Origin of the sequence: Oxalobacter paeniformigenes (assembly GCF_027158465.1) — a bacterium.
Lineage (GTDB): Bacteria > Pseudomonadota > Gammaproteobacteria > Burkholderiales > Burkholderiaceae_D > Oxalobacter > Oxalobacter paeniformigenes.
The window spans coordinates 173,014-218,854 of record NZ_JAMKYL010000002.1 but is presented as its reverse complement, the minus strand read 5'-3'; the positions used below and the strand labels follow the sequence as shown (position 1 = coordinate 218,854).

The following is a 45,841-nucleotide window of genomic DNA, read 5'->3' as shown; positions in this document are numbered from 1 at the left end:
ATTTATCAAACGCCCGCAACTGCGGGCGTTTGTGTTTTTGGCACATATATGGGTCATGCCTGTGAATGTGGTCCGATGCTGTCGTTCCAATAAAAAACGCGACAATATGTCGCGTTTTTTATTGGAGGATCTTTTTCCTTTCAAAATCGATCCGGCCCATTGCCCAGACGGACAGTTGGATTGATCGCTTCCAGCGCGAGCAATGCGGCAGCCTGATCGGCTTCGGCATGGTTTTCGAGCAGGCCGTTGAAGAGTTCGGCTACCCGTTTCGTCAGCGGCAATTCGAGACCGGTATCTTCTGCGGCCGCCATGATATTGGCATGGTCCTTGGCCTGACTCTTGATCTGTCCACCCGGTTTGAAATTGCGGTCGAGCATGCGCTGTCCATGCAACTCAAGGATCCTGCTTTCGGCAAAACCACCACGAATCGCCTGGCGCATGGCGGCAGGATCAGCACCCCCTGCCTGCGCAAGCAACATGGCTTCCGCGACAATGGCGACCGTCCCTCCGACGATCAGCTGATTGCACAGCTTGGCTATCTGCCCACTTCCGGTCGGTCCTACCAGCGTCGGCCGCCCCATTACCTTGAACAATGGCTCGGCGCGTCTGAAATCATCAGGCTTCCCGCCGACCATAATCGCCAGCGTTCCCGCCTCGGCACCGACAACACCGCCAGATACCGGTGCATCCAGAAACGCGACCTGACATGGCGCCAGCATCCGCTGGACTTCACATGCTTCGGACTGTTTCGTCGAGCTCATGTCGATTACCAGCGTTCCGGAACGCAAATCAGGCAACATGGCTTCAACAACCCGTTTGACGACCGGTCCGGCTTCAAGCATGGTAATCACAATATCGGCAGTGCGAACCGCATCCGCCAGTGTATCGGCCACCTTGGCACCATACCCGGCAAGCGGCAATGCCTTTTCACGTGTTCTGTTCCATGCGTTGAGCGGATACCCTGCCTGTACAAGTCGGGCTGCCATCGGCAGCCCCATCAGACCGATACCGACAAACGCGATATTCGGCAAATTTTCGTTACTCACTTGACTGATTCCATCAGGACAAGGCGTTTATTCGAAGCGATAAGCGCCACGCAAAACGATGAAGTTTTCGCCATCGTTCGGCTTGCTGATACCGCCGTTGGAATAGTGCTGGAGTCTCAGACCCAGATCGAAATTGTTGTCGAATACGTAACCCACACCGATATGATCGGCGAATTCAAAGGCCGTACTCATCTTGTTGCCATTGTTGTTGTAATTTTCCGAGAACAGGCTGGCGCCGATACCGGCTTCGACATAAACGCCTTTCTTCGTGGCCTTTTCCCAACGGAATACCGGGGTGATACCGATAACGGCCAGATCCTGTGAACCATGTCCATCGTTGTAACGGTCACCATGCCACCAGCCGAGGTTCAGGTCCCAGTAACCATTCAGATGCCATCCGCCCGCTGTTCTGAGCCAGTCCTTGTTCCAGTCCCACTGGAAACCGACACGTGCCAATTCAACATGTTCGCCGACACCGACTTCAAAAGACACGCCATCGACCATATAGCCGTTGTTTTCTGCAGCCTGACCAGGCACTGCAACAAGCGCCATGGAAGCGACGATGGCTCCCAGACAGTTACGAACGAATCGCATAATTCACCCTTTCCTTAAATATTATTATTCAAATTTTTCCAGCCAATTTCGAAGCGATCCCGGTATAGCTTGCCGGGGTCATCCCCAATAATTCCTTTTTCGCCTCATCAGGCAAATCCAGCCCGTTGATGAAAGCATGCAAATCGTGTTTGTCGATCCCCTTTCCTCGCGTCAGTGCTTTCAGCTGTTCATACGGATTTTCGATGCCGTAACGTCTCATGACGGTCTGTACAGGTTCTGCCAGCACTTCCCATGCGTCTTCCAGATCATGCACAATCCTGTCCACATTGACTTCGAGTTTGTTCAGTCCTCGCAGACAACTGTCGTATGCCAGTACCGTATAGCCCAGCGCAATACCGATATTGCGCAATACGGTCGAGTCCGTCAGGTCACGCTGCCATCTCGAAATCGGCAATTTTTCGGACATGTGCTTGAGCAATGCATTGGCAACGCCAAGATTGCCTTCCGAATTTTCGAAATCGATCGGATTGACCTTGTGAGGCATGGTGCTGGAACCGACTTCACCTGCACGCGTTACCTGTTTGAAGTAACCCAGCGAGATGTAGCTCCAGATATCCCTGTTCAGATCGATCAGAATCGTATTGGTACGTGCGATGGCATCGAACAGTTCCGCGATATAGTCATGCGGTTCGATCTGGATGGTATATTCGTTATATGTCAGTCCGAGTCGTTGCTCGACAACTTCTCTTGAAAAACGTTCCCAGTCGAAACCGGGATATGCTGCGAAATGGGCATTGTAATTTCCGACTGCGCCGTTCATCTTGCCCATGATCTGAACCGCACCGATCTGGCGAGACGCACGCATCAGGCGTGACACGATATTGGCGATTTCCTTGCCCAGCGTAGTCGGGCTGGCAGTTTGCCCATGCGTTCTGGCCAGCATCGGCAATGCGGCATATTCATGAGCCATACCTCGCAACTTTTCGACGACCGCATTAAGCGCCGGCAAAACGACCTCATCGCGGGCCGCCTTGATCATCATGCCGTGCGAGGTATTGTTGATATCCTCGGATGTGCATGCGAAATGGATGAATTCAGCCGCAGGCTGCAATTCCCTTGTAATGGCCGGATCGACATCGACCTTGCGCGGATTCAGGCGTGAAAGTTCCGGCGGCAAATCAAGACCGATGGATTCCTTGATCCAGTATTCGACGGCTTTGACGTCATGGTTGGTAATCGCCTCGATTTCCTTGATACGTGCGGCATCGTCAACTGAAAAACGGTCGACCAGTGCATCCAGGAAACGGCTTGCCGCTTCCGAAAACGGATGAATTTCCGCAAAACCGGCCTGCGACAGCGCCTTGAACCATGCTATCTCGACCTTGACCCGATGCCGCATAAAACCGGCTTCCGAAAGAATCGGTCTTAAAGCGCCGGTTTTTCTCACATATCTTCCGTCAAGCGGCGACAAGGCGGAAAGTGCAGAAAGTTCCATGTCCAAAAACTCATCCGATAATATACGACTTTTTAGTTTAACATTTTCTGCAGGCAATTTGCCTGTTTTTCACGCAATACTGACGTATATCTGACACGCCGATGCTATAATGCGGCATATTTTTTCTGTGTGCGCCATGAAACTGATCGGAATTCTCACCAGTCCTTACGTCCGCAAAACGCGCATTGTATTGTCCGAAAAAAAGATCGGTTATGAATTCGTTCTGACCGACCTGAGCGCTCCGGACAATATCGCGACAAAATTCAATCCGCTTGGCAAAGTCCCTTGTCTGGTTCTGGATGATGGAAAAACGCTTTATGACTCCAGCGTGATTGTGGATTATCTCGACACGCTCACCCCGGTCAATCGTCTTTTGCCGGAAGACCGTCATGCACGTACCGAAGTCAAATGCTGGGAAGCACTGGCTGACGGCATCATGGATGCAGCCATTCTGGTTCGCTTGGAAGGCAAACGCCCGGCCACCATGCAAAGTCCTGACTGGATCGGATTGCAAACCGGAAAAGTTCATGCCGGCCTGAAAGCGCTTGCCGCACAGCTCGGCGAACACACATTCTGCTATGAAAATACCTTTTCACTGGCCGATATTGCCGTTGGTTGCGCGCTGGGCTGGCTGGACTTCCGCTTTCCGGAAATAGCATGGCGAAGCCAATACCCCAATCTGGCAGCCCTGTCCGAACGTCTTGCGAAACGCCCGTCTTTTCAGGAAACCCGTCCACAATGAACCTGCCGCCTGAAGGCGCGGCAGATACACGATCAGGCTTTGGTTGAAACGACGTCGTTTCCCGTCTTGCCGGAGCTATCGATAATCCCGCCGCCAAGGCAAACATCCCCCTGATAAAACACGGCTGATTGTCCTGGAGTGATCGCCCATTGCGGCTGCACAAAACTGGCCGAAAATTCGGCATGTCCCGTTATGTCGAGTCTGCATGGCACATCTTTCTGACGATAACGCGTTTTGACCGCCAGATCATGAGTCTGCGGCGGTGTACCGGCAATCCAGCTGGATTGTCCTGCCACCAGCGATGGTGACAACAGCCAGGGATGGTCATGCCCTTGCACGACGTACAGCGTATTGTTTGGAATATCCTTGCGAGCGACATACCATGCATCGCTCGTACCATCCGGTTTTCTGAATGACTTCAGCCCACCGATACCGATCCCCTTGCGTTGTCCGATGGTATAGAAGCTCAGTCCGACATGTCGCCCGACTTCCACGCCCTCAGGCGTCCTGATCGGGCCTGGCTCATAGGATAGATAACGGTTCAGAAAGGCGCGGAAAGGACGTTCGCCGATAAAACAGATCCCCGTCGAATCCTTTTTTTTCGCATTCGGCAATCCGATTTTTTCCGCTATTTTGCGAACTTCCGTTTTTCTGATTTCGCCAAGCGGGAAAATCGTTTTCGACAATTGTTTCTGATTCAGGCGATGCAGGAAATAGCTCTGGTCTTTCGTATCATCTACCGCCTTGAGCAACTCGAAACGCCCGTCTTTTTCGCGTACCCGCGCATAATGTCCCGTGGCAATCCGTTCCGCCCCCAGAGACATGGCATGATCCAGAAAAGCCTTGAACTTGATTTCCGCATTGCACAATACGTCAGGATTCGGCGTTCTGCCCGCTTCGTATTCTTTCAGAAACTCCGAGAAAACCCGTTCCTTGTATTCGGCTGCAAAATTCACGACCTCGATATCGATACCGATCACATCGGCAACTGTAACGGCATCAAGCCAGTCTTGCCGCGCCGAACAATATTCACTGTCGTCATCGTCTTCCCAGTTCTTCATGAAAAGCCCGACGACTTCGTAACCCTGCTCTTTCAGAAGCCATGCCGATACGGACGAATCGACGCCGCCAGACATGCCAATCACGACTTTTTTCTTGCTCATGCCTTCACTTTCTTTCCACAAACCATGTGGACAACATGGAAAGAGGCATCGTCTGCCCCTTCAGATAATCTTCAATCGACTGCAAAACCAGTTTGCTGCGATGCCTGTGACGACTGGCCAATATTTCATCATATGTCATCCACACCGCCCGCAATATGTCAGGATCGAGCGGACGATCGCTTTCTGATACCACTTTCCCTGAAAAAGTGAAACGCAAAAAAGACACTTTCTCACCCTTTTCCAGGGTATATTGCAGCAAATAAACACCGACAAGCCCATCCGGCGCCATCCGGCAAGCCGTTTCCTCCAGCGTCTCACGTATTGCAGCCTCTTGCAAGGATTCATCCGCTTCCAGATGACCTGCCGGCTGATTCAGCGTGATCCCTTGCTCCGTTTCCTCTTCTACCATCAGGAAACGCCCGTCTTTTTCGATAACGGATGCCACCGTGATTTCAGGTTTGAACATAACCGCTCCGTCTGTACGATTCCGCCTTATTTTAGCGCAATGCCCTGCATTTGCTATGCAACTGCCCCCGCACTCTCCATCCGCGGCATACCGGATACTTGCATGACCGTGGTCAAAACATCACCACCGACATAAAAGTTTGAATTTTTTTGCTTTCCTTGCAAAAAAATTGTGTATTATAAAAAACTTTCCAAAGTGTGGAGGAAATTGACCCAGTCGGCTTTTATTTGATTTACAATCTGTAAAACGTGCGTTATGGCGATGCCGTAAGCCGCCGAAAGCGTCAGTCATCAAATGTTATCAACCGCCAGGTACGGAATGGATAAGGCATTTTGAGGATGCGGACACATCCGGACGACTGGTATCTTTGGTTATCTTATCGCTAGTAAAAGCGCCCATTTCACAATTCGGATTACGGAACGCCGTCCTGTCTGGACACATGCGTTCTTTCATCAAACAGGAAACGAAATGGCAAATACACCGGAAATGCGTATGCCATCTTTCGCAAACAGGAGAAATTGAACATGCAACGGATTATGTTACGCGGAAAAATTCATCGTGCCACCGTCACCCAGTGTGATCTGGCTTATGAAGGTTCCTGCGCAATTGACGAAGATCTGATCGAAGCCGCCGGCATGACGGTTTTCGAACGAATCGAGTTATACAACGTCAACAACGGCGAACGCTTCGCTACCTACATCATTCCGGGGAAACGCGGCAGCGGTGAAATTTCCTTGAACGGCGCCGCAGCACGCCGTGCCCACCTTGGCGATCTGCTGATCATTTGCACCTACGGCCTGATGGATGACGAAGAAATCAAGACCTTCAAACCCAAGGTCGTTCTGGTCGATGCCAACAACAAGATCACGGGTCTGAAGTAAGCCACTCCGTACATTCCATTAAAAAAGCGCCCTATCAAACCGTCGGAACGGTTTGATAGGGCGCTTTTTATCCACAAAACCGGATTTCAGTCCACCGCTCCGACCAGGCCGTTGAGCCGATTCAGCTCATCGATAGTATTGACGTTTTTCCACTCACCACGATAAATCTCGCCTCCGACCTGACCCCGAGCGATATATTCCCGCAATATCGTGCCCAACTGCACTTTCTCACCGGGATGTACCGAATCGAACATGGACATCCGGTATACACCGATTCCTGAAAACGTCCATTTGGCAGGCCCGTCATTCCGAACAGTAAAAGAACTGAGCGCAAAGTCACCCTGTGGATGGAAAGAGGGATTTTTGACCAGATACAACCAGGCGACATCCCTGCTGGATTCGTCATATGGCTTTCCCCAGACATCGTTGTCCTGCAAAACCGTCTCGACCTGCCTGAAATCGAAATAGGGACAGTAAATATCGGAAGCAATGGCAACGAACGGTTCCTCGCCCAGCAAATGTCTTGCCTTGGCAATCCCGCCTGCTGTTTCCAGTGCCGTTCCTTCACCTGAATACCTGATGGAAGCGCCGAAAGCCGAACCGTCTCCAAGTCTTTGCTCGATCTGTTCCCCAAGATGGGCATGGTTAATGACGATTTCGGTAATACCTGCGCGAACCAGATTCAGAATATGCCAGACAATGAGTGGACGTCCACGCACTTCCAGCAACGGCTTCGGACAACTGTCTGTCAACGGTCGCATACGGTTGCCGCGACCTGCGGCGAATATCATGGCTTTCATGTCAGTATCATGGCCTTTGAAAAAATATCCGGAAAACGATATTCAGAAAGAATACGTGACATCCGGTTTGTTGTCCTGCAACTCATCCAGCAAACGTGCCAGCGGCGCCAATTCGTTATAGCGGTGAGCCGTTTTGCTTGCATATTTCATGACCAGCGGTATGTCCTTGAGATAGGCATCTTTTCCATCGCGATGGTACAAACGCGCGAATATCCCCAGAACTTTCAAATGTCTCTGGACCCCCATCCACTCGAAATCCTTGTAGAACTGGTCGATATCGGGATTGACGGGCAAACCGGTCTTTTTCGCTTTTTCCCAGTAGCGAATCACCCAGTCCAGTACACGTTCCTCTTCCCATTCGATATAGGCATCCCTGAGCAACGACACCAGATCATATGTCAAGGGGCCATACAAGGCATCCTGGAAATCCAGTATCCCGGGATTGCGGGCTTCACCGGACATGTGCATGAGATTTCGCGAATGATAATCCCGATGAACGAAAACCTGCGGTTGTGACAGATTGTTCGCCAGCAAGATATTGAATGTTTTTTCCAGTACCGCCTGCTTTTCCGGCGTCATCGGAAATCGCATATGCTTGTCGATATACCACTCCGGAAAAAGATCCAGCTCCCTCTTCAGGGTCGCACGATCGTATTCTGGCAGCACATGCGGTCTGCTGGTTTGCTGTATACGCAGCAACGCATCGATGGCATCCCGATACAGGACGCCTGCATTGGTATCGTCGAGTTTGTCCAGATAGGTTGTGGTTCCCAGATCGGACAACAACAAAAAACCCTCGCGGGTATTTTGCGCCAGCACCTGCGGTACGGAAACGCCGCTTTGAGCGAACAAGGTCGCCACCCGGACAAACGGCTCGATATTCTCTTTTTCAGGCGGTGCATCCATTACGATGAACGAACGATTCTCGCCATCGACGCGAAAGTATCTGCGAAAACTGGCATCCGATGACGCCGGTCTGACGGTATCCGGCTCCAGTTTCCATTCATGCAATGTTTCCAACCATTGCATCATGGAAACAAAACGGTGATCGCCGGAAGAATTTTGAGTGGTTATTGACATGAAAGGCAAAACAATCCGTTATCAGTGAGAAAGTTCTCATATAATAAGCGATTCTGGATAATATATTGTAGTCTTCTTATTTCAACGCTTTTCATGAGCCGTTTTTTTGCCTGTTTTCTGTCGCCTGTCCTGCTTGCATTGCTGGCAGCGTTACCGGTGACACTGCATGCCGCAACACATGCGACCGGCAAGACAAAAAACACTCGTCCACAATATACCGAAAACAGGGACGCCCCAACGATTCTGCAGGCAGAGCAGATCACCGGCCGGCCGGCACGTGACCTGTACCTGGATTATGAAGTGGAAGTCGAACGTGACCAGACCCTTATCACGGGCGACCACGGTATATTCCGCCAAGAAGAAAACGAGGCGGAAATCATCGGCAACGTGTTCATCCAGCGTTTTGATGACCAGTTTGTTGCAGATGAGGCGAACCTGAATCTCGAAACCGGTGAAGGCGTCCTGAAACGCGCATCCTACCGCTTGGGAGTCAATCAGGCACAAGGTACAGCCTCCCGTATCGATATGACCGGCGACAATCAGACCGACATTTTCAAGAGTACCTACAGTACATGCGAAGGGACAGATCCGGACTGGTACCTGTCTTCGAAAAAGCTGCATCTGGACAATTCGCACAATACGGCTTATGCCACCAGTCCGGTGCTGTACTTCAAGGATGTTCCCATTCTGGCAGCTCCTGCCATGACGTTTCCATTCAAGAATGAACGGAAATCCGGCTTTCTGCCCCCGACCATCGGCATAAGTTCCAAAAACGGGCTTGAAGTCAATATGCCTTATTACTTCAACCTCGCCCCCAATTACGACTTGACCGTCACCCCCAACCTGATCGCACGACGCGGCTTGCAACTGGGCGTTGAAACACGTTATTTGGGGGCGAACTATTCTGGCATCACCTACATCGAATATCTGCCCAACGACAAGGAAGCCGACCGTGACCGTTACTTCTTTTCATCACAGCATCAGCAGGCTTTCAACAACGGCTGGTCCTATTACTGGAACGTCAAGTCGGCGTCCGACGATGAATATCCGGACGATTTTTCCGTACCGCAAAACCGTGGCGATATGGAGCGACTTTTGTTGCGTGAAGGCGGCATTTCCAAATCGCTCGGCATCTGGAACGCGACGTTACGCGCATCGAGTTACAAGGTTTTGCAGGATGACGAGGCTCCGATCATCAAACCGTTCGACCGGCTTCCGCAATTCATGTTGTCCGGCGGGCAGGAAAATGTCCATGGCTTCGACTGGAATGTCTATGGCGAAATGACCCGTTTCTGGCTCTCGGACGATGAGCTGGAGCAACTGCCGGCACAGGAACAGGCACGAGGCGATCGATTCGTGATGAAATCGGAAATTTCTTACCCGATGATTTCCGGCGGCTATTTCCTGACGCCGAAGGCCATTCTGAATATGGCAAAATACGATCTGGATGAATCGCCTTACGACACCCGCTCGCTGACGCGCGTATTACCGACGTTTTCCCTGGACAGCGGCCTGATTTTCGAGCGTGACGCTCCCATGTTCGGCAAAAACATGACCCAGACGCTGGAACCGCGCCTGTTCTATGTCTATACCCCATACAAGGATCAGCACAAATATCCGATTTTCGATTCCGGTGAGCCGAGCTTCGGTTATGTCACCCTGTTTACCGAAAACCGCTTTGCCGGTTACGACCGTATCGCGGATGCCAACAATCTGACTGCCGCCCTGACAAGCCGTTTCATCGAAGACAATGGCATGGAACGTTTCAAATTCACGATCGGGCAACGTTATTATTTCCGCGACCAGCGTGTCTATTTGTATAACGCCGAACGCGATGAATCGAAAAACCGCTCCGACCTGCTGGCCATGGCAGACGGACATATCACCCCTGAATTCTCGTTCGACACCGCTATACAGTACAACCAGAGTACACAGAAAATGTACAGCGCAAACTTCAGTACACAATGGAAACCCGGTCCCATGAAACTGCTGAACGCCGAATACCGTTATCTGAGAGACACGACATCCATCTACAACCGGTATTCCCCGACGGCACTTGCCGGACTGATCAATTATTATCCGAACTGGGATTATAGGGATTACCTCTACAACAATGAAATCGACCAGATCAACGTATCCGGACAATGGCCGATCGCACAAAGATGGTATGCTGTAGGACAGGTCAGCTATTCTCTGCCGGACAACAAATCCATCGAAAATATTCTCGGCGTCGAATACAACGCAGACTGCTGGATATTCCGGCTGATGGCACAACGTTACGTGACATCGTCGACAGAAACCAATACCGCGTTTTATTTCCAGCTTGAGCTCAAAGGCTTGTCGAAACTGGGAACCAATCCGCTCAATGCATTGCAAAGAAGCATTCCGGGTTACGAACCACTTTCAAACTGATGCTGTTTGTCGCCACGATCAAAACAAATCTTATGCCAACGAGGATCATTCCATGTTCTTGTTCACGTCTTCAGCCAAGTCACCGACTGTCCTGACACAAACCTGCTCCCTGCTTTTCGGGCTGTTTCTGTCAACCGTATCGCTGGCGCAAACCGACACGCAACAACCGGCGGCCAGCACAACGACTTCCGCCGCAGCCGCTCCCCGTACGGCCCAGCCAGTCACTGTCGATTTCATTGCCGCCGTCGTCAATAACGACGTCATCACCATGGGAGAACTCAATACCCGTCTCCAGCTAATCGAACAACGGCTCAAGCAACAAAATATCACGCTGCCACCACGAGAAATCCTGCGGAAACAGGCACTGGAACATATGATCGTTGAAAGTGCGCAAATGCAACTGGCCAAGGAAATGGGTCTCCGTATCGACGATACCCAGCTCGACAGAACGATTGCCCGTATCGCCGAAAGCCAGCACATGACGATGTCGCAGTTCCAGCATCATATTGAACAAAGCGGCATCCCCTTTGAAAAATATCGTGAAAATGTTCGTCACGATATTACGCTGCAACGTCTGCGAGACCGGGAAGTCAACAACAAAATCCAGATCAACGACGCAGAAATCGATCATGTTCTGGGCGCTGACTCGCAAATGCCCATGCCGGTCCAGCTCCGGCTCGGCCATATCCTGATCCGCATCCCGGAAAATGCATCACCTGAACAAATCGCCGAAAAACGCGATCGTGCAGAAAAAGTGCTGAAAGCACTGCAATCCGGCAGCGATTTCCAGCAAACAGCCGCTTCATATTCCGATGCTGATGAAGGCTTGAGCGGTGGCGATATCGGTTGGCGAAGCACAGACCGTCTCCCCAAGGTATTTGTAGAAGCACTAGCCGGACTCAATCCCGGCGACCTGACACGCATCATCAAGAGTCCAAACGGTTTCCATATTCTGAAGGTTCTGGACAAACGCACCATGTCAACGGGACCGGAGCAGGCAAGCATACCGGGAGGACAAGCTATCCAGCAAATCCATGCACGGCACATCCTGATCAAGGTCAATCAGCTGGTTTCGGCCGACGAAGCGAAACACAAGCTGCTTGAACTCAAACAACGTATCCAGAACCACTCGGCCACATTCGAGGAACTGGCCAAAACCCACTCGAACGACACATCAGCAAGCCGTGGCGGCGATCTGGGCTGGATTTATCCGGGAGACACCGTTCCAGAATTCGAAAAAGCACTTGTTTCACTGCAACCCGGTGAAATCAGCGATCCGGTTGAAACGCAATTCGGTTTCCACCTGATTCAGGTTCTGGACAAGAAAACGGATGACATGTCGCTTGAAAGAAAACGTGCGGCAGCAAAACAGGCCATTCGTGAACGCAAGATTGCCGAAGCGACAGAAGAATGGCTCCGTCAGTTGCGTGACCGAGCCTATGTCGAATATCGTTTGAACGATCCAAGGCAGGATATGTAATGCAAAAACCCGTCATTGCCATTACTACCGGCGAACCTGCGGGTATCGGCCCTGAAATTTCCATCCGGGGCGCATATCGCTGTCTGGACGCCGTCATTCCGATTCTCATCGGTGATTATGCATTGCTGGAAAAAACCGCTGCAGGTATCGATCGTGGTATCCGGCTCAGGCCTATGGCGCCATCTGGCGAATATGCCACGACTCTGGATCGGGATCCAGGTGTCATCAGCGTCATCGATTCGCCGCTGGCCACACCTGCTGTTGCAGGCAAGCTCGACCCACGCAACGGTCCCGCGGTCTTGTCATTCATGGATATCGCCATTTCCGGAGCCATGAACGGCCAGTTCGATGCTGTCGTAACCGGACCGGTACAAAAAAGCACGATCAACGACGCAGGCATTCCCTTTACCGGCCATACGGAATATTTTGCCGAAAAAACCGGAACACCCCGGGTTGTCATGATGCTGGCCGGTATGACAGGCAGCCATACCGGCGACAAACGGTTCATGTTGCGTGTCGCACTGGCAACCACCCATTTGCCGCTGAAAAATGTCAGCGATGCCATCTCGCGCGACAGTTTGCAGGAAATCGTCAGAATCATCCACCATGACCTGAAAAAACGCTTCGGTCTTGTGGCGCCCCGTATCCTGGCCACCGGACTGAATCCGCATGCCGGTGAAAACGGATATCTCGGTGACGAGGAGATCCGGACCATCATCCCGGCAATCACCGCCTTGCAAAAACAAGGCATCCGAATATCCGGTCCCTACCCGGCCGATACTCTTTTTCAACCACATTACCTGGCAGAAGCAGACTGCATCCTGTCCATGTACCATGATCAGGGATTGCCTGTCCTCAAATACGCGACATTCGGACATGGCGTCAATATTACACTGGGACTGCCCATCATCCGCACGTCTGTCGATCATGGCACAGCGCTGGATATCGCCTCACGGGGACTGGGCATTGCCCAGGAAAGCAGCATGATCGAGGCCATACGGATCGCCGCCGAAATGGCAACTTTTTCGCGTCAAACCGGACAACGCACATGAAACATATTCCGCGCAAACGATTCGGCCAGAACTTCCTGAAAGATTCTGCCGTCCTGTATGCCATCATCGATGCCATCGCACCACGCGAAACGGATTGCATGCTTGAAATCGGACCAGGCCTTGGCGCCATGACCGAGAAATTGCTCCCGCATCTGGAACGGCTTGATGTTATCGAACTGGATCGAGATTTGGCCGCTTATCTGAAAAAGCGTTTTCCGCCAGACAAACTGATCGTACATCAGGCCGATGCACTGGATTTCGATGTCAATACGATTTGTACGCAACACGACCGCAAAATCCGGATCGTCGGGAATCTGCCCTATAACATCTCGACACCGTTGCTCTTTCACCTGATGACTTTCGCGGACCAGGTTGCGGACCAGCACTTCATGTTGCAACGCGAAGTGGTTGAACGCATGGTCGCAGAACCCGGCAGCAAAGCCTTCGGGCGACTTTCTGTCATGCTGCAATGGCGTTATGACATGGAAATGCTTTTCATCGTTCCGCCAACAGCATTCGATCCGGCACCGAAAGTGGATTCGGCCATTGTCCGGATGATTCCCAGAGAAAACCCCGAAAGCGTTCCGCTGGATGCCCTCGAAAAAATCGTCACACAGGCTTTTTCACAACGTCGCAAGATCGTGCGAAACAACCTTGCTCCTTTTTTCACGGAGGCGGAACTGATCGAGCTGGGCATCGATCCTGCAAAAAGGCCGGAGGCGCTGTCTGTGGAACAATTCATCCTGCTGGCCAGACATTTGCCTCCATTGCCCACAGATGACGTCAGTCAGCCTCTTCCATGATTTTTCGCCGCGCTTCGAGAATAGCCTCTACAGCGACATGCCTGATTTTCATTTCGGCTGAAATGGCGTAATACTGCTCGCGAACCCCCTTCATTTCGCCAATAGGAACCGCTCTGAACTGGTCCTTCATTTCATCCGCCAGCACGATCGGCGCATGGAACATGCCCAGCCCGATACGTCCGAACGTCTTCAGCAAGGCGCTGTCGGAAAACTCGCCTGCGATAAAAGGCCGGATATTGTTCACCTCGAACCATTGATCCAGACGCATCCGGATCGCATTGTTACGCGTCGGCAACAACACCGGTGCACCATTGAGGCATTCAGGGAAATTGTCACGATATTTCTCGGCCAGCTCTTCCGTACCGAACAACCATACCGCCCTGTCTCCCAATTCATGGCTGAACACCCTGAGACTGCTTTTGACATTGGTCGGCCGATCGGTCAACACGACATCGAGCTTGTGCAACGCCAAATCCGCCAACAAGGTTTCAAACGTACCGTCGTAACATTCCATGCGTACAAACTGCGGCAATTGCAATGCCGGTTCCAGAAGACGGTATGCGATCATCTTCGGCAGTGAATCGGAAATACCCACCGTCAGTCGCAAACTCTTTCCGACATCGTCCTCAGCCAATGTTTCCTGCAACTGTTCGCCCAACAGAAAAATCTGGTCGGCATAGTTCAATGCAACCCTTCCGGCTTCCGTCAGTACCAGACGGCGTCCCTGTGGCGCAAACAGCGTTTTGCCGATCGATTTTTCCAGCAATGCCAGCTGCATACTGATCGTCTGCACGGCGACGCCCAATCGTTCGGCTGCACGCGTTACACCACCTTCCTTGGCTGCGACCCAAAAATAATACAAATGTCGATAATTTAGACTGGAAGATTTCATCATTCTATTTTTTTGAAGTAACATTACTATTATGTTCTCTTTTTACACATTCTTCCATTGTTTAATATATCTTTATAGCAACACATTACTGGCAGGAGCAAAAAAACACATGGAACCGACCATTATTACCAAGGGTATCAAGGCAGGTGAAGCCGTACAGGAATATATTATGGAACGCTTGAACGCAATGTTGTCCCATGCGCAAAACAGCATCAATTACATTACTGTTCGTTTGTCGGATACCAACCGTATCAAGAGCGGGTTCAAAAAACGTTGCCTGATCCAGCTGGTACTGCCCGGTATGTCCCCTATCGTCGTCACTGAATTCGCAGCAGATGTCAAAGGCGCTATCGACAGTGCCACCAGACGCGCATCAAGGCTTTTGAACAAAACGATGTCAAAAGCGAAATACATCCCGCACGATACTTTGCCGTTGTATTTCAACAAGCCATTCCTGGCCATCTAGCCTGTCACGCAACCGGTGAACCGATATTGTCGTCCGACTCTTCCGGTTCACCGGCATAACACCACGGGTCGCCGGCAGTGACCCGCATCCATCAGAACACGATCGTTTCCTGTTTCTCTCGCCCATCCGGATCTGACGGCTTTTATAGCCGCTTTACGGCCCCTTTTCCGCAATCCGCAAACCGACCTGAAAGCAAGCGGCGCCAGTGCAAACATTCCGGCAATATCCTGCACACTTTCATACAGTTTCAAAACTCTTTATATCGCGTATTCCCTTCATCCGGATTCAACGCTCGGACACGTATTCTCCAGTCCCGAACGATAACCGACAGAACGCACGAAGCGGCTGTCGCGCATCTGACAAATACTGGAAAAAATATGACACGTTGTATGCCTATCTACATACTGATGGCAATGGAAAACGGCAAACGCGTAAACCTGCCGGTCCCGTCAACCGGCAGGAAAAGCCCAGATCACAGGAATTTGGTACCGACCCACCATGCAATGGCGGCGATAAAAGCAGAAGCAGGAATGGTCAGTATCCATGCCCAGACGATATTGCTGGCGACTCCCCAGCGTACAGCGGAAGTTTTCTGTGCGGAACCGACACCGACGATCGCACCAGTAATAGTATGTGTCGTGGAAACCGGGATACCGAGTGCTGTGGCGATGAACAGCGTCATGGCACCACCGGTTTCTGCACAGAATCCGCCGACCGGTTTGAGCTTGGTGATTTTCTGTCCCATCGTTTTCACGATACGCCATCCGCCGAACAAGGTACCGAAGCCGATGGCGCCATAACATGAAATGACGACCCACAGCGGCAAGTGACTGTTGTCAGCCGCATAGCCGGATGCGATCAGCAACATCCAGATCAGGCCCATCGTCTTTTGTGCATCGTTGCCACCGTGTCCCAGACTGTACAACGAAGCTGAAATCAGCTGCAATCGCCGGAACCAGCGATCGATATTCCGCGGCTGCGAACGCACGAAAATCCAGGATACCAGCACCATCATGATCGAGCCCAGCAAAAACCCCAGCAAAGGCGAAATGACGATAAAAGCGATGATCTTGAAAATACCGGAAGCGATCAGCGATCCGCTACCTGCCTTGGCAATCGCCGCACCGATCAATCCACCGATCAAGGCATGGGATGATGAGGATGGAATCCCGTAATACCAAGTGATGATATTCCATCCAATCGCACCGACCAGCGCACCGAACACGACATAATGATCGACGATAGCCGGATCGACCGTACCCTTGCCGACTGTCGTCGCCACATGCAGATCGAACACGAAGATGGCCACACAGTTCATGAAAGCGGTCATGGCAACGGCTGTATGCGGTTTGAGCACACCGGTGGAAACCACAGTAGCAATCGCATTGGCTGCATCATGAAATCCGTTCATGAAATCGAAAATCAATGCCATGGCAACAATCAGGATGAGGGCATAAAGACTGACATGTATCGCTTGCATGAATTTGAATTGAATGAAGTTGATAACGGAACGAATACAGGGATATACGATACGGCGATTTGCCCTCAGGCATTTTCGACGACAATTCCCTCGATGATATTGGCGACATCTTCACAAATGTCCGTTACATTCTCGAGAATTTCGTACAAGGCTTTAAGCTTGATGAGCGTGCGGACATCGGGTTCGTCACGGAACAGTTTCGAGAGTGCTGCATGCATGACATGGTCCGCATCGGATTCCAGACGGTCGATTTCCTCGCATATTTCCAGTATTTCGCGCGAATGGTTCATGTTGTGAAGCAATGAAACGCCGTCCTTGATCTTTTCACAACACCCGAGACACAGTTCAGCCAAACGGATAGCTTCCGGCGTGATGGTCTGGATATCGTACAACGATACAGTCTGTGCAGCATCTTCCATCAGATCGAGAATATCGTCCATCTTGGTAATCAGACGATGAATATCTTCACGGTCGAGCGGAGTAATAAAGGTTTTATGCAAAATGCCGATCGTATGATACGTAACTTTGTCGGCCTGTTTCTCAAGGCCTTCAATCGCATGCAATCGTCTTTCGATATGGCTGGAATCCTGCATAAGGTCGTGCAACTCTCTGGCACCCTTTACGCAAAATTCGGCATGCTGGTTGAACAAATCGAAGAATTTTTCTTCCTTAGGCATCAAACGTCCGAACATAATCGCTTCCCATCATTTGTGCCGGCAGTTCAGGTCATGAACAAGGTATGGTCTTCCGCATAGGCATATTGCCAGCATCGGATACCAATGATCATTCACCGTACATACCTCCACTGCCTGCATAGTTGTCAAATTTGGTGTATTGCCCGAGAAAGGTCAGCCTGACATTGCCGATCGGGCCATTACGCTGCTTCCCGATAATGATCTCTGCCGTTCCTTTATCGGGCGAGTCGGGATTGTAAACTTCATCCCGGTAAATAAACAAAATAAGATCCGCATCCTGCTCGATCGCCCCGGACTCACGCAAATCAGACATGACAGGCCGCTTGTTGGGACGCTGTTCGACTGAACGGTTAAGCTGCGACAAGGCAATTACAGGACAATTCAATTCCTTGGCCAATGCTTTCAGGCCGCGTGAAATTTCGGAAATTTCCGTAGCCCTGTTTTCCGATGCCGAACCTGATGTGGATGTCATCAACTGGAGATAATCGACGATGATCAGACCCAGCCTGCTGCACTGTCTGGCAAGCCGACGTGCCCGGCTTCTCAGGTCATTGCAGTTCAGTCCCGGAGATTCATCGATATATAACTGGGCCTCACGCATTTTTTCCATGGCGAACGACAAACGCTCCCAGTCTTCATCGGCAAGCCGGCCTGTCCTCAACCGATGCTGATCGAGCTTGCCGACCGATCCCAGCATACGCATGGCAAGCTGTGCGCCGCCCATTTCCATGGAAAAAACAGCGACAGGCAATCCGCTTTCTATCGCGACATGTTCTCCGATATTGAGAGAAAAAGCGGTTTTCCCCATGGAGGGGCGACCTGCCACAATAATCAGATCACCCGGTTGCAAACCGGAAGTCATCCGGTCGAGATCGATAAAACCTGTCGGCACACCGGTAATATCGTTGGGATTGTCGCGGTCATACAATTCATTGATCCTGTCGACTACCTGCGAAAGCAAGGGGGTAATTCCCTGAAACCCCTGCGTTCCGCGTGCGCCTTCCTCGGCAATGGCAAAGATACGGGATTCCGCCTCGTCCAGAATCTGTTTGACATCCTTGCCCTGTGCCTGGAACGCGCTGGCTGAAATTTCATCCGACACCGTAATCAGGCTTCGCAGGATCCCGCGATCACGCACGATCTGTGCATAATGCCGGATATTGGCGGCAGACGGCGTGTTCTGCGCGAGCGCATTCAGATAGGAAAGTCCTCCAACCTCCTCTGCCTTGCCGACAGATTGCAAGGATTCATAGACCGTAATGACGTCAGCTGGTCGCGACGCATTGATCAGTTTGTCGATATGCTGGTAAATGAGGCGATGATCAAACCGGTAAAAGTCGGTATCTCTCAGAAAATCGGCGATGCGATCCCATGCGGAATTATCGAGGAGCAGACCACCCAATACCGACTGCTCCGCCTCGATCGAGTGCGGCGGCAGGCGCAAGGATTCTAACTGGGGGTCGGTCTGCGTATTCATTGCGCGCATTATACTACCTTCCTGATTCTCCAAAGATAATTTTCTCGTGACTCAGGAGTGGAAGTATCGATTTTTTACGATATATATCCCGACATGCGCATGAGACGGCCGTCATGGCACCGTTTACAGCAGAAGAAAGCTGCAAGCGGCGATGATTGTCGGCGGCAATGCGTAAAGAAACAGCATCAGCGGATTGATGGACTGATGCTCGAAATGGTTTTTCAGCAATGAAAAACAGACCGGATTGGGTGCGTTGGCAATAACCGTCAAACCGCCCCCGGTAATGGCACCGGCGACCAGTGCGTATTTGCTGGCATCCGACAAACCATCGACAAGCGAGCCCAGATAGGTCAGTGCCGCATTATCCGTAATAGCCGTCAGCAATGTCGCCCCACCGAACAGGGTATGACTGTCCAGCCCTGACAAAATGGGAGACAACCACCACTTTTGCATGCCCCCCAGAACGACCAGCCCTGCCAGAAAAAAAGCAACCAGCAATCCTTCTCTCAACATCAGCGGACTCTGGTAACGATGATAAGCTTCCGTAAATCCCAGGAAAAACAGGAAAAATCCCATAAAAACAAACGGATGATGGCTGAATATCACTACCAGCACCAGTGTCGTCATGTGAATCAGCATGACCAGCGGCGGTACACGACCGATTTCATAGTCATCCTTGAGATCGTCCATACCGACCAGTATTTTTCTGAAAACCCATGACGCGATCAATGCATTGACTGAAACAGCCAGAGCCGCTTTCCAGCCGAACGTCATCAGCATGAAATCCATGCCCCATCCCCATTTGCTGGCGACCATCAGCACTGGTGGTGCGGCATAGGAAGTCAGGACACCGCCGATCGACACGTTAACGAACAAAACGGCGATCGTCAGATATTTCATGGTTTCCGGTATTTTTTTGGAAAAATACCGGTCCCGCAAAATGATGGCAGCCAGTGTCATGGCAGCCGGTTCCGTAATGAACGATCCCAGCAACGGCACAACCGTCAACGTCAGGAAGTAATAGGTGATCGTCCCCGGCAATGGAATGACTTTCGCGAGCAAGTCGATCAGCAATTGTGCCGCCTGAAGGATGGGACGCGTCCCGGCGATGACCAGAATGACGAAAACAAACAGTGGCTCCGTGAAATCTCGGGTATCCATATACTCGACAGCCTTTTCGTATCCGTTGACGACCGCCATGAATCCCAGCAGGATGAACGCCCAGAAACCGAATACCACTTCCACTTCGCCCAGCATCAGCCATGCACCGGCATGACGGCTTTCCCGCTGTGCGAGCTTGACGAAATATTTTGCGGAAAAAGTATGAATCAAGGCCAGAAAAAACAACGCGGCGGCTATATATTCAATCCACGATACGTGATCCATCATCAGACAAGTCCTAGTAACGAAAAGTACCGATCATCTGCATCGCCGGTCCCTGTGCACAGGATGACCGGACTGTTTTCCGGCCTGTTGGCTATCGGTAAAGCTCAAGTTTAACAGTTTACCATTGTCTTGCTTTAGCGCGACATCAATAGCATCATTATGCAAGAAGTCCGACAATCCTTTTTGCAACGCTACGATCATGCTTTCAGAATTCGATCTTATCGCCAAATACTTTACGAAACCTGTCAGGAACGCCTCACTGGGAATTGGCGATGACTGTGCATTGTTGACCCCTGTTCCGGGTACGCAACTCGCCATCTCGACAGATATGCTCGTCTCAGGCACCCATTTCTTTGCCGATACCGATCCACGACAGCTCGGACACAAATCGCTGGCGGTCAACCTGTCCGATCTGGCTGCCATGGGCGCTGAACCGGTCGCTTTCACGCTGGCGCTTTCACTGCCAAAACCTGACGAAGCATGGCTCAAGTCCTTTTCGGAAGGCATGTTTTCCCTGGCGAACATCTGCCATTGCGAACTGATAGGCGGCGATACGACAAAAGGACCGCTCAATATCTGCATTACGGTATTCGGACGAATCCCACTGGGTCAGGCACTTCGTCGCGACCGTGCGGAATACGGTGACGATATATGGGTTTCAGGCACGATCGGCGACGCACGACTGGCACTGGCACATTGCCGTAACGAAATCACCCTGGACAAACAGGATTTCAACGCCGTTTCCCCCCGTCTGCATATGCCGATTCCACGCATCATGCTGGGTATGGCACTCAGAAAAAACGCGAATTCTGCACTGGATATTTCTGACGGGCTGCTCGGAGACCTGACTCATATTCTGGATGCCTCCGGTGTCGGTGCCACGCTGAACACCGACTCCCTTCCCATCAGTCCTGTCCTTGCCAGACAAACTGAAGACTGGCGCATGCTATGCGCCCTGACGGGTGGCGACGACTATGAACTGTGTTTCACGGCACCGCCATCGAAACGCAGTCGTGTTCTGGAAGCATCTGCCAGAACAGGAGTACCTGTCACACGTATCGGCTTCATCGAGAACGAGCCCGGATTGCGCTTGCGCAACAGTCATGGTGAACCCGTAACCTTTTCGCGCCATTCCTTCGACCACTTCCTGGCAGGCAGCAAATGAACGATCCTGTCAAAAGCAAAGGAAATCCCGGATTCGCCTTTCTTTGCTCACATCCATTTCATCTGGTCTCCCTCGGTTTCGGCAGCGGCCTTTCACCCATCATGCCCGGAACAGCCGGAACACTGTTCGCATGGATTGTCTACGATGTCCTGACCTTCCTGTGGCCGACGATCTTCACACCACTCGTCTGGGGTTGTCTTTGCATAACCGGTTTCCTGTTTGGCATCAAAACCTGTCAGGCAACCGGCGAGGCACTGTGCAGCCCTGATGACGGCAGCATGGTCTGGGATGAAATCATCGCTTTCTGGCTGGTCTTGCTGTTCGTGACACCTGCGTCATTTCTGTCGGAATGCATCGCCTTTGTCGTTTTCCGCTTTTTCGACATGACCAAACCGCCGCCGATCCGTTTTTTCGACCGGCACATTCACGGCGGTTTTGGTGTTATGCTGGACGATATCATCGCCGCCTTTTTCACGCTGCTTGTTTTTGCATTATGGAAAACATGCATGATGGCCAATTAACTTTACAGATGGAATCGCCATGATGAACAATCCTTTTGAACTAGCCCAGTATGTCGGCACCCTGCTTTCCCGGAAAAAACTGAAACTGGTCACGATTGAATCCTGTACCGGAGGCAGTCTGGCCAAACAGATCACCGACGTCCCGGGTGCTTCCGAATGGTTCGATTGCGGACTCATCACCTATTCCAATGAATCGAAAACCGGACTGGCCGGCGTACCGGAAGACCTGATCCGGCAACAAGGTGCTGTCAGCCAGAAAGTGGCTCTGGCGATGGCAAAAGGCGCCATCAACGTAACCGGAAGCGATATCGCGCTTTCCACAACCGGCATCGCCGGCCCCAATGGCGGTTCACTTGAAAAACCTGTCGGCACCGTTTGTTTCGGCTTTGCTACCCAAACCGGCATCTTCAGTACAGACAAACGACTGTTTACCGGCAACCGTGCCGAAATCCGTGAACAAAGTGTCCTGTACAGCCTGCAATGTCTGTGCAACTATCTCGAGACAGGTCATTTCTGAAAGCACGACACAGAAAAAAGCCCGGCATTGCCGGGCTTTTTGCTTTTCAGCGGATACTGCTTATTTCAGAACCGATTTCATCGTCTTGCCGATTTCGGCAGGATTGCGGGTAACGGTAATACCGCATTCTTCCATAACAGCCAGTTTTTCCTGTGCCGTACCCTTGCCACCGGAGATGATGGCGCCTGCATGGCCCATCCGTTTTCCCGGAGGCGCAGTTACGCCGGCGATAAAGCCAACGATCGGTTTCTTCATGTTGTCTTTTGCCCAACGTGCTGCGGTTTCTTCATCGTTACCGCCGATTTCGCCGACCATGATAACCGCTTCGGTTTCCGGATCTTCATTGAACATCTTCAGAACGTCGATGTGTTTCAGACCGTTGATCGGGTCGCCACCGACACCGACAACCGTGGACTGGCCCAGACCGAATTCAGCCAGCTGGCTGGCAGCTTCGTACGTCAGGGTACCGGACTTGGAAACGACACCGATGGAACCTTTCTTGTGAATATGACCTGGCATAATACCGATCTTCAGTTCATCCGGTGTAATGATGCCCGGGCAGTTCGGTCCAAGCAGAATGGTGTTTTTGCCGCGCATTTTGTAACGGGTACGCAGCATATCTTCGACCGGAATACCTTCCGTAATACAGATAACGAACTCGATACCGGCTTCCACAGCTTCATCAATCGCTGCGGCAGCGAACGGAGGCGGGACATAGATGACGGAAACGTTTGCGCCAGTCTGTTCCTTTGCTTCCTTGACGGTATTGAAAACAGGCAGATTCAGGAAGGTCGTACCACCCTTTTTCGGGGTGACACCACCGACATAGCAATCCTTACCGAACGCATAATTCATACACATTTCAGTATGAAATGCACCAGTCTTACCGGTCAGACCCTGAACGATGACACGGCTGTTCTTGTTAATCAGAATAGACATAATTAGTTACCCTTTGCTGCGTTAACCGCCTTTTGTGCAGCATCAGCCATGCCGCTGGCAGAGATAATCGGTAAACCGGACTTGGCCAGAATTTCCTTACCCTGTTCGACATTGGTACCTTCAAGACGTACAATCAGAGGTACCTTCAGGGCAACTTCCTTGGCAGCAGCCACCACGCCGTTGGCGATGACATCGCATCTCATGATGCCGCCGAAAATGTTGACCAGGATGGCCTTGACATTCGGATTGGACAACATGATCTTGAAGGCTTCGGTGACTTTTTCGGTCGTTGCACCGCCGCCTACGTCCAGGAAGTTGGCCGGAGAACCGCCATACAGTTTGATAATATCCATGGTCGCCATGGCAAGACCTGCGCCATTGACCATACATCCGATATTGCCATCCAGGGAGATATAGGTCAGACCGAACTTGGAAGCCTGGATTTCATCAGGATTTTCTTCATCCAGGTCACGATAAGCCTGGATTTCCGGATGACGATACATCGCATTGGAATCGAAGTTGAACTTGGCGTCCAGCGCGATTACACGATTGTCTCCGGTACGGATCAACGGGTTGATTTCCGCCAGGGATGCATCGGTTTCGACGAAGGCCTTGTACAGACCCTGCATGAATTTGCAGGTTTGTTTGACGGCAGCTTCCGGCATGCCGATCTTGCGTGCGATATCTTCGCCTTCTGCATCGGTCAGACCGGTAGATGGATCGATAAAGACTTTGTGAATCAGTTCCGGAGTATCGCGTGCGACATCTTCAATGTTCATGCCGCCTTCCGAGGAAGCCATCAGCGCTACCCGCTGTGTGGCACGGTCGATTACCATGCCGACGTAGTATTCTTTCTGGATATCAGCGCCTTCTTCAATCAGCAGGCGTTTTACAACACGACCTTCCGGACCGGTCTGGTGCGTTACCAGTGTCATACCGAGAATTTCGGTTGCGTATTTTCTGACTTCGTCAAGGGACTTCGCCACCTTGACACCACCCCCCTTGCCACGGCCGCCGGCGTGAATCTGTGCCTTGACGACCCAGACATTGCCACCCAGTTTTTTTGCGGCTTCGACAGCTTCGTCAACGCTAAAGCAGGGAAATCCACGGGGAGTGGTCACTCCATATTTGCGCAAAATTTCTTTTCCCTGGTATTCATGAATATTCATACTCGTCCTTCAAAAAGAATGGATGGGTGGTGGTCTTCCCACCCATCCTGTTCATGTTTAATGAATCACTTCATTAAGACAATGACCCACCATTATTTCTTTCTCTTCGGTGGGATATCGAAAGCACCGCCAGCCTTCAGTTCGGCGATCTTTTCATCGGAGAAGCCGCAAACTTCTTTCAGCACTTCTTCGGTGTGTTCGCCCAGCATCGGAGCAGGCAGAATCTTGTCGACGTTACCCATCGACAGCTTGATCGGCATACCGACCGTGTAGTAGTCGCCCTGCGGATGACCTTCGACCTTGACGATCATCTGACGATGGAGTGCGTGTGCGTCCTTCATCAGTTCTTCGGTGGACAGAACCGGGCCGCAAGGAATGTTCTTTTCATTGCAGTATGCGGTCATTTCGGTCTTCGTGTAGTTCTTGGCGAAGTCCGCTACCATCTTCCACAGTTCGTTCTGGTTTTTACGACGTTCTGCCAGCGTTGCGAAACGTTCGTCCGTTACCAGAGCTTCGTCGCCGATTGCTCTTGCGAAGATCGGCCAGTTGGCTTCCTGTACGACCAGGTAAACGTAGTCGTTGGCGCCGAACGGTTTACATGGGATACAGTTACCCAGCTGACCACCACCGGAGTCGTTACCGGCACGTGGTACGGCGGTCAGACCCAGCGTCGGACGGCTGTATTCCGGCAGTGCGCCCTTGCCACCCATCAGACGGCCCTGGTCACGGAATTTGACGCGGCACAGGTTCATGACGGATTCCTGCATTGCTGCTTCGACTTCCTGACCGATACCACCGTTGTGGGTTCTGTGGTACAGCGCTGCGCAAATACCGATTGCCAGGTGCAGACCGGTACCGGTGTCACCGATCTGTGCACCCGTGATGGTCGGCGGATTTTCCGGGAAACCGGTCGTGGACATTGCACCGCCCATTGCCTGTGCGATCGGTTCGTATGCCTTGTAGTCACTGTATGGACCGGAGGAGCCGAAGCCCTTGATGGAGGCATAGATGATGGACGGGTTGATTTCATGGATTTTTTCCCAGGTGTAGCCGAAACGGGCCAGAACGCCAGGTCCGAAGTTTTCCATGATAACGTCGCATTTTTTCAGCAGTGCTTCGAAAATTTCGCAGCCAGCTTTGCTCTTCATGTTGGAAATAACCGAACGCTTGTTGCTGTTCAGCATGGTGAAGTACAAGCTGTCCTTGTTCGGATCATGGCGCAGCTGTTTACGCGTAATGTCACCGGTCGGATTTTCGAATTTGATAACGTCCGCACCCATCCATGCCAACAGCTGTGACGAGGTCGGGCCGGCCTGTACGTGGGTCATGTCCAGAATTCTTACTCCGGATAATGCTTTACTACCCATTTTTTGTCTTCCTCCAATAATTGGTCTGTATTACTTTTTCTGGTTTTCACCAGTTTCACAACGAGAAAAAGGTTACCCTTTTCCAACGTATCCTTTCTATTTGCCAGCCATACGCGCTTTCAGGCGCGCCTTGGTTCCCGGCGACCACTCTTGCGGGTCGACCCAGATATTGATCACCGCACATTTACCGGTTCTGGCTATCGCCTCGCGACCACGCCGCAAGGCAGGGGCTATATCCGAGGGACGATGTACTTCCTCCCCGTATCCGCCCATCATTTCCGCAAATTTACCATATGGCAGGTCACTTAACAAATTGCCGACATTGCCGCGATCGCCATATTTGGCCAACTGGGCGTAACGGATCTGGTTCATCGCAGAATTGTTTCCGACAACGGCAAGATATGGCACATGAAAACGGTTGGCCGTTTCCATATCGAACGCCGTCATGGAAAAAGCGCCGTCCCCATAGTAGCACACGACTTCCTTGCCGGGATGTGCGAGCTTCGCGCCGATAGCGAATCCTGTCCCGACGCCCAGACTGCCCAATGGCCCCGGATCCATCCATTGTCCGGGATTACGCGGACGCACTGCCTGTGCAGATATCGTCACCACATCGCCGCCATCCCCGATATATATCGTATCTTCACCCAGAAATTCGTTCAGTTCATAAGCGACCCGATAGGGATTGATCAGGCTGTTTTCCGAACGGAACAAGGGCATGAGTTTTTCCAGTGCCTTTTCCTCGGCCTGCCGCAATTCGCGGATCCATGCCTGACGTTTCGAACGCGCGCCATATTCCAGCCGTCCCGACAATGCATCGATCACCGCCCTGAAAATCGTTCCGGCATGCCCCAGCAATCCCAGCGTGATATCGTGATTTTTGCCGATCACTGCGTAATTCTGGTCGATCTGCACCACTTTGGCCGCGGGATTGACCGTCTTGCCGTAACTCAGCCTGAAATCGAACGGCGTTCCCACAACCATGACCAGATCGGCTTCGGCAAGCGCCTTGTTGCGCGTCCTGTCGAATGAAAGCGGTTCATCGTTTCTGAAAATACCGCGTGCCGCACCATTGGTATAGGCTGGCATGTCCAGCGCGCGGATCAGCTCCAGCGCTTCCCGATGACTTCTGCCGTTCCAGACCTGGCTACCGAACAATACCGCCGGTTTTTCCGCATGCAGCAGCATATCGGCCAGTTTCTCGATTTCTTCAGGCGCGCACATGACGCGATTGGAACACCGGTAATGTCCCGATGCCGGAATCACACAATTTTTCCGATCCACGCTGCGATCAAGCAAATCTCTCGGAATTTCCAGATAGACAGGACCCGGAACCTCACCCCATGCCTCGCGGCATCCCATCGCCACCATATCCGCGATCCGTTCGGTCGAACGGACACTTGTCGCCCATTTCGTGACCGGTGACATCAGTTTGACATGATCGAATTCCTGCAGTGAACCCTGCAAATGCTGGATCGTCGCCCCCTGTCCACCGATATGCAGCAGTGGAGTTTCGGAACGCAAGGCTGTTGCCATTCCGGTTATGGCATTGCAACATCCCGGACCCGCAGTCGTGACAAGACATCCGGTTTGCCCTGTCTGACGAGCATAACCGTCAGCGGCATGTGCCGCTACCTGTTCATGTCTGAAATCGATGATCCGGATGCCTTCGCTGACACAACCGTCGTAGATATCGACGATATTGCCTCCGGAAAGAGTGAATATGGTATCGATGCCTTCATTCCTGAGCGCTTTCGCTACCAGATGCCCGCCAGATATGGAATCTGCCTGCGCATCACCGCATTTCAGCAAATCATCTGTTGTCGCACTCATGAATTGTCTAATGGAAATCCGCTGTCAAATTCAAACCAATCAGCATCGTCGCTTATCTTGCTTTTTCACGTCCATTGGCGCCAGCGGTGTGCCTTGACGTTTCAAGGTTGCAATACAACTTTACGGGCAGGTGAAGTGACATACCAACTTTTCAAGCTAACAGCTATCATAGCTTCTCTGGCGGAAAACAGTGCTTGACCACAGTCAATTTTTACCTATCACTGCCTGAAATCATGCGGTCTGGAGATCGCGAACGGTTTTCCTGTACCTGGGCAAATACCCGACTTCCATCGCTTTGATGATACGGACAGTACCGTACCGGGCCACGGTATAATAATCTCCGTCGCCTTACCAAGTGCTTTACCATCATGGCAAATATTTTTTTCAGCCGTTTTTTTTCTTCGAAAAATTCCGCATCCTGTGATAATGCACCTGTCTCCAGCGAATACCCCTGGTTGTGCATGAATGAAAAATACGGACAGGGCTTCCGTTTAAGCAGACATTATGCCGATGAGGGCTTCGGCTATGGCAGCATGCCCGACATCACGACGCACATGACGATACCGCCATCGCTTGTCGAAAAGGTTCTGCAAAAGCATTCATGGATTGCGATTGTGGATGCCTGCATCGGCCAATACGGATCGGCACAGAAAATCCTGACAGAAGAATTCGTCGATTGCACCGGTTTTTCGGATACCTGCTGGTGGGTTTCCGTCAGCGACCCTGTCAAATGGCTCGACGACATGCAAAGCACCCTGTTGCGGCTGGCTGGTGCATTGCCTGAAAACTGAGGCGGTATCTGCACAGGACAACCGCCGCAAGGCAATCCTTTCGACACCGGCACCAAACGATTTGTTGTTCCACAAAATGGCTTACTTCAGCCAGCCCCTGCGACGGAAGTACCAGAACGGTGCCAGTGCGCTCAACAGCATAAGTACCAGTGCGAACGGATAACCGAAGTCCCAGCTCAGTTCTGGCAGGATCCGGAAATTCATGCCATAGATGCTGGCGATAAGCGTCGGCGGCAGGAACGCGACACTGGCCACAGAGAAAATCTTGATGATCTTGTTCTGGTTGATATTGATGAAACCGACAGTGGCATCCATCAGGAAGTTGATCTTTTCAAACAGAAACGAGGTATGACCGTCAAGCGATTCGATATCCCGCAAAATCTGTCTGGCTTCCTCGAACTGGTCAGAATCCAGCAAACGGCCACGCATCAGAAAGCTGACCGCACGTCGGGTATCCATCATCGTCCGGCGTATCCGGCCGTTCAGGTCTTCTTCCTTGGCAATCGTACTCAAGGTCGCGGCGGCATCCTGGTCGGTAAACTCTTCCTGAAGAACCTTGCCGCTGACCTCCTCGAGATTGCGGTAAATCCCTTCGAGCGCGTCGGCCGAATATTCAGCGTCCGTAGCATACAGATCCAGCAGCACGTCCTTGTAATCGGTAATGGAACCTGGTCGCGAACGGGCACGCATTCTGACCAGCCTGAACACAGGCAAATCTTCGGCATGCATGGAAAACAGCATGTTGCGCGCCAGAATAAATGCGACAGTCACTGTTTGCGAAGGTCCTTCGTCGTCATCGATCCTGAAATCCGTCCGCAAATGCAAATCGCCGTTTTCCGCTTCATAGTAACGTGCGGATGCCTCGATATCCTTGACATCGTCTTCATCGGGCATTGTGACATCGTATATGCTTTTCACCCATGATCGCTCCTCCTCGGTCGGATCCGTCATGTCCACCCAGATAGGCGCGACATTTTCCAGATCGGATTTGGAATCGATCGGCACCTGGTTCAAACGACCGTTTTGGAGTTCGAAAACATTGATCATGGAAACACTCTTTCAGACACATTAACAGGGTAGCTGCCGGCGGAATTTGCGATGGATGGATCACATCATGGTTGCATGACTGCTTTATGACAGAACCGAAAGCGATGGTGGCTTTCATCAGTCATTTATGCCGCCTCACTGAAACAGCGCAAGTGTACTGATAACGGATTGCACAGGCAAGAACTTCCGGATGCTCCTCCGTCAACGCGGAACATCAGCCGATCCCATACGCCGCAGAATCAGCGCCGTCCGATACCGCAAATATCCCGAATTGCGATGTGTATCGAAATATCTCGGCTTGGGCAATACCGCCGCAAGACGCGCAGCCTGCCCGGCACTGAGCGAAGCGGCAGATATACCATAGTAGTGTCGCGCGGCCGCCTCGGCACCGAATACGCCGGTACCGAATTCGACCAGATTCAGATACAGCTCGAATATCCGTTCTTTTTCCATCCAGAATTCAAGCATATAGGTAATCAGGATTTCCTGCCCTTTTCTGAAATAGCTCTTGTTTCCGGACAAAAAGAGGTTTTTTGCCAGCTGTTGCGTAATCGTGGAACCGCCTGCCACGATTTTTCCTTTCCGGCTGTTCTTTTCATAAGCCTTGAGCAAGGCATCCCAGTCAACCCCCTCATGATCGGTAAAATTGGCGTCTTCCGACGCAATGATGGCACGTTTCAGATTCCGCGAAATCCGCTTGTAAGGCACCCATTTGTGTTTCAGTCTGGCCTTGGGATTTTTTTCCTGCAATACCGCCAGTTGCTGCCGCATGAAACTCGTCGAAGTCGGGTTATGGTTCACCCACCAGCCGATTTGAAGAAAAAAATAAACCTGAAGCATCAGAAACAAAAGCAACGGCGTATAAACCAGCCATCGCCAGTATTTCCTGAGCAGGGCAAGCAGTTGTTCCATGCAATCAACGCCCGAAATACGCAAATACTGGCCGTGTATCCGGCCTGACATCGCGCCACACAAAAAACGATTCCGCTGCCTGTTCGACCAGCATGCCGAATCCGTCGCGAACCGTCGCGCCATACCTGCTGGCGTAATCCATGAACGGCGTCGGCCGATCGGCATAAACCATATCCAGCGCCAGCGTATGTTCATGAAAAACCTTTGAAGATACCGGAGGCATGCCATTCTGAAGCCCAGCCGATGTCGCATTGATGACGACATCGAACGGTTCATCCAGATTGTCATAGGAAGATACCGTAATGGCGCCATAGGTTCCAAAACGCAACGCCATATCGTGCGCCTTGTCTTCACTGCGATTGGCGATATGCAGCCTTTGTGGTTTCTGTTCCAGCAGTGGCAACATGACACCATAAGCGGCGCCACCCGCTCCCAGCAGCAAAATCCTGGCCCTTTCCAGCGAAACGCCTGCATTACGTGTAATGTCAGCCACCAGCCCTGCGCCATCGGTATTGTCGCCTGATACCGTATTGCCGTCGAATCGCAGTGTATTGACTGCACCGGCCATCTTCGCGCGCTCAGTAAGCATGTTCGACAAAGCGAAGGCTTCGAATTTGAACGGTACCGTCACATTCAACCCCCGCCCACCATTCTGGATGAAATCCCTGACTGTCGCGACAAAACCGTCCAATGGTGCCAAAAGACGCGAATATTCGACATCTTGTCCTGTTTGCCGTGCAAACAACGCATGTATTTCCGGTGATTTGCTGTGCGCTACCGGATTTCCCACCACTGCGTAACGATCACTCATGATAATTGGCTGATATGGTAATTTTTTCTTTTTAACTGGCGTTATGTGATTTTTGAACGATTTTGCCGTCAATTCCTAGCGAACTGTCGAACGTATCTGTGACTGTACGCCCTGATCCCGTGTAAATCGAAGCTTGGTGATAATAATCCAGACATCCGCACCGCCGTTTTTCGACTGCATGCTTTTCGGAAAAGGTCCGAACGGCGCCGCACGACGAATGATATTCAGGGCGGCACGATCGAGCGCAGGATTCCCGGATGAACGTTCGATTCCTGGCCCGCCTTCCTTTTCGAAAAGTGTACCGTCACGGTAAACAGGAATCCGGACCGTCAGCTCGCCATACAATTTCGTACCGTTTCGCTGTGGGAAATTGATCAGCCCGAAACTTTCCACCCTTTTTCGCAATGCCTTGTAATACATGGCATAGCCAACATCACGCGTATTGGCGGTAATGACAGGCCGCCCTTGCATACCATATCCACCGCCTCCGCCACCGGTCCCGCCGCTTCCGGTCCCACTGCCGTCACCTCTCGCATTTCGCCTGAACACCACCGAGCGACTGTTCTGATCCTCCGGCAAACTGAAATCACTTGTGCCAGATGGCACCGTACTCATGATCTTGTTTCCTGATGTTGCCGCGGCACTTTTTCCTGTTTTTTTGCCGGTACTGTCAGGTACAGATGGCATGGTTGCCGCTTTTTTGTCTGCCGGCGCTCCAGCAGACTTTCCGGATCTCATACCGCCACCTGCAGAACCATCTCCCGATTTTCGGCCGATCTGGCCTTGCCATGAGGTACTTTCCGACGTATTGACGGCTGCCATGTCGAGTACCCGTCTTTGCGCGGAATTGGTCAGTACAAGTTCGATCGGAACCTGTATCCTGTCGGGAGCCGAAACAGGGGAAATGCCGAAATGGACAGACAAGACCATCACATGCAGCAAAACCGATATGGCTACCGCAATACATAAACTCCGATTTTGCAAAAGCTGTTTCACAAACCGATACTCATAAAGGCACGATCACGGATATCATTCAAGACTATAACACCGAATCACTCCGTGATTTCTTCCTCTCCCTCTTCCAGCCGCTCCATATCGGCATCCGGCGATACATCCAAGAAACGTGCCTCAACGGACAAATCAACTTCATCCCAGCGAATCAGGTCGATTTTGACTTGCGTACCACGTGCCAGAAGCGGCATCCCCGGCATGGGGATAGTCAACGGAATATCGACCAGACGGATCACCTCGTCACGGATGACGACTGCCTCCGTCTGCCTGACATGGTTTTGTGTCAGCCATCTCAAACACCAGTAACGTTCCATTTTCGACTGGAACTCACCATAGGCGCTATAGGCGGAATCAAATGCACTGACGATGGCGAACAAACTGGCGTCTTTTGGCTTGAAAGGCGCGGACAACGGTGCGGCCACACCGTAATCGATACATGCCAGAATCTGCCACTGATTGACCAGATCGGTATAACGTCGCAACGGGGATGTACTCCATGCATACTGATCGACACCCAGTCCCAGATGGGGTGCGGCATGCGTGACCATTTTGACCTGCATCCGATTCATCCAGCTGCCGCCTCCTGCTCCCTGACTCCGGTAAATACCCGGAATACCATGTTCATGCAGCAATTTTCCCCATGTACTGTTGGCGAAAATCATGAATTCGGCCACGATTCGATCCAGCGGTGCTGTTCTTTTTCGCCGTTCGATCGTTACCACGCCGTCATCGCTGACGTAAAAATTGAAATCGACCCGGTTCGTCTGTTCCGGACGCAAGCCGAACGATTCGCGTTTTTCCATGCGTTTTTTTTCGAACACGCGCGCGCAATGCCACAGTACCCGGATATCTTCCTTGTGAGGATATTCGCCCTCGTTTTTGTCCAGACTTTCTTCCGTAATCAGGTGGTCCAGATCGTTATGACGCAGATTTTCCGAAACACGGATCATCTCGGCACGCGTTTCGGTTTGCACGACAGACCAGTCTTTCGGATCGACGAGGGCATACAAACTCAAGGCCGGCCTGTTTTCTCCCGCACTGAGCGTAAAACGGCTGACCAGCTCGTCCGGCAACATGGTGATTTTGTCGCCCGGCATATATACCGTGGAAAGCCGCTTGCGCGCGATTTCATCCAGATGGTCACCAGGCCGGATACCCAATCCGGGCGCAGCGATATGCACACCGATGCGTATCTGCCCGTCCGGCATATTCGTCACCGAAAAGGCATCGTCGATTTCGGTCGTCGTGATATCGTCTATCGAAAAGGCATTGACATCCGCAATGGGCAATTCAAACGATATCGCCGGCATATCGATTTTCGGAAACGCAATACCGCGCGGGAAATGTTCGAACAGGAAGCGTGACAAATGCAGGGCTTTCGGCCCATCGATACCCCCCGTATTCAACATCAGCCGTTCCGGAGAGATATGCATGTCGTCACATGCCATTTCAAGCGCCTTGTATTCGATACCGTTCTTGTCTGGCTTGCACAATAACTGCACGGCGTTGGCCTTCATCGGTTCCGGCAGAATACCTTGTTTTAACTGCTCGACATACTGTTGCTGGATAATGGCCTGCTGTTTTTTTCGTTCGATACTGGCCAGTGCGGCGCGTAACGCTTTTTCCGGTGCCGCCTTGTAGCGTCCCTTGCCCTTTCGGTAAAAATACATGGGTGCCGAATGCAAACGCATCAACAGCCCGGCAGCCTCATCAGGTTTCGGCTCATGCCCGAAATATTCCTTGCCCAGCTCTGTATAATCGAATTCCGTTTCTCCGGCGACTTCCCAGAGAAAATCCAGATCGATATCGTCGGCGATCCGGCCCGCTTCGGTCAGAAGCTGCGCAGGTTCGTGCGTACCGAACTGAAAAAAGACATCCCTTGCCCGAACCTTGGCCCGTTTTCCGCCCGGCAACTCGACCTGATAGGCTTCACCAACCTGATTCAGAATATTGCCCGTTCTGAACTCGCCGGACTCTTCAAAGAATAAATTCATTCAACGCTCTGTCATTCAATATGATGTCTGCCATGCACGAAGCCGGCATCTTTCATCCTGTCAGCCTGCATACTGTTTCCCTATCCCGCAAAACGACAGCACTTTTTCGAGATAAAGCCCGAAATCGGATAAACCGTGATCTCCCCCGTCAACAATGACCTGATGCGCCCCGTGATAATGCGACTGCATCAGGCGCCAGTCCAGCAATTCATCTCCTTTTGCCGCCAAAAGCAAATATCTTGAAGGATTTGTAATGTTTTTTACCCGAATGGCTTTCAATTCACCCTCATAACGTTCACGAAAATCCAGCCATTCACATACCCTCAAATCACTTCTGTCCGGTATATCGTCCAGTATCTTGATTTGCCATGGGTCGATAACCGGATTGAGCAATACCGCCTTGCAGGCATGCTGTTCTGCCAGCCAGTGGGCATAATAACCACCAAGAGAAGAACCGATAATCGTTAGACGATCCCTCTGGCAATCACGAATGGCATTCGATACCAAATCTACTGATTCTTGTGGAGATAACGGCAGTTGCGGACAGATATAACGCCAATCACCGCCGTTCTGTTCAAGTGTCTGCGCAATGAGCTGTGCCTTGAACGAATGGGGAGACGACTTGAAACCGTGCAAATATACAATTACGCCTGTCATTTTCTGGAAAGCCTGTCGAGAATTTTCTGATGAATGCCGCCGAACCCGCCATTGCTCATAACAAGGATATGATCGCCTGATCGTGCCAATGCAGCCACACTGTCTGCCAGACTGTCCAGATCATCAAATGCACGCGCTTTTTCTCCCAGCGGCGCCAGCGTTTCCCGCAAATCCCATCCCAGTGCATTTTTGCCCGAGCGCTCGCCATAACAAAATACCAGGTCGGCATCCGCAAGACTGCCGGGCAACTTTTGCTTCATGACCCCCAGCTTCATGGTATTGGAACGCGGTTCCAGCACCGCCAGAATACGGGTATCTGCACTTCTGCCGATTTTTTTTCTCAGGCCCGCTATTGTCGTTTCGATAGCAGTCGGATGATGCGCAAAATCATCATATACGGCAATACCGCCGACGATACCACGGCATTCCATACGTCTTTTGACATTCCTGAATCGCGACAAGGCATCTATCGCCAGATCCGGCCGGATACCGACGTGCCTTGCGGCTGCAATCGCGGCCAGCGCATTGAGCCGGTTATGTTCGCCGGTCAATTCCCAGCGGACTGTTCCCTGACGAACGCCATCGAGCCACACATCGAATCCGTCATTTTCCGTATCCGAAAGCGTCCAGCCATCCGTACCGGTGCCGCCGAACCATTCCAGTTCGCTCCAGCACCCACGATCGATCACCCGTTTCAACGCCGCTTCACGCGCATTGACGATCAGACGACCATTGCCGGCCACTGTCCTGACCAGATGATGGAATTGTGTCTCGATGGCTGCAAGATCAGGGAAGATATCAGCATGATCGAACTCAAGATTGTTCAAAATCACTGTTTTTGGACGATAATGCACGAATTTGCTGCGCTTGTCGAAAAACGCGGTGTCGTATTCGTCCGCTTCTATCACGAAAAACGGTGATTCATCATTGCCATGCAAACGGGCGGAAATACCGAAATTCACGGGAACACCACCGATCAGGAACCCCGGGGCATAGCCGCAATCTTCCAGTATCCATGCCAGCATGGATGTCGTCGTCGTTTTACCGTGCGTACCTGCAACAGCAAGCACCCAGCGGTCACGCAATATATGTTCGCCGATCCACTGGGGACCCGACACATATGGCAGCCCGCGATCCAGAATAGCCTCCATCAACGGATTGCCACGTGATACGACATTGCCGATGACAAACAAATCCGGATTCAGATCAATCTGGCGTGCGTCATAGCCTTCCATGAGCTCGATTCCCTGCTCCTGGAGCTGGGTACTCATCGGCGGATAGACATTCGCGTCACAACCGGTTACTGTATGCCCTGCCGCCTTGGCCAGTACGGCCACTCCTCCCATAAAAGTTCCGCAAATACCGAGGATATGAATGTGCATGATTCTGATTCGCTCACTGAAATGAAGATTTTATCCGACAATCTGTCACTTTCGTTTGCACAGGAAACGCAAGCATGACCTACCGTTTCAACGATCTCGCCCAGCTCAGACAGGAAATCGCCATTGCCGCTGCACGCATGATAGCAGAGGAAGGAACAAGTTATGACGCCGCCAAACGCAAGGCGGCCAGACTCCTTCTTGGAAACTCACGCATAACGGGCGAAATTTTACCGGACAACCAGACAATCGAGAACGAGGTCCGCATATACAACGAACTTTTTCTCTCCGACACCCAGCCGGCCAGACTGCGGCATTTGCGCCTGCTCGCCCTACGGCTGATGAAACGACTGGAACGCTTCAATCCATATATCACTGGCGCGGTTCTTAACGGCACCGGTGGCGAACATAGCGATATTTACCTGCAAATCTTTGCCGATAACGTCAAGGACATTGAAATTTTTCTCCTGAACGAGGGTATCGAGTTCAGTGTCTCCGAATCGCCACAATCGCCAGGGAAACGCCATGCCATCGAAGTCATTCACTTTCTCTGGCACGATGAAGTCATTCATCTGACTGTGTACGATGCAGACGACATCCGCAGACCCGACCGCTTTTTCGGTCCGCATGCACAACGTGCCGATCTGGATAAATTGCGTCGTCTCATCAACGGCGACGCACGTGAAAACACCGACAAATTCTAGAAATCCGTCGTTTTTTCTTGCCTCTTTCCGTTATTTGACGGCAAAATGCTGAAAATCCAATATAAAGCGATTGTGTTTCAGGAATCATGGCAAAAAACATTCTTCTTCTGAACGGCCCGAACCTGAATTTGCTGGGTACACGGGAACCTGATATTTACGGAAGAACGACTCTCGACGATATCGTCTCCGACATGCATGCGCTTGTCGAGGCCGCCGGCGGAAAACTGTCCAGCTTCCAGAGCAATCATGAGGGAGCGCTGATCGACCGTATCCATCAGGCACAACGTGATCATGTCGACGCCATCGTCATCAACCCGGGCGGTCTGACGCATACCAGCGTGTCGCTGCGGGATGCTCTGGCAGGTGTCAACATCCCTTTCTTCGAGGTTCATATCTCGAACATTCATCAACGTGAGCCGTTCCGTCATCATTCCTATCTATCCGATATTGCCAAAGGTGTAATATGCGGTTTTGGAACCGATGGATACCGGATAGCCGTCGAATTTGCGCTCAAGCACTGATTTCCAATCATTTAACTGTTATTTGCGGGATTTTTATGGATTTACGTAAACTGAAAACGCTGATCGACCTTGTCGCCGACTCAGATATTGCCGAACTGGAAGTCACCGAGGGTGACAGCAAGGTTCGTATCGCCAAAACGTCTTCTGTACAGGGACAGCCTGTCATGGTGCAGCCGCCACAGGTCATCGCACAGCCTGCCGCAGCCGTTCCGCAGGTCAACGTCGCCACACAGGTCATCGCAGCCGATGCGGCACCGGTTCCTGCAGAACCAGAGGGCAATGTCGTCAAATCTCCGATGGTAGGCACATTCTACAGTGCGCCGGCTCCAGGCAATCCGCCTTATGTCGAAGTCGGCTCGACCGTCAAGCAGGGCGATACGCTGTGCATCATCGAAGCCATGAAACTCCTGAACGAAATCGAGGCAGAAACATCCGGCGTCATCAAACAGATTCTTGTCGAAAACGGCGAACCGGTCGAATTCGGCCAGCCTTTGTTTGTTATCGGTTAAAAGCGGTCATTTTGATCCGAACTGCTCTTTTTTCCGCTTATTTTCGATTTGCTGAGCAATCTGCCACATTATGTTTGAAAAAATCCTCATCGCCAATCGTGGCGAAATCGCATTGCGTATCCAGCGCGCATGCCGTGAAATGGGCATCAAGACCGTCGTCGTTCATTCCGAAGCCGACCGTGATGCCAAGTATGTGAAGCTGGCGGATGAATCCGTCTGTATCGGACCTGCTTCCTCTGCATTGAGTTACCTGAACATGCCGGCCATCATCAGCGCCGCCGAGGTCACCGACGCAGAGGCAATCCATCCGGGTTACGGTTTTCTTTCCGAAAATGCCGATTTTGCCGAACGTGTCGAAAAATCCGGTTTCGTCTTTATCGGCCCGCGTTCCGACTCCATTCGTATGATGGGTGACAAGGTCACGGCGAAGCAGGCCATGATCAAGGCCGGTATTCCATGCGTTCCGGGGTCCGATGGCGCATTGTCCGACGATCCGCAGGAAATCATATCCATTGCCCGCAAGATCGGATTTCCCGTGATCATCAAGGCAGCCGGCGGTGGCGGCGGTCGCGGCATGCGCGTGGTCCATACGGAAGCATCGTTGCTCAATGCCGTCACGACAACCAAAACAGAAGCTCAGGCCGCTTTCGGCAATCCGGAAGTGTATATGGAAAAATTCCTGGAAAATCCGCGCCATATCGAAATCCAGGTATTGTCAGACGATTACAAAAATGCCATCTGGCTGGGCGAACGCGATTGTTCCATGCAAAGACGCCACCAGAAAGTGATCGAGGAAGCACCGGCACCGGATATTCCACGCCGGCTGGTCGACCGCATCGGCGACCGTTGTGCCGAAGCTTGCCGCAAAATCGGTTACCGGGGCGCAGGCACCTTTGAATTCCTCTATGAGAACGGTGAATTCTATTTCATCGAAATGAATACCCGCATCCAGGTTGAACATCCGGTCACCGAACTGATTACAGGACTGGATCTGGTACAGGAACAGATACGGATCGCCGCCGGTGAAAAACTCCGTTACCGCCAGCGTGATATCCGCCTGATCGGACACGCTATCGAATGTCGCATCAACGCCGAAGATCCGTTTACCTTCATACCGTCTCCGGGAAAAATCACGTCATGGCATGCGCCTGGCGGCCCGGGGATGCGCGTGGATTCACACGTTTATGCCGGCTACAAGGTTCCGCCGTTTTATGATTCGATGATAGGCAAAATCATCGCATATGGTTCGACACGCGAACAGGCGATTCACCGCATGCAGGTTGCATTGACCGAAATGGTGGTCGAAGGCATCCAGACCAATCTGGACCTGCACCGCGAACTGATGCACGATCCCAGCTTCATCAAGGGTGGAACGAACATTCACTATCTGGAACAGAAACTCGCGGAAATGTTTCCTGAAAATGAGCACTGACAGGCCATGAACGGCCGGAGGATGTCATGAACTGGATCGAAGTTGTTGTGGAAGTGGCATTTGAAAAAACAAATGCCTTTTCGGATGCATTGCTAGATGCAGGCTCACTTTCCATCACGGTGGAAGATGCCGACGAGGGAACACCGCAGGAAAAACCGCTGTTTGACGAACCAGGTGCTGATTCAAACGATTATGCATGGGAAAGAAGCCGCGTGATCGCGCTGCTTCCTGCCGATGCACCGATCGATGAATTGCTGAAGAAAGCGTCAGATGCCTGCGAAATGCAGGAAATTCCCGGTTATTCGCTACGAGAAGTCCCTCAAGAGGATTGGGTTCGCCTGACGCAGTCGCAATTCGACCCCATTCACATCGGCGAAAAAATATGGATCGTACCAAGCTGGCATAAAGCACCGGACGAAAACGGTATCATTCTGGAGCTGGATCCCGGACTCGCATTCGGAACCGGCAGCCATCCCACGACTCGACTTTGCCTTGAATGGCTCGAAAAAAATCTGGTGTCAGGCAACACGGTTCTGGATTATGGATGTGGTTCCGGCATTCTTGCCATTGCCGCATCGAAACTGGGAGCCAGCGAAATCACCGGTGTGGATATCGACCCGCAATCCGTGCTGACATCCCGCGAAAACGCCGAACGCAATCATTGCGACATCACCTGCTATCTTCCTGACACTTTCGTTGAGTCACAGGCAAACCGCCAATACGATGTCGTCGTCGCCAATATTCTGGCCGGACCGCTGAAAACACTGGCCCCGACACTGACGCGATATATCGCTCCGGGTGGATATATGGTATTGTCCGGTATTCTTGAAGGACAGGCCGACGACGTCATCGCCGCATATGCGCCCTTTATCAGTTTGTCTGTCTGGCGCAGCCATGAAGGCTGGGTCGCACTGTCCGGTCGGCTTAACTCATGAACGATTGCAAGCATGTCACTGGCTACACGTTGCCCACACTGCAAAACCATATTCCATGTCAGCGAAGAACAGCTCAGAATGCGTGCGGGAACCGTACGTTGCGGTGTATGCCGCGAGCTGTTTAACGGTATCGACAATCTGGCCGGTCGTATTCCGAATGGCCACACGATAAACACCAGACGCGCGCCATACATGGCAGGCACACCCGTTTCGTCGCAGAATACGGTAAACACCGCCTCTGCGACGAAACCAGCAGCCACGCCCCCGTCAACTGAAGCGCTCAAGAAATCTTTCGACAAACAGCTGCAATCCCTCAGTCTGGATCTGGATACAGGTACCGAACCGGCAAAACAGGTATCATCTCACGATACAGGCAAGGTCTCCGATGAATTACGGCCGCCGTTGTCCGTCGAAAAACAGCCGTCTTCATCGTCATCCGATACAGTCATACCCCCTGTCACACCACCTTCTGCATCGCCAGTTCCGCCAATGCCACTTCCGGAAAGCGATACGGATAATGGCCGGCAAGACAACCCCTCGGCTGACGACCTCTTCCAGACCATTCATCGCAGGAAGCGCAAGTCACGCATTGCTGGCATATTCTGGCTGGCCGGTTCAATCGCTCTGGCAATCGTCTTGTGTGGACAGATCGTTTATCATTATTCTTCGAATATCGTGGCATGGTGGCCTCCTGCCAAAGGGCTGGTCGGTTCCACATGCGAATGGCTATCCTGTCCATCCGGCAACGCCACCGTATCCGGCGATACCTGGCATGTCGAATACGAAAAACCGGTTCCTGTTGAAAACGCTCCGGGTCAATTCACGCAAACCATTACCATGTTTCATGACAGCGATTCACCGAAACCATGGCCTGCACTTGTCGTGGAAATAACCGGTACGGACAACCAGATAATCTCACGCAGAGTTATCGAACCCGGTGAATATCTTGCCGAGACACAACGCACACTTGCCACATGGCCGGCAGGAGAAAAAAATCATATCCAGTTGTTGCTGTTTATCGAACAACCGCTCGATACGGCTATACACAGCCGCATCGTTCCCTTAAATCACTAAAACTTACCTGATATTGAACATGACTTCCTTAATTTGCGGATCCATGGCGTACGATACGCTCATGTCGTTTCCAGACCGTTTTTCGGAATCCATCCTTGCCGACCAGTTGCACAACATCAATGTCTGCTTTCTGGTACCGGAAATGCGGCGCGAATTCGGCGGCTGTGCAGGAAATATCGCCTACAACCTGAAACTTCTTGGCGATAATCCATTGATTATGGCAACCATCGGAATGGATGGCGGCCCCTATCTGGAAAGACTTGCCGAACTGAACATCTCACGTCGCCATATCCGTACGATCAAGAACGCCTACACTGCGCAGGCCTTCATCACGACCGACAGGAACAACAACCAGATCACCGCTTTCCATCCGGGTGCGATGGCACTGGCACATGAAAACCATATCGAGAATCTGAGCGGCGAAAACATCCAGCTCGCCATTGTGGCGCCGGACGGCAAGGAAGGCATGATACAAAATGCGAACGATTGCGCCAGACTGGGAATCCCGTTCATTTTCGACCCGGGGCAGCAACTGCCGACATTCAGCCGCAATGAATTGCGGCATTTCATCGAACTGGCATCCTATGTCGCCGTCAACGAATACGAAGGCGAAATGCTTGCCCAGCAATGCGGTTGGTCGACGGCCGAAATCACCTCCCGTGTCGATGCCTTTATCGTGACTTGTGCGGAACGTGGCGCCGTTATCCATCAGGGCAACGAGCATCTGATCATTCCAGGCGTCAAGGCAGAACGTGAAGCCGATCCGACCGGATGCGGTGATGCATTCCGCGCCGGGTTGATTTATGGATTGACCCACGGTATGGATATGATGACGAGCGGACGTCTCGGCAGCCTGATGGGCGCCATCAAGATCGCGTATGATGGCCCGCAAAACCACAAATTGACCGCTACCGAAATCGCAGACCGCTTCGAAAAAGAATTCGGTTATCGCTATCGGCAATAAACAAGTTCAGGCGCGTCTGTCACCAGACGCGCCTGCCATTGGATACTGCGAAAAAAACCGGAGATATTTCTCAGGCTGCGGCAGACATTGCCTTCAGGGCTGCTGCCAGACGGCTCTTGTGGCGAGCTGCCTTGTTTTTGTGGATACGTTTCTTGTCTGCGATCCGGTCGATGGTCGAGACAGTCTTTACAAATACGGAAGCCGCGACTTCCTTGTCACCGGCAGCAATTGCCTTCTTGGCAGCCTTGATTGCCGTACGCAATGCGGAACGCTGACTCGAATTGTGCGCATTCTGCTTGACTGCCTGACGAGCGCGTTTACGCGCCTGAGCTGTATTAGCCATAAATTTCCCTAAAAACCTGTTAGTTGTTTGTTTACGCGCTGACTTCGCAATACAAAATTTGTGTAGCCTTTTATTTTATAGGATACAAGACCTTATGACAATGCCTGTGTTGTACTTATGCCCTTCAGACCGGGAAAAAACCCGAAGAAAAGTAACGGTCCCCTCTGTCTGCGATCATGAACACGATTGTGGCGTGTCTGGCACTCTCCGACAAATTCAGTGCAACTTCGCAGGCACAAGCCGATGACAACCCGCAAAAAACCCCTTCGTCTTTCGCCAGTTTTCTGGCGCGATATTCTGCACAGGCTTGTCCTACCGACTCGATTTTGTCTATCCTTTTTTTTTCATAAATCGCAGGACGCTGGTTTTCTGGCCACCGGTTCATGCCTGAAATCTGCGCATTGCCTTCCGGTTCCACACCGATTACCCGTATTTTCCGGTTACGTTCTTTCAAATAGCGCGATACCCCCATAATAGTGCCCGACGTACCGATACTGCACACAAAATGTGTGATCTGCCCCTTTGTCGCGGCCCAGATTTCAGGCCCTGTCGTCCTGTAATGTGCCATCGGGTTCGCAGGATTGCTGAACTGGTCCAGCATCACCCCTTTCCCCTCGGACGCCATTTGCAACGCAAGATCCCGCGCATACTGCAAGCCGCCGCTTTGCGGCGTCAGAATGATTTCCGCGCCATACACCCCCATGCTTTGCTGCTTGAAGAGCGCGGTATTCTCCGGCATGATCAGGATACAGCGATATCCCCTGGCTGCCGCCTGCATCGCCAGCGCGATACCGGTATTGCCCTTGCTGGCCTCGATCAGTGTATCTCCCGGATGAATGGCGCCACTCGCTTCCGCCTCCTCGATCATCGATTTGACGACACGATCCTTGATGGATGCCGACGGATTGACACACTCCCATTTCCCGAAAATGAGATTGCCCCTGTTTCTGGCTGACTCCGACAACGATCGACGCAATTCGATCAGTGGAGTCGCTCCGGTTGTTTCTTCTATGGTCGTCATAGGGTATCAGGTCAAACGTCTGTCAAGAAAAGCTCGTGCGATGGTTCCGACATCCACATATTCGAGTTCCGCTCCGACGGGAACGCCTCTGGCCAGACGACTGACACGCAAACCGCGTGCCTTGAGCATTTCACCGATGTAATGCGCAGTCGCTTCACCTTCATTATTGAAACTGGTCGCCAGAATGACTTCCTTGACCACACCGTCTGTCGCTCGTTCGATCAGCTTGTCGAAGCGGATTTCTTTCGGACCGATACCGTCAAGCGGCGAAAGGCTGCCCATCAGAACAAAATAGTAACCGCGAAACGTCAGCGTTTGTTCGATCATCATCTGATCAGCCGGTGTTTCCGTTACGCACAGCAGTGAAGCGTCCCGTTCGGGATCACGACACATGTCGCATATTTCGTCTTCCGTAAAGGTATTGCAACGTACACAATGCCTGACACGGTTTGCCGCATCGGACAAGGCTTTGCTCAACTCAAGAGCGCCATCACGGTCATGCTGCAAAAGATGATATGCGATCCGCTGTGCAGACTTCGGACCGATTCCCGGCAAATGGCGCAGCGCCTGTACCAGATTCTGTAGAGACGAAAGCGGTTTCACGGCATCCTATCAGAACGGCATCTTGAATCCCGGCGGCATGGCCAGGCCTGCAGAAAGACTGGCCATTTTTTCCTGTGTCGTCGCTTCCGCCTTGCGGACAGCATCGTTAAATGCAGCCGTTACCAGATCTTCCAGCATTTCCTTGTCATCGCTCATCAACGCAGGATCGATGGATACGCGCGAAACGTAGAATTTGCAGCTCATCAGAACGGATACCATACCTGCTCCCGATTGTCCTTCCACAATCGTCTTGCCCAGTTCTTCCTGCATTCTTTCCATGTTCTGCTGCATTGCCTGCGCCTGTTTCATCAGACCAGCGAGTTGGTTTTTCATAGTCACTTTCCGTTAAAGAGGTTTAATCGATCCTTCGACAATATGACCGCCGAATACATCCGTCAGATTCCGTATATACGGATCGTTCTTCATCGCTTCTTCAGCCTGCTTTTGCCTTTCGGCACGCGCCCTTGCCGCATTGCGGCTGACTGTCGCTTCCACCTTGCCGGTTTCCGTCGTGATCGCGACTGGACACCCGAAATGTTCTTCGAGTACCGATGCCAGTTTTCCCACATAATTCGGCGCGCATAATGTCACGGCAGGCGATTTCAGATGGATAAGCATTCCGCCATCCTTTTCTTCCCATCGCACCAGTTCCGTCTGCTGTGCCAGCTGCTGAACCAGACCGCGTACCGGCAACCCCGCTGCCAGCGTCGGCCAATCGCCATCCCACACCGGAGAACGTTTTTTTTCAGATTGCGATACCGCAGGCACCGTATCCTGCTTTGCCAGACCGCCTGCCGTCACGACTTCCTTTTCCGGTCTGGCGGTTTCCGCAACGCAGGCACCTGCCGCACGCCCCAGTTCCGCTGACACGGCAACCGCTGCGCTCTTTCGCGGCATATTCACCATCGTCCGTGCAGCCGGTTGCGGCATATCATCCGTTTTTGCGTCACCGACAGTGGCATACTGTGTTCTGTCTGCAGATGCCACAACCGTTTTTTTCACCGCTGCCCGAACATTTTCCGTTTTACGTGCCGGACGGTTCACGCTCCGATCATCCGGCAAAAACGCCAGCATTCGCAACAGCGTCATGGAAAAACCGGCGTATTCATCAGGCGCCAGTCCCAGCTCATCGCGCCCGTGAATCGCGATCTGGTAATAAAGCTGTATTTCTTCCGGAGAAAATGCATTGGCAAAGCGAGACAAATCGGCATGGTCAGGCAATTCTTCCGACAAATAATCCGGCACCTGCTG

Annotated in this window: 46 protein-coding genes (1 of these 46 cut by a window edge); 18 read left to right on the top strand and 28 right to left on the bottom strand. The window is 51.9% G+C overall.

What is annotated here, in order from left to right:
• Positions 1–140: 140 nt before the first annotated feature.
• The 3 genes from NAI64_RS04975 to purB are packed head-to-tail and all read right to left on the bottom strand — an operon-like array spanning position 141 to position 3,096.
• Positions 141–1,046, bottom strand: coding sequence for an NAD(P)-dependent oxidoreductase (locus NAI64_RS04975; RefSeq protein WP_269298382.1), 906 nt, complete (start codon positions 1,044–1,046; stop codon positions 141–143).
• A gap of 27 nt (positions 1,047–1,073) precedes the next feature.
• Entirely contained in the window at positions 1,074–1,640 is a 567-nt protein-coding gene (locus tag NAI64_RS04970) for an acyloxyacyl hydrolase (RefSeq protein WP_269298380.1), read from the bottom strand.
• Positions 1,641–1,668: 28 nt separating this feature from the next.
• The gene (purB, locus tag NAI64_RS04965; RefSeq protein WP_269298378.1) at positions 1,669–3,096 is read right to left on the bottom strand and encodes an adenylosuccinate lyase; all 1,428 of its coding nucleotides are present in this window, start codon (positions 3,094–3,096) and stop codon (positions 1,669–1,671) included.
• Positions 3,097–3,232: 136 nt separating this feature from the next.
• Here purB and NAI64_RS04960 point away from each other — a divergent pair, with 136 nt between their 5' ends.
• On the top strand, positions 3,233–3,838 hold the full coding sequence (locus tag NAI64_RS04960; RefSeq protein ID WP_269298376.1) for a glutathione S-transferase N-terminal domain-containing protein: 606 nt from the start codon (positions 3,233–3,235) through the stop codon (positions 3,836–3,838).
• A 32-nt stretch (positions 3,839–3,870) separates the two neighbouring features.
• Here NAI64_RS04960 and mnmA read toward each other — a convergent pair whose 3' ends face one another.
• Both mnmA and NAI64_RS04950 read right to left on the bottom strand, forming a co-directional pair.
• Positions 3,871–5,001, bottom strand: a complete 1,131-nt coding sequence (mnmA, locus tag NAI64_RS04955) for a tRNA 2-thiouridine(34) synthase MnmA (RefSeq protein ID WP_269298374.1) — start codon at positions 4,999–5,001, stop codon at positions 3,871–3,873.
• Between the two features lie 4 nt (positions 5,002–5,005).
• A complete protein-coding gene (locus NAI64_RS04950) occupies positions 5,006–5,467 on the bottom strand; it encodes an NUDIX hydrolase (protein ID WP_269298372.1) in 462 nt (153 codons plus the stop codon).
• 524 nt (positions 5,468–5,991) lie between these two features.
• Between NAI64_RS04950 and panD the strand changes: the two genes are divergently transcribed.
• Complete coding sequence (gene panD, locus NAI64_RS04945; RefSeq protein ID WP_269298370.1) at positions 5,992–6,348, top strand: aspartate 1-decarboxylase; 357 nt, start codon at positions 5,992–5,994, stop codon at positions 6,346–6,348.
• A gap of 86 nt (positions 6,349–6,434) precedes the next feature.
• On the opposite strand, the gene murU is transcribed toward panD, so the two are convergent.
• Together murU and NAI64_RS04935 are read right to left on the bottom strand one after the other, a co-directional pair.
• Positions 6,435–7,148 carry an N-acetylmuramate alpha-1-phosphate uridylyltransferase MurU gene (gene murU, locus NAI64_RS04940; RefSeq protein WP_269298368.1) on the bottom strand — a complete coding sequence of 238 codons (714 nt, stop codon included), beginning with the start codon at positions 7,146–7,148 and terminating at the stop codon, positions 6,435–6,437.
• 42 nt (positions 7,149–7,190) lie between these two features.
• On the bottom strand, positions 7,191–8,228 hold the full coding sequence (locus NAI64_RS04935; protein WP_407946913.1) for an aminoglycoside phosphotransferase family protein: 1,038 nt from the start codon (positions 8,226–8,228) through the stop codon (positions 7,191–7,193).
• Between the two features lie 93 nt (positions 8,229–8,321).
• On the opposite strand from NAI64_RS04935, the gene NAI64_RS04930 reads away from it, so the two are divergent.
• The 4 genes from NAI64_RS04930 to rsmA are packed head-to-tail and all read left to right on the top strand — an operon-like array spanning position 8,322 to position 13,975.
• Entirely contained in the window at positions 8,322–10,640 is a 2,319-nt protein-coding gene (locus NAI64_RS04930) for an LPS-assembly protein LptD (RefSeq protein ID WP_269298366.1), read from the top strand.
• A gap of 52 nt (positions 10,641–10,692) precedes the next feature.
• Complete coding sequence (locus tag NAI64_RS04925; protein ID WP_269298365.1) at positions 10,693–12,120, top strand: peptidylprolyl isomerase; 1,428 nt, start codon at positions 10,693–10,695, stop codon at positions 12,118–12,120.
• Positions 12,120–13,172: a 4-hydroxythreonine-4-phosphate dehydrogenase PdxA gene (gene pdxA / locus NAI64_RS04920; protein WP_269298363.1), complete on the top strand. Its 1,053-nt coding sequence runs from the start codon at positions 12,120–12,122 to the stop codon at positions 13,170–13,172. The genes NAI64_RS04925 and pdxA overlap by 1 nt, the downstream gene beginning before the upstream one ends.
• Complete coding sequence (rsmA, locus tag NAI64_RS04915; protein WP_269298362.1) at positions 13,169–13,975, top strand: 16S rRNA (adenine(1518)-N(6)/adenine(1519)-N(6))-dimethyltransferase RsmA; 807 nt, start codon at positions 13,169–13,171, stop codon at positions 13,973–13,975. Before pdxA ends, rsmA begins: the two co-directional genes overlap by 4 nt.
• Here the strand turns inward: rsmA and nhaR are convergent.
• Positions 13,956–14,867, bottom strand: a complete 912-nt coding sequence (nhaR, locus tag NAI64_RS04910; RefSeq protein WP_269298360.1) for a transcriptional activator NhaR — start codon at positions 14,865–14,867, stop codon at positions 13,956–13,958. The two genes, rsmA and nhaR, sit on opposite strands and share 20 nt — an antisense overlap.
• 109 nt (positions 14,868–14,976) lie before the next feature.
• On the opposite strand from nhaR, the gene NAI64_RS04905 reads away from it, so the two are divergent.
• A complete protein-coding gene (locus tag NAI64_RS04905; RefSeq protein WP_269298359.1) occupies positions 14,977–15,333 on the top strand; it encodes an HPF/RaiA family ribosome-associated protein in 357 nt (118 codons plus the stop codon).
• A gap of 472 nt (positions 15,334–15,805) precedes the next feature.
• On the opposite strand, the gene NAI64_RS04900 is transcribed toward NAI64_RS04905, so the two are convergent.
• The 4 genes from NAI64_RS04900 to NAI64_RS04885 form a co-directional block, all read right to left on the bottom strand.
• A complete protein-coding gene (locus NAI64_RS04900) occupies positions 15,806–16,813 on the bottom strand; it encodes an inorganic phosphate transporter (RefSeq protein WP_269298357.1) in 1,008 nt (335 codons plus the stop codon).
• A 65-nt stretch (positions 16,814–16,878) separates the two neighbouring features.
• Complete coding sequence (locus NAI64_RS04895; RefSeq protein WP_269298356.1) at positions 16,879–17,505, bottom strand: DUF47 domain-containing protein; 627 nt, start codon at positions 17,503–17,505, stop codon at positions 16,879–16,881.
• A gap of 91 nt (positions 17,506–17,596) precedes the next feature.
• Positions 17,597–18,994 (bottom strand): replicative DNA helicase, encoded by a 1,398-nt coding sequence (locus NAI64_RS04890; protein ID WP_269298355.1) that lies wholly within the window; start codon positions 18,992–18,994, stop codon positions 17,597–17,599.
• A 114-nt stretch (positions 18,995–19,108) separates the two neighbouring features.
• Positions 19,109–20,371, bottom strand: coding sequence for a putative Na+/H+ antiporter (locus NAI64_RS04885; RefSeq protein WP_269298392.1), 1,263 nt, complete (start codon positions 20,369–20,371; stop codon positions 19,109–19,111).
• Between the two features lie 199 nt (positions 20,372–20,570).
• On the opposite strand from NAI64_RS04885, the gene thiL reads away from it, so the two are divergent.
• Genes thiL through NAI64_RS04870 form a run of 3 tightly spaced genes read left to right on the top strand, consistent with a single transcriptional unit; the run spans position 20,571 to position 22,574 of the window.
• Positions 20,571–21,536: a thiamine-phosphate kinase gene (thiL, locus tag NAI64_RS04880; RefSeq protein WP_269298353.1), complete on the top strand. Its 966-nt coding sequence runs from the start codon at positions 20,571–20,573 to the stop codon at positions 21,534–21,536.
• A complete protein-coding gene (locus tag NAI64_RS04875; protein ID WP_269298351.1) occupies positions 21,533–22,057 on the top strand; it encodes a phosphatidylglycerophosphatase A family protein in 525 nt (174 codons plus the stop codon). Before thiL ends, NAI64_RS04875 begins: the two co-directional genes overlap by 4 nt.
• A 19-nt stretch (positions 22,058–22,076) precedes the next feature.
• A complete protein-coding gene (locus NAI64_RS04870) occupies positions 22,077–22,574 on the top strand; it encodes a CinA family protein (protein WP_269298350.1) in 498 nt (165 codons plus the stop codon).
• A gap of 60 nt (positions 22,575–22,634) precedes the next feature.
• Here NAI64_RS04870 and sucD read toward each other — a convergent pair whose 3' ends face one another.
• From sucD to NAI64_RS04850, 4 genes are all read right to left on the bottom strand, one after another.
• Positions 22,635–23,513: a succinate--CoA ligase subunit alpha gene (gene sucD, locus NAI64_RS04865; protein ID WP_269298348.1), complete on the bottom strand. Its 879-nt coding sequence runs from the start codon at positions 23,511–23,513 to the stop codon at positions 22,635–22,637.
• Between the two features lie 2 nt (positions 23,514–23,515).
• Positions 23,516–24,682, bottom strand: coding sequence for an ADP-forming succinate--CoA ligase subunit beta (gene sucC, locus NAI64_RS04860; protein WP_269298346.1), 1,167 nt, complete (start codon positions 24,680–24,682; stop codon positions 23,516–23,518).
• Between the two features lie 92 nt (positions 24,683–24,774).
• Positions 24,775–26,049: a formyl-CoA transferase gene (gene frc / locus NAI64_RS04855; RefSeq protein WP_269298344.1), complete on the bottom strand. Its 1,275-nt coding sequence runs from the start codon at positions 26,047–26,049 to the stop codon at positions 24,775–24,777.
• Between the two features lie 96 nt (positions 26,050–26,145).
• Positions 26,146–27,882 carry a thiamine pyrophosphate-binding protein gene (locus NAI64_RS04850; protein WP_269298342.1) on the bottom strand — a complete coding sequence of 579 codons (1,737 nt, stop codon included), beginning with the start codon at positions 27,880–27,882 and terminating at the stop codon, positions 26,146–26,148.
• 461 nt (positions 27,883–28,343) lie between these two features.
• Here NAI64_RS04850 and NAI64_RS04845 point away from each other — a divergent pair, with 461 nt between their 5' ends.
• Positions 28,344–28,673 (top strand): hypothetical protein, encoded by a 330-nt coding sequence (locus NAI64_RS04845; RefSeq protein ID WP_269298341.1) that lies wholly within the window; start codon positions 28,344–28,346, stop codon positions 28,671–28,673.
• A gap of 81 nt (positions 28,674–28,754) precedes the next feature.
• Here NAI64_RS04845 and corA read toward each other — a convergent pair whose 3' ends face one another.
• The 7 genes from corA to mpl form a co-directional block, all read right to left on the bottom strand.
• The gene (gene corA / locus NAI64_RS04840) at positions 28,755–29,720 is read right to left on the bottom strand and encodes a magnesium/cobalt transporter CorA (RefSeq protein ID WP_269298339.1); all 966 of its coding nucleotides are present in this window, start codon (positions 29,718–29,720) and stop codon (positions 28,755–28,757) included.
• A 201-nt stretch (positions 29,721–29,921) separates the two neighbouring features.
• Positions 29,922–30,632 carry a monofunctional biosynthetic peptidoglycan transglycosylase gene (gene mtgA, locus NAI64_RS04835; protein ID WP_269298337.1) on the bottom strand — a complete coding sequence of 237 codons (711 nt, stop codon included), beginning with the start codon at positions 30,630–30,632 and terminating at the stop codon, positions 29,922–29,924.
• Positions 30,633–30,636: 4 nt separating this feature from the next.
• Positions 30,637–31,443, bottom strand: a complete 807-nt coding sequence (gene aroE / locus NAI64_RS04830) for a shikimate dehydrogenase (RefSeq protein WP_269298335.1) — start codon at positions 31,441–31,443, stop codon at positions 30,637–30,639.
• A 75-nt stretch (positions 31,444–31,518) separates the two neighbouring features.
• A complete protein-coding gene (locus tag NAI64_RS04825) occupies positions 31,519–32,373 on the bottom strand; it encodes a TonB family protein (RefSeq protein ID WP_269298333.1) in 855 nt (284 codons plus the stop codon).
• A gap of 122 nt (positions 32,374–32,495) precedes the next feature.
• Complete coding sequence (locus tag NAI64_RS04820) at positions 32,496–34,448, bottom strand: ribonuclease catalytic domain-containing protein (protein WP_269298331.1); 1,953 nt, start codon at positions 34,446–34,448, stop codon at positions 32,496–32,498.
• Positions 34,449–34,508: 60 nt separating this feature from the next.
• Positions 34,509–35,105 (bottom strand): YqiA/YcfP family alpha/beta fold hydrolase, encoded by a 597-nt coding sequence (locus NAI64_RS04815; RefSeq protein WP_269298329.1) that lies wholly within the window; start codon positions 35,103–35,105, stop codon positions 34,509–34,511.
• A complete protein-coding gene (mpl, locus tag NAI64_RS04810) occupies positions 35,102–36,487 on the bottom strand; it encodes a UDP-N-acetylmuramate:L-alanyl-gamma-D-glutamyl-meso-diaminopimelate ligase (protein WP_269298327.1) in 1,386 nt (461 codons plus the stop codon). The genes NAI64_RS04815 and mpl overlap by 4 nt, the downstream gene beginning before the upstream one ends.
• 74 nt (positions 36,488–36,561) lie before the next feature.
• Between mpl and NAI64_RS04805 the strand changes: the two genes are divergently transcribed.
• The 7 genes from NAI64_RS04805 (at position 36,562) to NAI64_RS04775 (ending at position 42,623) form a co-directional block, all read left to right on the top strand.
• Entirely contained in the window at positions 36,562–37,188 is a 627-nt protein-coding gene (locus tag NAI64_RS04805; protein WP_269298326.1) for a hypothetical protein, read from the top strand.
• A gap of 86 nt (positions 37,189–37,274) precedes the next feature.
• Entirely contained in the window at positions 37,275–37,709 is a 435-nt protein-coding gene (aroQ, locus tag NAI64_RS04800) for a type II 3-dehydroquinate dehydratase (RefSeq protein WP_269298323.1), read from the top strand.
• Between the two features lie 35 nt (positions 37,710–37,744).
• Positions 37,745–38,218 (top strand): acetyl-CoA carboxylase biotin carboxyl carrier protein, encoded by a 474-nt coding sequence (gene accB / locus NAI64_RS04795; RefSeq protein ID WP_269298321.1) that lies wholly within the window; start codon positions 37,745–37,747, stop codon positions 38,216–38,218.
• 70 nt (positions 38,219–38,288) lie between these two features.
• Positions 38,289–39,650, top strand: a complete 1,362-nt coding sequence (gene accC, locus NAI64_RS04790; RefSeq protein ID WP_269298319.1) for an acetyl-CoA carboxylase biotin carboxylase subunit — start codon at positions 38,289–38,291, stop codon at positions 39,648–39,650.
• Positions 39,651–39,676: 26 nt separating this feature from the next.
• Entirely contained in the window at positions 39,677–40,585 is a 909-nt protein-coding gene (gene prmA / locus NAI64_RS04785) for a 50S ribosomal protein L11 methyltransferase (protein ID WP_269298317.1), read from the top strand.
• Between the two features lie 12 nt (positions 40,586–40,597).
• Positions 40,598–41,659, top strand: a complete 1,062-nt coding sequence (locus tag NAI64_RS04780; protein WP_269298315.1) for a zinc-ribbon and DUF3426 domain-containing protein — start codon at positions 40,598–40,600, stop codon at positions 41,657–41,659.
• Between the two features lie 19 nt (positions 41,660–41,678).
• Positions 41,679–42,623 carry a carbohydrate kinase family protein gene (locus NAI64_RS04775; RefSeq protein ID WP_269298313.1) on the top strand — a complete coding sequence of 315 codons (945 nt, stop codon included), beginning with the start codon at positions 41,679–41,681 and terminating at the stop codon, positions 42,621–42,623.
• Positions 42,624–42,693: 70 nt separating this feature from the next.
• Here the strand turns inward: NAI64_RS04775 and rpsT are convergent, their stop codons facing one another.
• The 5 genes from rpsT to dnaX form a co-directional block, all read right to left on the bottom strand.
• A complete protein-coding gene (rpsT, locus tag NAI64_RS04770) occupies positions 42,694–42,966 on the bottom strand; it encodes a 30S ribosomal protein S20 (RefSeq protein ID WP_269298311.1) in 273 nt (90 codons plus the stop codon).
• Between the two features lie 124 nt (positions 42,967–43,090).
• Positions 43,091–43,987, bottom strand: coding sequence for a pyridoxal-phosphate dependent enzyme (locus NAI64_RS04765; protein WP_269298309.1), 897 nt, complete (start codon positions 43,985–43,987; stop codon positions 43,091–43,093).
• 6 nt (positions 43,988–43,993) lie between these two features.
• Complete coding sequence (gene recR, locus NAI64_RS04760) at positions 43,994–44,590, bottom strand: recombination mediator RecR (RefSeq protein WP_269298306.1); 597 nt, start codon at positions 44,588–44,590, stop codon at positions 43,994–43,996.
• A gap of 9 nt (positions 44,591–44,599) precedes the next feature.
• Positions 44,600–44,923 (bottom strand): YbaB/EbfC family nucleoid-associated protein, encoded by a 324-nt coding sequence (locus NAI64_RS04755; RefSeq protein WP_269298304.1) that lies wholly within the window; start codon positions 44,921–44,923, stop codon positions 44,600–44,602.
• Between the two features lie 12 nt (positions 44,924–44,935).
• A protein-coding gene (dnaX, locus tag NAI64_RS04750; RefSeq protein ID WP_269298302.1) for a DNA polymerase III subunit gamma/tau crosses the window boundary here: on the bottom strand, positions 44,936–45,841 show its 3' portion. The gene runs 885 nt beyond the window's last position; 906 of the gene's 1,791 nt are visible here — the last part of the coding sequence; the start codon falls outside the window, past its right edge — the gene reads right to left on this strand; the stop codon is at positions 44,936–44,938.

Bases quoted from the DNA above. Each gene is read 5' to 3' on its own strand.
- NAI64_RS04970 (WP_269298380.1), bottom strand. From the start codon at position 1,640: ATGCGATTCGTTCGTAACTGTCTGGGAGCCATCGTCGCTTCCATGGCG.
- purB (WP_269298378.1), bottom strand. From the start codon at position 3,096: ATGGAACTTTCTGCACTTTCCGCCTTGTCGCCGCTTGACGGAAGATAT.
- NAI64_RS04960 (WP_269298376.1), top strand. From the start codon at position 3,233: ATGAAACTGATCGGAATTCTCACCAGTCCTTACGTCCGCAAAACGCGC.
- mnmA (WP_269298374.1), bottom strand. From the start codon at position 5,001: ATGAGCAAGAAAAAAGTCGTGATTGGCATGTCTGGCGGCGTCGATTCG.
- NAI64_RS04950 (WP_269298372.1), bottom strand. From the start codon at position 5,467: ATGTTCAAACCTGAAATCACGGTGGCATCCGTTATCGAAAAAGACGGG.
- panD (WP_269298370.1), top strand. From the start codon at position 5,992: ATGCAACGGATTATGTTACGCGGAAAAATTCATCGTGCCACCGTCACC.
- murU (WP_269298368.1), bottom strand. From the start codon at position 7,148: ATGAAAGCCATGATATTCGCCGCAGGTCGCGGCAACCGTATGCGACCG.
- NAI64_RS04935 (WP_407946913.1), bottom strand. From the start codon at position 8,228: ATGTCAATAACCACTCAAAATTCTTCCGGCGATCACCGTTTTGTTTCC.
- NAI64_RS04930 (WP_269298366.1), top strand. From the start codon at position 8,322: ATGAGCCGTTTTTTTGCCTGTTTTCTGTCGCCTGTCCTGCTTGCATTG.
- NAI64_RS04925 (WP_269298365.1), top strand. From the start codon at position 10,693: ATGTTCTTGTTCACGTCTTCAGCCAAGTCACCGACTGTCCTGACACAA.
- pdxA (WP_269298363.1), top strand. From the start codon at position 12,120: ATGCAAAAACCCGTCATTGCCATTACTACCGGCGAACCTGCGGGTATC.
- rsmA (WP_269298362.1), top strand. From the start codon at position 13,169: ATGAAACATATTCCGCGCAAACGATTCGGCCAGAACTTCCTGAAAGAT.
- nhaR (WP_269298360.1), bottom strand. From the start codon at position 14,867: ATGAAATCTTCCAGTCTAAATTATCGACATTTGTATTATTTTTGGGTC.
- NAI64_RS04905 (WP_269298359.1), top strand. From the start codon at position 14,977: ATGGAACCGACCATTATTACCAAGGGTATCAAGGCAGGTGAAGCCGTA.
- NAI64_RS04900 (WP_269298357.1), bottom strand. From the start codon at position 16,813: ATGCAAGCGATACATGTCAGTCTTTATGCCCTCATCCTGATTGTTGCC.
- NAI64_RS04895 (WP_269298356.1), bottom strand. From the start codon at position 17,505: ATGTTCGGACGTTTGATGCCTAAGGAAGAAAAATTCTTCGATTTGTTC.
- NAI64_RS04890 (WP_269298355.1), bottom strand. From the start codon at position 18,994: ATGCGCGCAATGAATACGCAGACCGACCCCCAGTTAGAATCCTTGCGC.
- NAI64_RS04885 (WP_269298392.1), bottom strand. From the start codon at position 20,371: ATGGATCACGTATCGTGGATTGAATATATAGCCGCCGCGTTGTTTTTT.
- thiL (WP_269298353.1), top strand. From the start codon at position 20,571: ATGCTTTCAGAATTCGATCTTATCGCCAAATACTTTACGAAACCTGTC.
- NAI64_RS04875 (WP_269298351.1), top strand. From the start codon at position 21,533: ATGAACGATCCTGTCAAAAGCAAAGGAAATCCCGGATTCGCCTTTCTT.
- NAI64_RS04870 (WP_269298350.1), top strand. From the start codon at position 22,077: ATGATGAACAATCCTTTTGAACTAGCCCAGTATGTCGGCACCCTGCTT.
- sucD (WP_269298348.1), bottom strand. From the start codon at position 23,513: ATGTCTATTCTGATTAACAAGAACAGCCGTGTCATCGTTCAGGGTCTG.
- sucC (WP_269298346.1), bottom strand. From the start codon at position 24,682: ATGAATATTCATGAATACCAGGGAAAAGAAATTTTGCGCAAATATGGA.
- frc (WP_269298344.1), bottom strand. From the start codon at position 26,049: ATGGGTAGTAAAGCATTATCCGGAGTAAGAATTCTGGACATGACCCAC.
- NAI64_RS04850 (WP_269298342.1), bottom strand. From the start codon at position 27,882: ATGAGTGCGACAACAGATGATTTGCTGAAATGCGGTGATGCGCAGGCA.
- NAI64_RS04845 (WP_269298341.1), top strand. From the start codon at position 28,344: ATGAATGAAAAATACGGACAGGGCTTCCGTTTAAGCAGACATTATGCC.
- corA (WP_269298339.1), bottom strand. From the start codon at position 29,720: ATGATCAATGTTTTCGAACTCCAAAACGGTCGTTTGAACCAGGTGCCG.
- mtgA (WP_269298337.1), bottom strand. From the start codon at position 30,632: ATGGAACAACTGCTTGCCCTGCTCAGGAAATACTGGCGATGGCTGGTT.
- aroE (WP_269298335.1), bottom strand. From the start codon at position 31,443: ATGAGTGATCGTTACGCAGTGGTGGGAAATCCGGTAGCGCACAGCAAA.
- NAI64_RS04825 (WP_269298333.1), bottom strand. From the start codon at position 32,373: ATGGTCTTGTCTGTCCATTTCGGCATTTCCCCTGTTTCGGCTCCCGAC.
- NAI64_RS04820 (WP_269298331.1), bottom strand. From the start codon at position 34,448: ATGAATTTATTCTTTGAAGAGTCCGGCGAGTTCAGAACGGGCAATATT.
- NAI64_RS04815 (WP_269298329.1), bottom strand. From the start codon at position 35,105: ATGACAGGCGTAATTGTATATTTGCACGGTTTCAAGTCGTCTCCCCAT.
- mpl (WP_269298327.1), bottom strand. From the start codon at position 36,487: ATGCACATTCATATCCTCGGTATTTGCGGAACTTTTATGGGAGGAGTG.
- NAI64_RS04805 (WP_269298326.1), top strand. From the start codon at position 36,562: ATGACCTACCGTTTCAACGATCTCGCCCAGCTCAGACAGGAAATCGCC.
- aroQ (WP_269298323.1), top strand. From the start codon at position 37,275: ATGGCAAAAAACATTCTTCTTCTGAACGGCCCGAACCTGAATTTGCTG.
- accB (WP_269298321.1), top strand. From the start codon at position 37,745: ATGGATTTACGTAAACTGAAAACGCTGATCGACCTTGTCGCCGACTCA.
- accC (WP_269298319.1), top strand. From the start codon at position 38,289: ATGTTTGAAAAAATCCTCATCGCCAATCGTGGCGAAATCGCATTGCGT.
- prmA (WP_269298317.1), top strand. From the start codon at position 39,677: ATGAACTGGATCGAAGTTGTTGTGGAAGTGGCATTTGAAAAAACAAAT.
- NAI64_RS04780 (WP_269298315.1), top strand. From the start codon at position 40,598: ATGTCACTGGCTACACGTTGCCCACACTGCAAAACCATATTCCATGTC.
- NAI64_RS04775 (WP_269298313.1), top strand. From the start codon at position 41,679: ATGACTTCCTTAATTTGCGGATCCATGGCGTACGATACGCTCATGTCG.
- rpsT (WP_269298311.1), bottom strand. From the start codon at position 42,966: ATGGCTAATACAGCTCAGGCGCGTAAACGCGCTCGTCAGGCAGTCAAG.
- NAI64_RS04765 (WP_269298309.1), bottom strand. From the start codon at position 43,987: ATGACGACCATAGAAGAAACAACCGGAGCGACTCCACTGATCGAATTG.
- NAI64_RS04755 (WP_269298304.1), bottom strand. From the start codon at position 44,923: ATGAAAAACCAACTCGCTGGTCTGATGAAACAGGCGCAGGCAATGCAG.